The following is a 57671-nucleotide window of genomic DNA, read 5'->3' as shown; positions in this document are numbered from 1 at the left end:
GAAGAATTGCCGGTATCGGGCAAGCGTGCCGAAATCGCCGAGGCTTTGCAAAAGCATCAGGTCATTATTGTTTGCGGTGAGACCGGCTCAGGCAAGACGACCCAGTTACCAAAGATTTGTCTGGAGCTGGGGCGTGGTCAGAAGGGTCTGATCGGGCACACGCAGCCGCGCCGTATTGCCGCTTCATCGACTGCTAAACGGATTGCACAAGAGCTGAATTCGCCGCTCGGTGAACATGTCGGTTTCAAGGTGCGTTTTACCGATACCTTGACCAAAGGCGCGTCGGTCAAACTCATGACGGACGGTATTCTGCTGGCAGAGACGCAGACCGATCCGCTGCTCAGGCAATATGACACCATCATCATCGATGAGGCGCATGAGCGCAGTTTGAACATCGATTTCCTGCTCGGTTACCTCAAGCAGCTATTACCCAAGCGTCGTGACCTGAAAATTGTCATCACCTCGGCGACGATTGATGCACAACGTTTTGCCAATCATTTTGCAGACGATTCTGCCAATTCTGGCGGTTCAGAGCCCAAGCCAGCACCGGTGATTGAAGTATCCGGTCGCCTGTATCCGGTTGAGGTGCGCTATCGCCCTGTGCAAGAAGATGAAAAGGATAAAGACCGCGACCTGATGACGGCGATCACGGATGCGGTCGATGAGTTGTGTCGTGTCGGGTCTGGCGATGTGCTGGTATTTCTGCCGGGTGAGCGCGAGATTCGTGACGCTGCCGAAGCATTGCGCAAGCATCATCCCGATCATGTCGAGATTTTGCCGCTATTCGCCCGCCTGTCGGCGCAAGAGCAAGAGCGCGTATTCAAGGTCAGCAATGCGCGTCGCATCGTGCTGGCGACAAACGTCGCAGAGACATCGCTGACAGTACCGGGTATTCGTTACGTGGTCGATACCGGCCTGGCACGCGTCAAGCGCTACAGCTATCGCAACAAAGTAGAACAATTGCAGATCGAACCCGTTGCGCAGTCAGCCGCGAATCAGCGTGCTGGTCGTTGTGGCCGCGTCGCTGCGGGTGTGTGCATACGCTTGTATGAAGAAACCGATTACATTCAGCGACCAAAATTTACCGAACCAGAAATTCTGCGCTCGTCCTTAGCTGCCGTTATTCTGAGGATGAAGTCCCTGCATTTGACGGATGTAGAAAGCTTCCCGTTTATCGAGCCACCACCCGGTCGGGCGATTGCTGATGGCTATCAGTTGCTGCAAGAGTTGGGTGCGATGGATGAGGGTAATCAACTCACGCCGACCGGTAAGCAGCTCGCTAAACTGCCCCTCGATCCGCGTGTCGGGCGCATGATTCTGGCGGCACGTGACAATCAGGCACTGATTGAAGTGCTGATCATCGCAGCCGCTTTGTCGGTGCAAGATCCGCGTGATCGCCCGATGGAAGCGCAAGCCGCTGCCGATCTCGCGCACAAAAAATTCGCCGATGAAAAATCCGAGTTCACTTCGTATCTCAAAATCTGGAAATGGTTTGAAGATGCGATAGAGCACAAAAAAACTAATCGCCAGTTGCAAGACAACTGTCGTGCGAACTTCCTCTCGCAAATGCGTCTGCGTGAGTGGCGCGATGTGCATAGCCAGTTGCTGACAATCGTCAAGGAGCAGGGCTGGCGCATGAATGAAGCACCAGCCACCTATGAACAATTGCACACGGCATTGCTCACGGGCTTACTCGGCAATATCGGCTATAAATCCGATGAAGAAGCCCATTATCTTGGCGCACGCGCGATCAAGTTTTATATCTGGCCTGGCTCCACTTTAGCCAAAAAAGCAGGACGCTGGGTGATGGCCGCAGAGCTGGTGGATACCACACGTTTGTATGGCCGCTGCATCGCCCAGTTGCAACCAGAATGGCTGGAAAAAATCGGTGCTCATTTACTCAAAAAATCCTATGGTGAGCCACGCTGGGAAAAACGCACAGGACAAGTCTCTGCGTTCGAGCGAGCAACTTTGTATGGCCTTGTGGTGTATAGCCAGCGCCGTATTCAATATGGTTTGACACACCCAGCCGAAGCGCGTGAAATTTTTATCCGTGATGCACTGGTCGGCGGTGAGCTGGATACCCGCTTGGCGTTTTTTGCCCATAACCAAAAGCTGGTGCGTGAGATTGAAAATCTGGAGCACAAGTCGCGTCGCCTCGATGTGCTGGTCGATGATGAATTGATTGCCGCGTTTTACGATAAGCATATCCCCGCTGACGTCTATAACGCGGTCTTGCTGGAACAATGGCATAAGGACGCCGTCAAGGAAAATCCTAAGCTGCTGTACCTGAACAAAGACGAATTGATGCGCCACGAAGCGGCCGGTATCACCACAGATCTGTTCCCGAAAACCATGCAAGTCAGCGGCGTCGCATTGCAACTCAGTTATCACTTCGAACCCGGCAGCCCGCGTGATGGTGTCACGCTCAGCGTTCCGCTTTTTTCACTGAATCAGGTGTCGGCAGAGCGCAGCGAATGGCTAGTGCCAGGCATGTTGAAAGAAAAAGTGCATTTGCTGATCAAGTCCTTGCCACAAAAAATCCGACGCCACTGCGTACCGTTGCCGGAGTATGCCGCAGGTTTTTGTGAGCGCAATGAGTTCAGTACAGGGAATTTGCTGGACGTCGTGATTGCCGATATCCGCGAACAAACGGGATTGCTCTGTAAGACCACGGACTTCAAGTTTGAGACGCTGCCCGTCCATCTGACGATGAATTTTAAAGTCGTTGACGAGCACGGTCGACAGCTTGATATGGGACGCAATCTGTCAAGCTTGCGTGCCGAATTCGGCGGACAGGCCAGAGAGAGTTTTCAACGGATCGCTTCAGCCGAAAAATTGGCGTTGCTTGACTCCGGGGCGCAACTTGCGAGTCAAATAGCAAAGCAAACTGCCGGACAAACCAGTAAGCAGACAGGTAAGCACACAAATGAACAGGCAAATCAGCAGACCAATGCCAAGTCTCATTCTTCAGATACGTCTCGTAATCCGGCATCAAATCGCGCTGCTGTCACGCAATCCGCATCACAGCAGGCGAAGCTGCAAGAGAATCTGACTGCCTGGACCTTTGATGAATTGCCAGAACTGCTAGAAGTGCAGCAAGGCAAACAAACGCTGATCGGTTATCCGGCATTGGTCGACAAACTCACGCATTGTCATATCGAGGTCTTCGATGATCCTGATGAAGCTGCCCGTGTACATCGCATCGGGATGCGGCGCCTGTTTGCTTTACAGTTGAAAGAGCAAGTCAAGTTCCTGGAAAAAAATATCCCCGGCTTGCAGCAAATGGGCATGCAATTTATGGCCCTCGGCTCGCAGGAAGAGCTACGTGATCAGATCATTCAGACTGCGCTGGAGCGCGCTTGTTTGCAACATCCGCTGCCAACCAATTCCGGTGAATTTAATAAGCGTCGCGAAGAAGGCAAGGGCAGATTAAATCTGCTGGCGAACGAAATCGCCCGTCTCGCCGCGCAGATTCTGGGCGAGTATTATGGCCTGCCGAAAAAACTTCAAGGCATTAAAGCCCATGCCGCAGCAGAGCGCGATATACAAACCCAGTTGCAACAACTGATCGGCAAACGCTTTATCGCGGAGAATGACTTTACTCAGTTATCGCATTTCCCCCGTTATCTGAAAGCGATTACCGTGCGTCTGGAAAAATTACGTGCCGATCCGGCGCGTGATGCGAAATTACTGGCGGAATGGAATAGCGTCGCACAGCCATGGCAACGCACACCGCGTAAAACTGGAAACGATGCTGATCCTAAGTTGACGGAATTCCGCTGGCTGCTGGAAGAGTTGCGTGTGTCCTTATTCGCGCAAGAATTACGCACGCCAATGCCGGTATCCGTAAAACGTTTGCAGAAGGTGTGGGAAAGCATGCAGCGCTGACCGCTGTTGGCATAGAGTGGTGCATTTACGCGTCCTCACATTTGAATAGTCATATATTCAAGCATTGTAGTCAGACTGATAGCGTAAAAATAGACATAACAGATAGGGGAGACGATGGATAATTCAGCGAATAAACTGACTGCTATCGACATCAATAAAAGTGCCGAAAGCCGGATAGAGGATGCGAAGCGCCAATTGATGGCAGAACTCAATGCATCCATCGACTGGTACCAAAAAGAAAGCGAATCCCGCGGCTGGCGCGCCCGCTGGCTGCGTGTAGCGATGATCGTCTGCGGTGGGCTGGCGACGATTACGCCGTCATTCTCGCAGATGGCAATATCGGACCGATGGACGATTTCTCCCTTTTGGACGTCGGTATTCATCTCCTTGACCGCAAGTTTGTACGCCTATGAAAAACTTTATGGTCATGCCGAAGCCTGGATGCGGTTTGTGCTCGCACAGCAAGAACTGGAGCGCTTACGCGAAGAGTTTAGCTTGCACTGGCTGCAGCTATCCCTGAACCAGTCGCTGAGCCAATCACTAAACCAATCCGCCACGCCTGACGCCACGATCTGCATAGCCGAACTCCTGCGCGTCTCGACACACCGTCACGACATCGTCAAAAAAGAAACAGAAAAATGGACCAAGGCGTTTAAAGACGGATTGAAATCGACAACGCCCAAAACCAGTTCCAGTCCGGTAACTGACTAAGAGTTGTGCCAGCACCAGTTCCGCTTGATGTCCTCAAAGTTCAAGCATCCTCGCTGGGGAGTGTGATGGTCGACTTGATGAATGTTAAGAGTGATAGACATATACTCCCCCTATTTATAAGTAAAATATGCCTTTATTCGCTTTCTTCTATTGCGGATAAAAAATATACTAGGTGGGAGTATCATATAAATGCATTCCTTATGCGGATAACCGAATTGTCTTTGCATTGACTCTTCAGGCTGCCGGATATGGCGCAGCGCAGTTTTTTTTACCCTATTTCAGCCCGACGATCGCAAGGTGTTTATCCAGGTCAATCTTGCTCATTCGCACCAAGCGCACTATTTGTGGCGTGTTTGGTAAAAGAATCACGGTCAAGTCAAAAAATAACATTAGAATAAGATTTCTCCCTTATTTTGCTGAATTGTCACCTCTATGCTGACGTCTCTTTTTAAAATGCACGCCGTATGAGCACCACTCTCTCGCCTTTGGTCAACTTGAGCGCGCAGGTGTATCACGTCTTGAGCGATTATTTTTTGCCGCTGGGTATTGCTATCGCATTAGTGCTATTCGTCGTGCTGATCGTGTTTGGCCGTGGCAAAAACTACGAGCCCGCTTTGGCGATTTCTTTACCAGAACCAGAGACGCCGCCTCAGGACACCCGTACCCGCATCCTGATTGTCGATGACTCCGCAGTCGCCCGCGCCAAACTAGGCAAACTATTTGATAACGCTGGCTACAAAGTCGAACTTGCGGTCGATGGTGTCGAGGCGATGCATAAAATGGCGCAAGATTTTTTCGCGGTGCTGATCACGGATTTAGAAATGCCTAACATGAACGGTCTGGAGCTCATCGCCGCCGTGTTGGGTGGTATCGACACTGAGGACATGCCCATCATTGCGATCACAGGCCACGACGAGTTGCAGGCGAGGGTGCATGAGTACCCAGGGCCTGTATGGCATCTTTAAAAAACCCTGGAACGACAGGGAATTATTAAAGCGTGTTGAGGCGCTGGCGACTTTGCGTAAGCAACAGCATCTCGCCGCTAACTAATCGCACGTGGTTATTACTTCCTGAAAAGTCAATTACTCGGGGCGCTCGCATACTTCTTTTTGGTAAGAATCTAAGTCTTGCTGGAAACCCTTTTCTTCTCGGTATACATTAACTTTTTCTTTATCTAGTAATAAATATACGCTGCAGGAGTTTTTGTTACGTATGATTTGCGTGCCATATTTTTGCGGTTCACCGTCTAATAATTTCAATCTGTCGTACATCATCGCAAAATATTTTCCTGACTGCTCCCCTGAATTAAAACTGCGCTCCAAGTTCACTAAAGCTAGTTCCATTAATGGACGGTTATTGATGGCATGCTGAGCAATGAAAAAAGCAGCTTTGCTTGCGTCTGCTCCGACTTTATTTGCTGAAGGCCAGCCAATCATTTGAATAATCTCATTCAGTCGTTCAGCATTGTAATGATCTGTAGAGAGCATTTTTTCTATCGTACTTGGATTGTCAGTGATGAGATTTTTGCGAACAGCTTGATCTTGTTGGAACATTGAGATCAGCTCTGTCGCTATTTCAGCTTTTTGTTCTGTTGCGTATGCGTGCTCTATTTCAGTTAAATTCAGACAAAGAATAAAAAGTAGAAGTAGTGCACTGGCTGAATATTTTCGCGTTAAAAAGTGAATCATTTTTATCTTGTTAAAATTATGTGTGGTTCATTTTATACCGACAGTTTATTCGCGAACATAAGATGATGTGTATTTTTTGTCATCACCCCGTCATACACAACTTATATCTTCGCAGTTCCATTCAACTGAGAGATTCCCATGTTGCCTTCACGTTCCTTGTCGTCTTATTTGCCTTTGTCCTTAGCCTGTTCTGCCGCGGTCTTGCTCGCTGCATGTGGCGGCTCTAGTCCTGCGCCTTTGCTCACACTTAACGGTGACAAACCGATTGTGGTGGCGCATCGCGGTGCTTCGGGTTATCTGCCCGAAGAGACTTACGAAGCCTATGTCAAAGCGATTGAGCTCGGCGCTGATGCGATTGAGCCGGATCTGGTATCGACCAAAGACGGCGTGCTGATCGCCCGCCATGATCCTAATCTGGCGTACAGCACTGACGTCGACAAACATCCGGAATTCGCCGCACGTAAAAAAACCATGAGTGTCGATGGTGAAGTGCAGACAGGCTGGTTCGCCAGTGATTTTACGTTTGCAGAGATCAAGACCTTGGGCGGCATCTCTACTGATGCAGAGCGTCCGCAGCAATTCAATGGCCTGTACAAAATTGTCAGCTTTCAGGAGATTATTGATCTGGTCAAAGCCAAGAGCAAAGACACAGGTCGCACGATTGCCGTCTATCCAGAAACCAAGAACCCCAGCTATCACCGCGCTCTGGGTTTGCCACTGGAAGACAAACTCATCGACCTGATCAACAAGGCTGGCTGGAACGATAAAACTGCACCGATCTATGTACAGTCTTTTGAGCCTGGCAGCCTGAAAGAGATGCGTAAAAAAGGCTTGAACACCAAGCTGATTCAACTGATCGATGCCGATGATGTCGATCTCAAGACCGGCGCGCTGACCTATGCGGCACCATATGATCGTCCGTATGACTGGGCTTTGTCCGGCGATAAAAGAATGTTCAGCGATATGGTGACGCCAGCCGGTCTGGCCGAGATTAAAACCTATGCAGATGGCATCGGTCCGTGGAAGCGATACATCGTCAGCGTCAAGGGCACGGTAGGCGCCGATGGCAAAATTGTTGACGTCAATGGCGACGGCAAAATCAATGACGCCGACACCACAACTCTCGCACCAAGCACACTGGTCAGCGACGCGCACAAAGCAGGTCTGCTGCTGCATCCTTACACCTTCCGCAACGAAAAGCGTCGTCTCGCCGCGAACTACAACGGCGATCCTAAGGCCGAATACATGCAGTTTTTCCGCCTCGGCGTGGATGGGATGTTTTCAGATTTCGCCGACACGGCACTGGCTGCTCGCGCAGATTATCTGAAAGAGACCGGCCGTTAATCCTGGCTATCTGATGCATAACAGGACCGTCGTGCAAGTGCATAGCGGTCCTGTTTTGCCTCTGCTCCTCAGTTGGCGACGCTCTGATTAAGGCGTAGTATTCCATTTCCTATGCCGCGATAGACAGGGCTCAATAGACAGGGCTCAACGGTGCCAAACGGTGTCAGTCAGATTTTGCAGCATAGCAAAATACGAATAACGACTCAGGAGATAAAGATGCATTATGTAGATGGATTTGTCGCCGCGGTACCTACGGCCAATCGCGACGCATATAAAAAATATTCCGAAGGATTTGCCGCAATTTTTAAAGAAGCAGGCGTCCTCCATTACGTTGAAACCTGGGGCGTCGACGTACCGGACGGCAAGCTGACCTCGTTCCCGATGGCAGTCCAATGCAAGCCCGATGAAACGGTCGTGTTCTCATGGATGACATGGCCATCCAAAGAAGTCCGTGACGCCGCTGGGACCAACTCATGAAAGACCCGCGCTTCGATCCTGCGGTCACTCCCATGCCCTTTGATGGCAAGCGCATGATCTTTGGCGGATTTGAAGTTCTGGTTAATCTATAAGTCGCAGTAAGCTTCAAGACGCTGCATATACATATACATATGCGTCGCTTCAGGCACAGTGATTGACTCCATGTGTTTCAGCGGCAGCATGACTAGCTGGTAATCCAACCGGCAATCCAATTAGTCAGCCAAGACCTTATAAAAATTGAGGACCATCCATGAAAAAAATCACACCCTGCCTTTGGTTCAACTTTAATGCTGAGGAAGCCGTCAGCCATTACCTCAGTATTTTTAGTAACGCAAAAATTCACGAAGTATCTCGCTATGGCGACGCCATGCCTGCGCTTGCCGGCAAAGTGCTGACCATGCGTTTTGAGCTGGAGGGACAGGAATTTATTGCCCTCAATGCCGGGCCGCAATTTCCGTTCACTGAGGCGATTTCACTCAGCGTGGATTGTCAGGATCAGGAAGAAGTCGACACGATGTGGAGCAAGCTCAGCGAAGGCGGCAGCCCGGGTGCCTGCGACTGGCTCAAGGACAGATTCGGCCTCTCATGGCAGATCGTTCCGCGCCCGCTGATCGCCATGCTGAATGACCCCGACGCCGCCAAATCATCCCGTGTGATGCAGGCGATGATGGCAATGAGCAAGATCGATATTGCCGCGTTAGAGCAAGCGTATCGCGGCGAATAAACATAGAGGCTCAGACATAGCGAAGTAGTGTAGTGAGGTAGTAGCGCAGTAAATAAAGTCGTAAAGTACAAACTCAATACGCAATCCCCATGCGGATCTCAGACCAATTCTGGCTCGCAGGCCGCATGGGGATTGCGGGTAGTCTTGTAGAGTGTAGGGAAAATTCTACAAATAAGAGAAGTCTCTCTCTTTTTCAAGGTTGAGAAACTCTAAATATCTTAAATTTTTTAGCTGTCAACGCGCTGCCAGAATGGACGAACAATCCGGCCATTGCGTTTTGCCATTGCCAGCAATGCCAGCGTTACGAGCACCACCACAGCCAGCGCAATCGCTGATCCCTCGATACCAAATGCACCGCCGGTCAGCCAGTCAGGTCCATTCATTTTGCCGATATACAAGCCATTGCGTGCCGGATGTCCCGATACCGAGACCGAGAAAATACCATCCTGAAAAAAATTCCATGCCGCATGCATCGCAACGCATAACCACAGTCTGCCCGTCACCATGAACGCCGCCGCCAGCAACAATCCGGCTGCTGTGATGCTGGCAAAGCCAAGGGCAGTAATATTGTCATTCACCAGATGCATCGCACCGAACACCACCGCTGATGTCAGCAATGCCAGCCAGCTCCCCAGCGACTGCTGCACTATGCGGAAAAACACCCCGCGCAACAGTATCTCCTCGACCATGCCGATGGTCAGGTGCATCAGCAACGGGATCATGATCACATTCAAGGGTGATTTGGCCGTGATTTGAAACCCACCCAGCAAGGCAATCACGCCCACTGTCGCACAGACCATCGCCCCGCCAAGCACAAAGCCTGCGCTGAATTCACTCAAGATTCCCTTCAACGACAATTCAGTCGCCGGGCGTTTCTCAACTTTGCGCACATACCAGAGATAACATCCATACCCGACGAAGGCACCGCATAACTGACCGATTTTGGTGTACAACTTTTCATCAAAAATTTTTGACGAAGCCGCCTGAATTAACAAGAATGGCACCAGAAAGCACAACACAGCCAGCACAATACGTGTAAGCGGAAAATCGAGAATACGCCGCCCTAGTGAGATCACTGGTGTGCTTGCCGAAGGTACTGTCAAGATGTCTGCAATCGTGCTTGCAACTGGCGCAGATATCGAGGTGTCATTGGTAGTCATGATGTGATTTGTCTGGTATCAGCAAGACTTGGATCAAGTCTGAATGAGGCCCGAGAGAATAAGAGTTGTCGATGAAGAGGACAGTATCGTCACCCCGCATCGCAAACAAGCGCATTGCGACAAACTGCAGAATTCAGGGAACAGTTTGCAGAGGTTATCAGGCAGTCTGGTTGCCTGCCTTGATGATAGAGCGTGCACGGATAGGATCTATTTTTATTGATGCGCTCTATTTATTCGGATCGATAAATTAGCGGAGAGTAGGGTGCACCATGCGCACCAGTGATGCAGAAGGATAGTCGTTACGGTCAACGCAAACGCGAAGCGGTGCGCATGGCGCGTCCTAAGGGCTAGCTGCATGTTCACAGTGTCCATCGAAGCCAAACGAAGCGACCTTTAGTAAATTAGCTTCGATGAGCTTACTTCTTCTCCACCGGATTGATCGATACCGCAGGCTTGTTCACAGGTGTCGCTGTATGTGGCGACCAGACGACGCTGAGGATATTCCGTTGGCTGTTTACGTTTTTTTAAAATGAAAAATTAATTTACCGTATCGAAACTCAGGAAAAATTGATTTTATTATTTTTAACGCCAATTTATCGTTCCCTGTGGTAAATAAATGACATTATGATTAGCTTTATTGATAATAAAAAATAATTGTGATTTAATTAATATCTGGTTTTCACTTACTTGTATTTTAATTGGAGTCAAATTGGAGTCAATATGAGTCAATTTTCTTGTACTGCTTGTGGGAACTCAAAAAAGTTCTTCCCAGCTTATTCAATAAAATATTTCTTTGGTAGGGTCGAGTGTCCTTGTTGTGGCGCGTCTCTAAAATCTACTTACACGCCCAAAACCGTACTTGTAATAGTACCAGCTCTAATAATGATGTACGCGAATTCAACGATTGATTACTTGCCCGACTTGATTCTTTTAGTCGAGACAGTAGGAGTTATATTTATTGGATTGCGCATCAGTGATAACTTGACAACCTACGTAGACGCCAAAGAAGTGAAACATATAAAGGACGAAAAAAATGAAGGTAGTTAGCCTTTAATTGTTACATTATTTTGTGCTATTGCAAGCATTGCTCAAGCACAGGTTTCGAATAACACGACTCCCTCCGCGATTCTAAGATCCAACGGTGTTCAGTTAAAAAGTGTTGAGACCGACAAGATTGGTAACGTAAAAAAAAGATACTCATCCAAAGTTGGCGACATGTACTTTATTTATGACAAAAATGGTCGATTACAAGAGGTATTCGTTGCAGGGCAAAAAACAAAAATTGCCTATGATTCCTCGCAGCCAAATAAAGCTATAGGATTTGTAAATGAGGACGGACAAGTACAGTTAGTCTCTGAAGCTGTAGTCATCGATCCAATTGCAAAAGCCAGAACCATTCAGTCGCTGAAAAATTTTAGTAAAAATGTTAATACAGTAAGTCGCTCGTCGCTGTTAGCTGGTGGGGGGGAGGTTTCGCCTATGGACGACGGAGGAGAACTGACTGATGATTGGAACAATAATATGTATCGTCAGCCTGCGTATTGGCAGGAGGTGCTTTTGGAAGTAAATGGTTACATGATGAATGATTTTTATTCGTCAATAAATCCTGTCGCAAGAAATTGCTCAGTCGAACGTACTCGCTGCCGCGATATTTGCGGTGATATCGCATCAAAAGACGCAGGATATTGTGCTCTAGTGGGCGGCGCTGTTGCACTTGTATCAGGGCCTGTGGGTGTTTTTGTTGCCGCTGCCTGTGGTGCTGCCGTCGGCAAGAACGGATACGATTGTAAGCAATCATGCGAAAGTAGCTTCCAATGTTTTTGAAGTGAATTTGATGTCATATTTATGCAAATTATCCAAACGCTCTTTTTCTAGAGCGTTTGTTTTATGTGTGTTAATCTTCTTTGCCGTATTTATTGAATCCGAAAAAATAGCTGATAATAGAATCAAGATCACAAGTGTCGGAAAATCTACGACGCTTTTGTCATCAGTGAATATTATTTCGAAAGTTGCCAAACCATCTACGACACTTGTTTTCTCGAGCTATGGTGCGACGAGAGAATTCATTGCTGAAGCAAAAAAAAATCCTCAAATTGGAGGATACTGGGTTGCTGAGTACGCCATTGAACTTTGCGCTCAATTTAAGTTCATGCTGACTAATTATCCGCTGCCAAAGCTTTCAGAAATTCAAACATCTAGCAATCCATCAAATTCATTAAGGCGAACCGTTGCATATCACGTCGTGTTAAATCAATGTGAAGGCGTCTCAAATAGTCAAACTGAAATTGAAGCATTGCGAAAAGAGGGACGACAACTTGGAGACCCGAGAATACAAGCTTGGGACTTGAGAAATAAAGCAATGAGATCTGGAAATCATACTGAAGCATTCGAAATACTTACCAAGCATCTTGATCCATTGATGCTAGCTGTCGAAAGTACTTCATTGCTTTACGGCAAATCTGAAGATGCTGTAAACGAATTTGTATTTTTTGACGGAAGGTGGTTATTTGGCAAGGAAGCTAAGAACTTGAGATTAGCTTCTTATCTTTTATCTTGTGACTTTGGCTTTCCATGTGGGACAACACGATTTGAGGTAGCTTTGGCATGTGCTGTGCAGGATAGATGTTTCGATAGTTTTGAGGATCTCATATTTTCAAAAAAAAATCTGGATGATGAAATTAATCCTACGCAGATCAATATTTTTAAATTGCAGTTGAAATCTAAACTGTTGTCTGGAGATGTAGAGGCATTTATTCCTCGGCAGAAAAAAGGTAACGGTTAAAAAAAATCTTACTGATTCGGAGGTCTATTAGTGCACCAACATGGTGTTGTCCTTCGAAATTGAATTCGCACCTTCAATAAAAACACGAACAACACCAAATAAAACCTACTTCCTCTTCGCAACAATCCCCTCAATCTGATCCATGATGCTATTCATGCGCGCCACAATGGCTTTGTACGGTGTTGGCGTGGCGAGGTCGACGCCTGCTGCTTTGACTAGCTCATACGGATATTGCGATCCGCCTGCCTTGAGGATGTTGAGGTAGTTGTCGCGTGCGCCGAGTTTGCCCTTGAGGATGTCGTCGGCGAACATGGTGCCGGCGGCGATTGAGGTGGCGTATTGGAAGACATAGAAGCGGTTATAAAAATGCGGGATGGCGGCCCATTCGATTGCGTACTGGTCGTCGATCTTCAGGATGTTTTGTGCGTTGCCGTGGTAGGTCTTGAGGATGTCGCCGTAGATTTTGGTCAGGGCTTCGCCGGTCAGGGATTCGCCTTTGTCGACCTTGGCGTGTACGGTGCGTTCGAAGTCGGCGAACATGGCTTGGCGGAAGAAGGTGCCACGGATGCCTTCGAGTTCTGAGCCTAGATAGGCGAGGCGTTCTTCATCGGTTTTGGCGATCTTGAGCATGTGATCTTGCAGCAGCACCTGATTGGTGGTGGAGGCGATTTCTGCGGTGAAGATCGGGTAGTCGGAGGTGATGAAGGGCTGCGATTTATTCGCGAGATACGAGTGCATGCCGTGACCCCATTCGTGTGCGAGGGTGGAGACGGATTCGTAATCATCGTTGTGATTGAGCAGGATGTACGGGTGCACGTCGTAGGAGGTGCCTTGCATGTAGGCGCCGGAACGTTTTTTCGGACGCGGGTAGACGTCCATCCAGCGTTCAGTCACGGCTTTGCCCAGCGCTTTGACATAGTCGTCCCCGAGTGGTTTGACTGCGGCGAGCATCAGGTTAACACCTTGCGCAATCGGGAAATTCAGCGCGGCCTTGTCCTGAGCAGTGATCATCGGCGGGTAGATGTCGTAGTAGTGCAGGTCGGGGATGCCCATGAGTTTGCTGCGCAATTTGAAGTAGCGATGCAAGGTCGGCAGGTTGGCGCGGGTTTGTTCGATCAGGGTGTCGTAGACGGCGCGTGGCAGTTTGTTGCCGTCGAGTGCCTGGGTCAGCGAGTCGGGGTAGTTGCGGACTTTGGCATAGACCGAATCTTTTTTCAGCATCTCGTAGAAGGTGACGCCGTAGGTCTGTTCATACGATTTCCATGTGGACCAATATTGATCGAACACTTGCTTGCGCATACTGCGGTCGCCGCTGGTGCGGTACTTGGTGTAGGCGGACTGGTCGAGCGTGACTTCTTTACCTTCGACGCTAATCTTTGGCCACTGCGTATCGGAATTAGACAGGGTGGAATGCACGGCTTGCGCAGCATTGGCTGTCAGACCAAAGGCGGCGACGATGTCTTCTCCTTTGTTGTCGAGCGTGTGGCTGGCGGTGCGCAGGATGTCGTCCATCGGATGCGCATAGATTTTGAGCGAGGCGTCTTGCTTCAGGAATCCTTGGATCTTCGGTGCGCCGATGCGCAGGATCTCCGGACGCAGAAACGAGCTGGCTTCTTCGACCTTGCTCATCAGGATTTCGGCACGCTGGTTGATGTCGAGACCCGCGCTGTCGCCAGTGTTCTGATCATGCAGGAAGGACGCATAGTTGGCGAGTCGCGCCAGACGTTTTTGCAAATCCTGATTCAGGTCCATACAGGCTTTAAAGCGTTTGACCGAGCTGCCGATCTGACCTTTGCAGGTATTGAATTCTTTTAATTGCGCATCGAGCCTGGCGGCATCTTTGTCCCAATCGGCGCTGGTGGCGTAGAGGTCTTTTAGATTCCAGCGGTCGGCGTCGGTCTCTGCGTGGGCAAAGGCGGGCAGGGTGAAGGCAATCGCGAGGGAGAGGATGCTGCGCTGGAGAGATTTTTTCATGGCTGGTTGTCGGTTTGTCTGGTTGTTGTAAGTCGGGATGTCTCTGTCTGAGTAAGGAATGCGCCTGGCAGCGTTGTTCGCGAGTTGGTGATGCGTAATGGCAATACGCACTGGCAATACGGGACATAAGCGGCGTCGCACAAGCTTTGCCGCATTATTTTGTCTGAAAACCTGCCGAAAAAGATGTTTTTTTTGAAAATATTTTTTCAAGGGAATTAGACGGGCGCTTATCTTGGCGTGGGTGGGTTTGGATGAATTTTATTTGGGATGATGTTGGTGCGATTTTGGTGCGACTTTTGTCGGATGTGGTGCGGACGCCTCTCTTCCATGAGCTGGGGAGGGGATGTTGTCCGGGGAGTCAGGGATTTTACATTTGCTCCAGCATGTGAGCCTGCTATTTGCGGGTGCCATTTTCTACAGCTTCTTCCGACGATGTATCCGCTATCAGGACATGAGTCGATTGGTTATAATCTGCGCATGCGACTTTCTTTCCGACTTCGAACCTTCACTATCTGGCTTGCGTGCTGCGCATTGCTGTTGAATGTGCTCGTGCCGTCGATGGCGATGCCGGTGCGCAGCCAGAGCGGCGCGTTGATCGAAATTTGTAGTGCGGTCGGGAATAAGTGGGTTGACCGTGTTACTGGTCAAGTCGTGAAAGTCACGTCAGCCCCGGCAGGCAAGAGTACCGGCGCTGCATCTGGACTCACACCGGACTCCGGTTCGCAGCATGCATCGTCGCATTGCGCTCTGTGTCTGTTGCATAGCGATGATCAGTTGTTTTTACCATCTGTCACTGCTGCTTCGGTAGTGCCGCGTTTGACGCAGACTTTTCCTGCGCTATTTTATCAATCCCCTCAACCACTGTTTTCCTGGGCGAGCGCCAATCCGCGTGCGCCGCCTGTCTTGTCCTGAATCTCTGACGCTGCATGCCTAGCTGAGTTCGCTTTGCATGATGTTTTGCTGTATTCATTCAGGAAATTTATGTCTGACTATTTAAAAATCTCCGCCGCATGGCAGTGCGCTGCGGCGGATCGCTGTTTGTCTGCCACATTGCTCTTCAGATTGTGCGAGGTGGCGCTATGACCTCACGTCGTGCCTTACTCCAATTCGGTACAGTCACTGCCGTGATGGCGACTATCGGTGGCGGCATCGTCGCTGGTTGCTCGCGTTCTGCGCCTGTGTTTACCGGACTCGATATTACGGGGGCGGACTTCGGCAAGGTGCTTCATTTGCGTAGTCCTGATGGCGTTGTTCGCACGTTGGATAGCTTTAAAGGACGCTATGTGATGTTGTTCTTTGGCTTCACTCAATGTCCCGATGTTTGCCCGACAGCCTTGGCGCGGGCGGTTGATGTGCGCAAATTGCTTGGTGCTGATGGCGACAACATTCAGGTCGTGTTTGTGACGATTGATCCTGAGCGCGACACGCCTGAATTGCTGCGGCAATACACGGCGGCGTTTGACCCCGGGTTTTTGGGATTGAGCGGTTCTTTGTCTGAAACGGAAGAGGCGGCGAAGGAGTTCAGAATTTTTTATAAAAAAATTCCTAGCGGCAGTTCTTACACCATGGATCACACCGCGATCACCTATGTATTTGACACCGAAGGGCGCATCCGTCTCGCACTCAAACATGAACAAACTGCCAGTCAGTGTGCGCAGGATATGCGCAGCCTGATGGCGTCTCACACTATTTAATGAAGGATCACATTATGAAAATGAGCATGAACACAATCATCAATATAACCACCAATACAGCCACCAATACAGTCACCAACACATTTACTTTTTCCCAAAGCCGTCTCTTTAGTTTGGTTGGCGCAAGCGTACTCAGCGTTGCTGCGATATCAGCGCAGGCGCAAGTCACCGTCAAAGATGCTTGGGTACGCTCTACCGTCAGCCAGCAAAAGGTGACTGGCGCTTTTATGCAAATGACTTCGGCGCAAGATGTGCGTTTGATCGAGGTGCGCTCATCTGCCGCTGCGACGGTGGAATTGCATAAGATGGAGATGGTCGACAACGTGATGAAAATGCGGGCTGTTCCTGCACTGGATTTGCCAGCCGGGAAAGCTGTTGAGCTGAATCCGGGTGGATATCACGTGATGCTGATTGATCTGAAATCGCAGGTCAAAGAGGGGGATCTGATTCCTCTGACTCTGGTAGTCGAGGGTAAGGATAAAAAGCGCACGACGATCGAGATCAAGGCCACTGCAAAACCGCTGAATCAGGCGGCGAGCAGCGCGACGCATCATTAGCCTTTTTATCGACAGGAGTAGATCATGCAAGCGATTACCACCACCTCTCAACATGCTGAGACATCGGCACGTGCGACTGCCTCGTTGACATTGAGTACCTTACGTTGTTTTAACGTGGCGGCGATTTGTGCTCTGGGTATCTGGCATGCTTATGCGTTTTATCTGAGCCAGTCCTTGCGCCATAGTCCGCCGTCACCGGTGATTGAATTTCAGTTAATGAACCAAGCGAATCACGCTGCGACAGGGAACAAACCAAACCTACCCATGAAACCGGCTACAACCTCACTAAAAAGAGAATTCATATGAAGCAAATGACACAGATAACAAATGTTGAACATACTAAAAACACTAAGCACATTAAGTACGTCCCGCTGATGCTGGTAGCGTTGGCGGCTTTGGCAGGCACGGCGTCGCCACTGGCGAACGCTCATGTCACGATGGAGCAAATGACCGCATCTACAGGTGCTTATCAAAAGCTGACATTTAAGATTGGTCATGGCTGTGAGGGCAGTGGCACGCATACCGTGAAAGTTACATTGCCCGATGGTGTGATGGGCGCCAAACCCATGCCCAAAGCGGGCTGGAAGCTGACGACCCAAGTTGAGGACCTGGCGACACCATATCAGTCTCACGGTAAAACGATCAGCAAAGATGTGCGTGAGGTGAGCTGGTCTGAGGGACTATTGCCGGACGCGCATTATGATGAGTTTTCAGTACAGGTGAAATTGCCGGATACGCCGGGTAAGTTGTATTTTAAGGTCACGCAGTTGTGTGAGCAGGGACGCTGGGATTGGGTAGAAATCCCGAAGGAAGGTCAAAGCAAAAAAGACTTAAAAGCACCGGCGCCGATGCTGGATGTTCAGGGGAAGCAAGAGGTAGGACATCAGCATTGAGCGCTACCTAAACAGGACTGACGCAAAACCAAACTCTCTCACCACGGCAACACCGAGGCACCGAGTCACAGAGAAAAGGCAGGAGTAAGCGGTGTCATGAGATATCGATTAATGGGTTTTTAGAAGTTCCACAAACGAATCCGCAGGCTGGATGAGCCTGTTGGCACGAAAAACCTTTGGAAGCCGCATCCAGCCTGCGTGTTGCTTTGTAACTGCTAAGCAGCTTGTTGTTTTGCGTAAGTCCTGATGAAGAAAAAAATTATCAAATAAAAAATGCCGCTGAATTAGCGGCATTTTTTATATGTTGAGATACCAGCGATCAGCGATTGGTGCGGGACATAAATACCAGACGTTCAAACAGATGCACGTCCTGCTCATTCTTCAGCAAGGCGCCATGCAGCGGTGGCACGGCAAGTTTGTTGTCTTTGCTACGCAGAGCTTCGAGTGGAATATCTTCGGCGAGCAAGAGCTTGAGCCAGTCGATGAGTTCGGATGTCGATGGTTTTTTCTTGAGACCATTGACTTCGCGGACTTCGTAAAAGGTTTGCAGGGCAGCGGCGAGCAGGTCGCTTTTGAGTTTAGGGAAATGCACGTCAACGATTTTTTGCATCGTCTCTTTTTCCGGGAACTTGATGTAATGGAAAAAGCAGCGGCGCAGGAAGGCGTCTGGCAATTCTTTTTCATTGTTCGAGGTGATGATCACTAGCGGACGATGTACGGCACGCACCATTTCGCGGGTTTCATAGACGTAGAATTCCATGCGATCAAGTTCGCGCAGCAAATCGTTAGGAAATTCAATATCGGCTTTGTCGATTTCATCAATCAGCAGCACGACCGGCTCATTGGCTGTGAAGGCTTGCCACAACACGCCTTTGACGATGTAGTTGTGAATGTCCTTGACGCGCTCGTCACCGAGCTGCGAGTCGCGCAGGCGTGATACGGCGTCGTATTCGTACAAGCCTTGCTGGGCTTTGGTTGTGGATTTGATGTGCCATTGCAGCAATGGCATATTCAGCGCGGCGGCGACTTCTTCGGCCAGCATAGTTTTGCCGGTGCCGGGTTCGCCTTTGATCAGCAGCGGGCGTTGCAGTTTAAGGGCGGCGTTGACTGCCAGTTTCAAATCATCGGTCGCGACATAGTTTTGTGCGCCGTCAAAGCGGGTTGCTTGTGTCATGGTGTGATTGGGGGTCAGATGTGAATGTATATTGAGCAGATGAAATAGCGGATTGCACTGGGATTGAGTATAAGCCAGAACGGGAGGTCTTGTGAACGGCTGTGCTATTTTGACGGTGTTGCTCTGTGTTTGACGCGGGGTTGTTGTGCTAAAGCATAAAAAAAGACGGACTTTCGGTCATGCAGGACAGCTATTTTAGGTAAATTTGATTGTAATCAGCTAAAATACTGTGTTGGATCAAACCGCCCTTTCGATAATTCTATCCTCGCTATTATGAAAAAATTGTTCGCACTTCTCGCCCTGGTGAGCGTTACCCAGGTTGCCGCTGCGGCAGATGTGGTTGGCAATGCCAAGGCTGCTGAAAACAAAGTTGCCATGTGTATTGGTTGCCACGCCATCGCTGGTTACAAAGCAACTTATCCTGAGGTATTTCAAGTGCCGATGATTGGTGGTCAATCTGCCAAGTACATCGAAAGCGCGTTGAAAGCCTACCAAAAGGGCGATCGCAAACACCCGACGATGCGTGGCATTGCTGGTAGCTTGTCTGATCAGGATATCGCTGATCTGGCTGCTTACTATGCTCAGCAGAAATAAGCCTACAAAAATAAGAACAGGAGCAATCATGAAAAAGAACACATTACTGGCCTTATTGTTGACGACTTTGTCGGCAGTGTCCTTGACCGCTGTCGCTGGCGGAAACATCGAAGCAGGTAAAGCCGCCGCAGAAAAAGCCGCTTGTTTCTCTTGCCACGGTAAAGACTACAATTCCCCTATTGATCCTAGCTACCCAAAACTGGCTGGTCAACACAAGGACTACATCGCTCACGCGCTGAAAGCTTATCAACACGGTGCTGATGCGCCAAACGGTCGTGGTAACGCGATCATGGGCGCACAGGCAAAAGCCTTGTCAAACGCCGATATCGAAAATATCGCAGCGTACCTGAATAGTTTGCCAGGCAGCATCGTCATGCGTAAGTAATTGCAATTATCTCGTCTGTTCGTTTAGTGTGATTGAACAGATTGCAGATTGAGTTGTCAGTATTAAAAAAGCCACGAGAAGTCGTGGCTTTTTTATTGCTTACGACGCTCAATAAAATAAAAAATGCCGCTTAATTAACGGCATTTTTTTGAGGATTTTTACAGGGCTTTGGCGCGCTGGTCGGGCGAGTTTTAGCGGTGTATGTGGGAACTGCTTTTTTGTGAACCGTATCAGCGTGCCCGCAGGTTGAGAGCGTCAATATAGGCTGCGCCATCTGGCGGCAGGCCAGTACGTTGCGAGGTCCAGATCATTTCACCGAGACATTCCATGATCTGGTGATGGGCTTCGTGTTCTGAGTTGGTTTTTTGTGTCAAGCGCTGAAACGCGAAACGTATGCCGGCAGGTTGGTCCACCGAGATCTGTTCGCTAATCGTCAGATGCATGGACAGATGCAGGAAAGGATTAGTTTGCCCTTGATCAACGCTGTAATCGGCGGCTAGTGCGGCATCAAGGTCGCCCAGAATCGAATGGTATTCGGGATGTTGATTCAACCAGTCGGCAGCGATGCTTTCTAATGGTGTCAGGATTTCTCTGGCAGTCGATTTGCGGTAGGTTTCGCAGAAGAAGCGGCGTACATCGTGTTGGCTAGGTGTGAACATGGTAAAACTCAAAATCCGGGATGCGCGTATTGTACTCGGCTCTGCAAATAGCCGCCCATTCGTGTCCCGATAGTCCACCTTGAGTTACTCTCACCGGTAGGCGAGTTTGTGAACGCATTGACAGTTTCAGGTATGATCCGCAGCTTAACCCCACCTGGAGATTTCATCATGCTGACTCAATAACATCTGGATACTTTGTTCACCACTGCACGTACGCATAATGCTTGGCAGGATAAGCCTGTCAGCGATGCGCAATTACAGCAGATGTATGATTTGATGAAGTGGGGTTCTACCTCGGCGAACTGCTCTCCGGCCCGCGTGATTTTTGTGAAAGGTGCCGCAGAAAAAGCTAAATTGCTCGACTGCATGGCACCGGGTAATGTGGAAAAAACCAAGACAGCTCCAGTGACGGCGATCATTGGTATGGACATGGAATTTTACGAGCAGTTACCAAAAATTTTTCCGCATGCAGATGCACGTTCCTGGTTTGTCGGTAACCAGCCTTTGATCGATGCGACGGCTTTCCGTAATTCGTCGTTGCAAGGCGCATATCTGATGCTGGCTGCGCGTGCGATTGGGCTTGATTGCGGCCCTATGTCTGGCTTTGATCCGGAAAAACTGAATGGGACATTCTTTACCGGTACATCAGTGAAGGTGAATTTCATTTGCAATATCGGTTATGGGGATGCAGACAAAGTATTTCCGCGCTCGCCACGCTTGAGTTTTGATGAGGCATGTAAGATCGTCTGACGGATCGCTGTGCCCGCATTAGCCGGGCACATTCTGCTGTTGTAAATGGGATATGGTGTTGTGTGGTGTTACGCCAAATTAAATTAAATACAATTTAGTTTTAAGCGCCCTTTGGTAAGGGCGTTTTTTGTTTGTATTCGCAGAGATCGGCGATCATGCAGTTCCAGCATTTGGGGGTGCGCGCAAGGCAGGTATAGCGACCATGCAGAATCAGCCAGTGATGGGCATCAAGTTTAAATTCATCAGGCACAAACTTGAGCAGCTTCTCTTCGACGATATCGACGTTTTTACCGGGTGCAATTCCTGTGCGGTTAGAGACGCGGAAGATGTGTGTATCTACCGCAATCGTTGGCTCGCCAAAGGCGGTGTTCAGGACGACATTCGCGGTTTTTCTGCCGACACCGGGCAGTGCTTCTAATGCCTCGCGGTCCTTCGGTACTTCACTGCCGTGCTGATCAATCAGGATCTTGCAGGTAGCAATCACATTTTTTGCTTTGGTGCGAAATAATCCTATCGTTTGAATATACGGAATCAGCCCGTCTACATCGAGTGCCAGGATTTTTTCCGGTGTATTGGCAACCGGATAGAGTTTGCGTGTTGCTTTGTTGACGGAGACGTCGGTGGCTTGTGCGGACAACAATACGGCAATCAATAATTCGAACGGACTTGTGTATTCCAGCTCGGTAGTCGGATGCGGATTTTGCGCTTGCAAGCGACTAAAAATTTCATGGCGTTTTAGTTTGTTCATGGCTTGTTCTTATCCGTGTCGGCATCAAGTTTTTTTAGACGGGCGCGCTCGATGGCAGCGGCGATGATCGCTTTTTTGCGATCGCGCTCTGCAATTTCTGCGGCGCTTAATGCGGCGGTTAACTCAGGCTCGTCGTCTAAGGCAGCCAGTTTTGCTACCGCTTTGGCGGCGAGCCTGTCATCATTTTCTTGAGCTTCTCTTTTTAATCGCAATTCACGTGTGTGAAATTGCTGACGAGCCTGATCCGCCTGATCTGGAGTCCACGCATTCCAGCCCGTTTTACCCGGTGTGACATCGACCATGCTAATGCAGTCGACCGGGCAGGGGGCGACGCAGAGGTCGCAGCCAGTGCAGAGTGACGGCAATACGGTGTGCATTTGCTTTGCCGCGCCAAGTATTGCGTCAACGGGACATGCTTGAATACACAGCGTGCACCCTATGCAGTACGCTTCATCGATTACCGCGACGGGTCGGACGCGTTCCAGGCCGTGACTGATATCGAGAGGAATACTGGGTTTGCCCAAGAGCAGCGCGAGGCGATTGACGCCCTCTTGCCCACCAGGGGGGCATTGGTTGTAATTCGCGTTACCCTCAGCAATTGCCTCGGCATAGGGACGGCAGGCAGGATAGCCGCATTTGGTGCACTGCGTTTGCGGTAGCAAATTTTCTAATTGGTCTGCGAGGGTGGGTAACACGTGCTTTTTCTATGGAATAGCGAAGATGCCTATTATCCTTGAAACAGCAACTTGTCGGGCAGTATTGCTGTTGCTGTGAGGACAGTCGAGCGGCACTTACTCTGTTGGGTCTTAAGTTGAGCCGGAGGATGAGCGGCTGTCGGATTTATTTACAGTCAGTCAGACTACTCTCTTTAAAGCAATATTTTTATGTCTTGGCTGGCGCTGCTCGATCGTTGCTGTACAGAAAAAGATACGTGTTTTTTAATCAAACACAATTTAAAAAATATGAATAAATGCTGTCTTGGTAATCGCCAATAAATGATGCTCATCGTGTGCTAAGGCATGCCAGTGTTGAGTTTTAAGCGATTGTCAGTATTTTGGCGATGTCATTGATGGCGTGTTTGAAACTAGGCTATCGGATTAGATGGAGAACGGTCGTTTTCAGTGAGGAGTGGTAATAATGATTTCGGAGGGAATATGGAATGGAATTTGCAATACGTGAATGCATGTAGTGCTGTTCACTCAATTTTTCGCCAATTCCTTAAAGGAAATCACATGAATCTCAAGTCTTTGTTTGCTGCCTTAGTCATCAGTCTAGGTGTTGCTTCTAGCGCATCTGCCGTACCAACGGCATATGGTGCCAGCGGTACGCCAAATCCAACACTCTATAGTTTCGTTGCTACTACGACTGGCGATGTCTTAGCTTATTTTGCTGATTCGACCGCAGGTTACACGAATACCTTGAGCTTACTGGTGAATGGTGTTGATACAGGTATTAGCGGTTTGAATAATCACACGTCGGTATATGGGCAAATGCTGAACTTCGGCACGGTGAATGCAGGCGATAGTCTGGTGTTCCGTCTGAATGTCTTGAATAACGGCGATACCTGGTTCTCACAAAAATCACTGAACTCTGATGGCGTCAATCATATTTACTCGAGTTCTTACGCTGGAGATATCGCGATACCGGCAGGTGTTTATGTGGCTTTTGAGGATTTGAGAAACGGTGGCGATTACAACTACCATGACGAAAACTTCGTGTTCACCAATGTCAGTAATGCGCAGGCAATTCCTTTGCCTGCAACACCATTGTTATTCGGCCTGGGTCTGGGCGTGCTGGCATTGGTTGGCAAACGTCGCAAAAAAGGTTGATCCACTCAGAGGGCGTGCTGGCAAATAACAGTATTTGATCCACTAAATAAAAAAACCGCTTAGGCTTAAGCGGTTTTTTTGTGAGTGCTTGCGGTGAATCAGAGCATCGCAAGCTAATTTCCGAGCATCATTGGCTGAAGTGGAAGATTAACGGTGTTCCTGAATGAACGCGCCGATTTTCGGTGCAATAATTTCGCGCCAGCGGCGACCGGAGAAAATCCCATAGTGACCACAACCAGGTGCGACGAAATCCTGTTTCATCTTGGCCGGTATGCCGCTGCACAGATCATGTGCGGCCTGCGTTTGTCCAGCACCTGAGATGTCATCGAGTTCGCCTTCGACAGTGAATAGGGCAACGGTTTTAATGTCTTGTGGGCGCACTAATTTGCCTTCGACTTCCCATGTGCCTTTAGGCAGATTAAATTCCTGAAAGACGGTTTTAATCGTTTCCAGATAGTAGTCTGCTGGCATATCGAGAACTGCATTGTATTCATCGTAGAATTTACGATGCTGCTCCGCTGATTCGTCATCACCTTGTACCAGATGCTGGTAAAAATCCCAGTGACTTTGCGCATGGCGATCAGGGTTCATGGCGACGAAGCCGGTGTGTTGCAAGAAGCCTGGATATACTTTGCGGCCATAGCCTGGGTAATTGGCTGGCACGCTGTAGATGACGGTATTTTCAAACCATGAAAATTTCTTTTCGGTGGCAAGATTATTGACTTGTGTCGGTGATTTACGTGGATCAATCGGACCACCCATCATGGTCATCGTTTTTGGCAATTTCGGGTCTTTGGCGGTTGCCATCAAAGAGATCGCGGCAAGTACCGGTACCGTTGGCTGGCATACAGAAATGACGTGTACATCTGGGCCGAGCAAGCGAATAAAATCTTGAACATAGTAGATGTAATCATGCAAATGAAAGGTGCCCTCGCTAAGCGGCACCATCCGCGCGTCTGTCCAGTCGGTAATATACACATCATGTTGCGGCAACAGTCCGCGTACGGTGTCGCGCAGCAATGTTGAATGATGGCCAGACAGCGGCGCAACCAGCAAGACAGTTGGTTGCTTGAGTTTGCTCAGCTCTTTTTCAGGCAAATTCTTTTTGAAATGCAGCAGTTTGCAAAATGGCTTGATCACAGCAGTACTTTGCACAACTTCTACCGTTTGTTTGTCGACGGTGGTTGTGGTGATGCCGAATTCTGGTTTTTCGTAATCTTTACCGAGGCGGAACAGCAACTCATAACCCGCAGCGATACGCTGTGCATAAGGAGAGTGCGCCAGAGGAGAAACAGGATTGGTAAATAGCTTCGATGATGCTTCTGCCCATTGAGTCATCGGGTTCAGAAAAGCGCGGTTCAGTTCATGAAGTTGATAGAGCATAATCGTGTCTTTCGGATAGGTGTATCAATTCAAGATTAGAAAAAGTAGTCTAGCTTGTTGCAATGCATCATAAACCAGATTTAAAACTTTGTCGCAGCTGTAGCCAAATCGCTGTTGCCACGATGTAAATTACTGTTAAATCTTTAATCTTAAAACAAGGAAATATTTTTCCCTGCTAGCTAGTCTTGTTGTGCGACAGCATCTCAGAATTTCTCCAAATGAGTGATGAGAAATATTCAGACATGTTCAGACGTCTTCAATTTTGTTCAGGTGGATATTTAGGTAGATAGTCAGATATCAATTCAATCCACCGTGCAGAGCTTGGTTTAGACACTTTCCGGACATAAAAAAACCGCAGCACAGGCTGCGGTTTTTGATGAAGATGTCAGACTTAGTCGAAGACCGGTGTTTCTACACCCAAGATCTTGTGCAGTTTTGGTGACGTCGTCGTGTATTGCATGTGGATTTTCTTTTCAGGGAAAATATACGGTGCCGCACCGAACGCCGCCAGCGCTGCCTCATGGAATCCTGACAGAATCAGTTTCTTTTTACCTGGATAAGTATTGATGTCACCGACTGCGAAAATACCAGGCACGTTGGTTTCAAACTTCTCAGTATTGACGACTTTCAATTGCTTACGCTCGATGTCGAGGCCCCATTCAGCGATAGGGCCGAGTTTTGGCGACAAACCGAAGAACACCAGCAAATTGTCCAAAGGCATGCGACGCGTCACACCATCAGCGCCGGTGACTTTGATCTCGGACAGCAGATCGTCTTTGGTTTCAATACCGGTGACCTGACCAATCGTCAATTGCATCTCAAAGTTCTCGCACAGCTCTTTCATCTTCGCAACTGAAGCTGGTGCCGCACGGAAATCGTCGCGCCGATGCAGCAGCACGACGGACTCAGCCTTGCCGACCAGATTTAATGCCCAGTCAAGCGCAGAGTCACCACCGCCGCAGATAACCAGATTTTTGCCGTGGAACTGACTAGGATCTTTGACGCGATAGAAGACTTGTTTATTGTCAAAGGCTTCAATGCCTTCTACTTTCAATGTGCGTGGCTGGAAGGAGCCAACGCCAGCAGCGATAAAAATCGTTTTGGTAATGAAGCGGGTACCTGTCGACGTTTCCAGATCAAAGCGGCCATCTTCACGACGTGCAACCAGCGTCACTTCCTGACCCAGATGGAAGGTCGGTTCAAACGGCTCGATCTGTTTCAGTAGATTGTCGGTCAACTCTTGTCCCGTGCAGACGGGCACAGCTGGGATGTCGTAGATCGGTTTATCCGGATACAGCTCAACGCACTGACCACCAACGACGGCGAGTGAATCGATGACGTGTGCTTTGATTTCCAGCAGACCTAGTTCAAAGACCTGAAACAGCCCGACCGGACCAGCGCCAATGATTACGGCATCTGCCTCGATCACTGCATTGACTGGATTTGTTTTATTGTTTTCCATACGACTTGGTATTTCCTGATTTTCTTGCGAGCGAGAATAAGTGAGTCGATAAGCGCATTGCAGCGCACTTACCGCGATAACCGATTAACGTTCCAGATACTGCAATTTATCTTTAACATCTTTCCAGTCATCGGCATCTGCCAATGGGCTGATTGTTTTGGTAATAGATGGCCAGCTACGGATCAGATCAGCATTGATCTTGATGAACTGTTGTTGATCCGCTGGTACATCTTCCTCGGCATAGATTGCATTGACCGGACATTCAGCGACGCAAACAGCGCAGTCGATGCATTCGTCTGGATCAATTACCAGGAAATTGGGACCTGCGCGGAAGCAGTCCACCGGGCATACATCCACGCAATCGGTATAGCGGCAACGGATGCAGGATTCGGTCACAACGTGGGTCATAACAGTCCTTCTTTAAGTATTCGGGGGTATTAAGGCACAACCATCAAGTGCTATGGCTGCAAAGCCTTGTATTTTAAGGCAATTTCAACTAACTCACAAATTAGGCTTAGATAAATTACGAATAAGCAAATACGTTGCCCGCATTGCTTGTCCTGCCAGAGTCAACTGATAAGATGCTAGCAAATCGTCGAACCGAGTGTTTGATATGCATCTAGTTGTGTCTATCTGGATTTAAAAGCCGGACTGTCGGATGAAATTTGTTGATTGCTGCGAAATTGTTGTAATTGGCAAAATTTTATCTCTTATTTCCGGCTACCATGCGTATCCCGTAAATCTCGTTTCTGTTAGCTACTCTCTGCGGTTCATCATGACAATAAAAAATATCTTAATGAGACAAACACACGTTATCCGCCCGGCAGGATTTGTTTATTTATTTGCTTTGTTTTTTCTGTTGCTCCCCGCGCTGAGCTTTGCGGGTGATTTGCAGGGTTCTTCTTTGTCGGCATTGTGGAGCGTCCCTTTTGCTGGTGTGCTGATCTCGATTGCCTTCGCTCCTATGCTGATTCCGGCGATCTGGCATGCGCATTTCGGCAAAATTGTTGCTGGTTGGTCGCTGGCCTTTCTGCTGCCTTGTGCCTATGTGTTTGGTGCGGATGTGGCCTCGGGCAGTGTTGTACATACGCTGTTTGCTGAATACCTGCCGTTCATGATTTTATTGAGTAGTTTGTTTGTGATTGCTGGCGGTATTTGTCTGAACGGTAATCTGCATGGCACCCCGGAATTGAATGCAGGCCTGCTGATCCTCGGCACCTTGCTGGCGAGCGTCATGGGCACGACTGGTGCTGCGATGTTGCTGGTGCGTCCGCTGATCAGGGCCAACGATAATCGCCGGCATGTGAAGCATGTCATGGTGTTTTTTATTTTTCTGGTGGCGAATGCCGGTGGTGCTCTGACGCCGCTGGGGGATCCGCCTTTGTTCCTCGGTTTTTTGCAAGGAGTGGATTTTTTGTGGACGCTGAAACATCTGGCACAGCCTACCTTGTTTTTGTGCCTGAGTTTGCTGGTGATCTTCTACCTGGTTGATCGCCACTACTATCATAATCGCGAGGAAGAACGCCCGTTACAGCTCGATCCGACGCCGGATTCGCCTTTGTCGATTGATGGCAAATTCAATTTTTTATTACTGTTTGGCGTGGTCGCTTTCGTCCTGATCAGCGGCTTGTGGAAATCCGGAGTCAATATCTTGGTTCTCGGTGTTTCCATTGCGCTGGAAAACATAGTGCGGGATGCAGGATTATTGTTGTTGCTCGTCGCGTCGCTGAAACTGACCCCCGCCAGTGCACGTCTGGGAAATGAATTTTCCTGGGCGCCGATGGCAGAGGTTGCAAAAATATTTGCCGCTATTTTTATCACCATCGTGCCAGTAATTACCATGCTTAAAGCAGGCGAAGCAGGCGCTTTTTCAGCGGTGATTCATGCCGTGTCCGATGCGCAGGGAAAGCCAGTCAATGCGATGTATTTTTGGGCCAGCGGCTTGCTGTCATCGTTCCTGGATAATGCGCCAACCTATTTGGTGTTCTTTAATACGGCAGGAGGGGATCCGGTGGCGTTGATGGGGCCGCTCGCCGGTACGCTCGCAGCGATCTCTTGCGGCTCGGTGTTTATGGGTGCAAATAGTTATATTGGCAATGCCCCTAACATGATGGTGAAGGCGATTGCCGAGCAACGCGGGATTGTGATGCCTAGTTTTTTTGCGTATATGGCCTGGTCTTGTGGCATCTTGCTGCCTTTGTTCGCTTTGATGACTTTCCTCTTTTTTTAGGACGACAATGAAACCCGCTATCTTAGTAACGCGCGCTGTTTTTCCAGAGATTTTGCAATTGCTATCGCAACATTTTCAGGTGGAGTCGAATCAGGAGGATGTGATTTTTTCACCGCCGGAACTGGTGACGAAATTACAGGGCAAACAGGGCGTGTTCACAACTGCGAGCGCTCGTTTTAATGCCGAGCTGTTGCAGCAATTACCTGATCTGAAAATGATCGCCCAAATGGCGGTTGGTTACGACAATATTGATGTTGCAGCTTGCTCGGCTCATCGGGTGATGGCGAGCAATACGCCGGATGTCTTGAATGAGACGACCGCCGACTTCGGCTGGGCATTATTGATGGCGACTGCGCGCCGTATCACCGAGGCTGAACATTGGCTGCGCGCAGGGCAGTGGAAGAAATGGTCGTATAACGGCTTTCTCGGTGCTGATCTGCATGGCTCGACCTTGGGCGTGATCGGGATGGGACGTATCGGTCAGGCGATTGCGCGGCGCTCGATGGGCTTTGATATGAAGGTCGTCTATCACAATCGCTCGCGCTTAGATCCTGAGCAGGAGGCACGTGCGAATAAGGCTAGGTATGTCAGTAAAGACGAGTTGCTGCGTACGGCAGATCACGTTGTGCTGGTCTTGCCTTATTCAGCAGCATCGCACCATACGATAGGTGCCGATGAGCTTGCGATGATGAAGCCGACGGCGACTCTGGTCAATCTGGCGCGTGGCGGAATTGTGGATGATGTGGCCTTGATCGCGGCATTGCGGGCGAAGACGATTGCAGCAGCAGGTCTGGATGTGTTCGAGAATGAACCGAAATTTCATCCGGATTTTTTAAGTCTGGAGAATGTCGTGCTGACACCGCATATTGCCAGCGCATCTGAGGCGACCAGGCGGGCGATGGCAGGATGTGCTGCGGCGAATCTGATCGCTGCCTTGGGCGGCGAGCGTCCGCCTAATCTGCTGAATCCGGAACTCTGGCCGAAGTCATAATTCCAAACAGGTACAGGGTAGGAGTATAGTCATTTTCATGCCATATTGCGCAATATTAACGGCGTGTATAAAAAATACTCCTCTATATTCCTGTTTTTTGCTTAGTCTTTCAAACCATTAATCAGGTCGACATAATCTTGCATCGCCGCTTCTTTTGTGGTTCCTGTCAGCGCAGCCCATGCATCGAATTTGGCGCGGCCAACGAAGTCGGTAATGCCTGGACGGTCACCCGTTGCATCACCGGCACTGCCTTGTTTAAATAGGGCATAGATTTTTAGCAGCGTCATATTGTCAGGGCGCTCTGGCAGGTTTTTTGAATCAGTTAAGGCTTGAGTGAATTGGTCTTGCAGGCTCATACGCTACTCCTGTGGGATGAATCGGAAACAGCAAAATAGCATACTCGGCCTACCCGCCAAAGCAGATCCCTAGAGGGAATCTTCGGACGTCAACCGTGGGTGTTTTGGGAAGTCTGAAGTGACAATTTGCTTGGCTGATGTTTTGATCTGGCCGCTGAGTGCTTAAGCGTGAATCTGAACGTGGGTGTGTGATTATGCGTTCGAGTATTTGCTCTCTGCGAAAGCCGCCCTAAGGCCGCTTTCGCTCAATTACTGACAGTTCAAGTCGATTCAAGTCAGCTCAAACTAATGAATAGTCGGTTCAGCACCGCAGCAGGCTTTGTATTTTTTGCCGCTGCCGCATGGGCAGGGATCGTTACGACCGACTTTCGGGCCATCGCGTTTGATGGTGGCAACGCCGGATTTGCGTAATGGCGCCCAGAATCGTCGGATTTCTGGGATCGCTGCTTCAAGTTCGATCGCAAGCTGATGACATTTTTGTGGCGTGTCGACCAGCGTCACTTCCTCTTCTTCGATTTCTTCCGCGCCTAACAGGTAAATCGGGCGCAATAGCGGTGCAATCGCTGACTCGTAGATTGGTTCCCACTGTTCGTCACGCAGCTGCATGCCTTCCCAGAAGCCCCATGCCCATGTTTCGCCATCGATGAGTTCTTTGCCATCTTGCTCCATCACGCAGAACAGAGGCTCAAATTCTTGCGGCGCGACTTCAAATGTGATCTGGATTTCATTCATAAAACGGGCGATCAGCGTGGTGATGCGCTCCATTTCTTTGGGCGTCTTGAATTTTGGTTCAGCCTGATCTGGCAAGCCCCAGACCAGCGGCAGCCATTCGGTCATCGGAATCATCTCTGGCCCGATCGCAATCGCCGTCAGGTAGCCGTGCAGCGCGTCCATGGTCATACCGTCATCGCCGACGCGGTCAGACATCAAAAATTTGTCCAGTTCGTTAAATTCTTTATCGCTGAGAGGTTCGTCGAGATGCATGGCTAGAGTCGTGAATGTGGAAATACCGGAAGTGTAGCGCTTTGTCCCATGTTCGTGGGGAGTTTGAACGTACAATGCGCTCTATGACTACACCTGAAATTAACCTCGCTACGACAGAGGGTATATCCGCAGGCGCTTTAGACAGTGCCGCTCCGGATTCGTCGCCCCACGCATTTGCAGGCTTGACGCCGGAATGTGTGCTGGACGCGATGCATGAAGCGGGTTTTCACTGCGATGGCCGTTTATTGGCGCTGAACAGCTATGAGAACCGTGTCTATCAGCTTGGCATGGACGACGGCCCGCCGGTGATCGCCAAATTTTACCGGCCGCATCGCTGGACAGATGAGGCGATTCTTGAGGAGCATGCCTTCGTAAGTGAGTTGCATGCGCTGGAGATCCCGGTGGTTCCCGCCCAGGTATCTGCGGAAGGTCGCAGCCTGCTGGCGCATCAGAGCTTTCGCTTTGCGGTTTTCCCAAGGCAGGGCGGCCGTGCACCGGAGCTTGATCAGGCCGATACCCGTGAATGGCTGGGGCGCTTTATCGGTCGCATTCATGCGGCAGGTGCACAACAGTGTTACCAGCACCGGGCCAATCTCGATATCCATAGCTTCGGGCATGAGCCGCGTGCTTATTTGCTGGCGCAGCAGTGTATTCCGGCGGATCTGGTGGCAGCTTATACAAGTGTCAGTGGTCTGGTGTTGGATGGCGTGGCACGTTGCTACGAGCGTGCAGGCGAGGTGGCGATGATTCGCTTGCATGGCGATTGCCATCTGGGGAATGTGTTGTGGACCGACGCCGGTCCGCATTTTGTCGATTTTGACGATAGTCGTATGGGGCCGGCGATTCAGGACTTATGGTTGCTGTTGTCGGGTACACGCGCCGAGATGACTGCACAGTTCAGCGATATTTTGTTTGGTTACGAAGATTTCGCCGAGTTCCAGCCGCGTCAGTTGCATCTGATCGAGGCTCTGCGCAGCTTGCGTATGTTGCATTATTCCGCCTGGCTGGCACAGCGCTGGGATGACCCTGCTTTCAAGCAAGCCTTCCCGTGGTTTAACACCCAGCGTTACTGGCAAGACCGGATATTGGAGCTGCGAGAGCAGGTCGCCTTGATGGATGAACCGCCATTGGTGGTTTGAGGCGGATATCGAGTGATCGTGCAGATTTTCTGCCAGCGTATGTTAATCACGAGAGTGTGATCCGTTAAAATGCTGACATTCCCTTACTTTTGAAATGCGCATCATGACTCAGGACGAACTCAAACTAGCCGTTGCCAAGGCCGCCATTCATTACGTCGTCGAAGGCAGCATTGTCGGCGTCGGTACCGGTTCTACCGCCAATTTTTTCATCGATGAACTGGCCAGTATCAAACACAAGATTAAAGGTGCTGTTGCTTCCTCAGAAGCTACCGCAGCACGCTTGCGCGCTCATGGAATCAGCGTATTCGATCTGAATGACGTCAGTTCTATGCCCGTATATATTGATGGCGCAGACGAAATCACGCCGCAAGGTGCCATGATTAAAGGTGGTGGCGCAGCGCTCACCCGTGAAAAAATCGTGGCGTCGGTCGCTGATAAGTTTATCTGTATTGCCGACGGTTCGAAACTGGTTGATCTGCTGGGTAAATTCCCCTTGCCGGTTGAGGTCATCCCGATGGCGCAATCCGTCGTCATGCGCAAACTGAATGCCATTGGTGGCGAAGCGCGTTTGCGTTTAAAAGATGGCCAGCCTTTATTGACAGATAACGGCAATGTGATCATCGATGTGCATGGACTGCAAATTGCCGATCCAGTCGCGATGGAAGCTGAGATGAACAATATTGTCGGTGTGGTGACGGTGGGGCTGTTCGCGAAGCAGGGGGCGAATGTATGTTTGCTGGGGACTTCTGAGGGCGTCAAGTCGCTTACTTTTTAGCCGCTCAAAAATGGTATTGAATGGTATTGAGATGTACTTAGAATAATTTGCCAAAAAAAAAGCCCCGCCGAAGCGGGGCTTTTTATCAAAAGCTTAATCAGTGAGATTAAGGATTTTGGATGTTGGAAGCTTGCTTGCCTTTAGGGCCTTGCGTGACTTCGAACTGTACTTTTTGACCTTCTTTGAGGGTCTTGAAGCCGTTCATTTGGATTGCGGAAAAGTGGGCGAACAAATCCTCACCGCCGTCATCCGGAGTGATAAAGCCGAAGCCTTTGGAATCATTGAACCACTTGACGGTACCTGTTGCCATAATGCATCTTTCAAATATAAACTAATCACACGAGCCGTAAAAGCAAGAAACCTAGCGTAATGCCGCCTCCTCCTAAACTTGCTCACTTCTATTGACTAATTACTACGTTGTCTTGTCAATAAATATCATTCTTGGCGGAAAAAAAAGTAAAGTCAAGAGATTTTGTTGCTATATGTAACACTGTTGTTTTTTTATTTAATGACAATAATCTGAGGCAATCTCCGGTTTGCATAAGCTTGCTGTAAAAAGCTACAAAAATTGACAGGACTTTAATAAATTTGCTCACTCAAAGAGTGCGGTGCAGCAAAATACTCGGACTTCGCCCGAAAAAGGTACGCTTTTTTTTCGGGTCAATGAATTACGATATAACTCGGGCTTGAGTAATTGATTTTAGGCACCATCTGCGAAAAACACTGAAAACGCGTAACATCTGAGAAGAATCAGACTTAATCATGTCTCATTGATCAATTAAGCCTCTTTTTATTCGTTTATTATTTGACTCTCGACCAGATCAACGTACTAGAATAGACGTATGGGAAACAAGCAAGGAAACGGTACTTTATTGGAGAAGCAGGAGCAAAAGCTCAAGCCGCCCTCCATGTACCAGGTAACACTGCTCAATGATGACTACACGCCAATGGAATTTGTCGTGGCCATCATTCAGGAGTACTTTAATAAAGACCGCGAAACCGCGATGCAGATCATGCTCAAGGTACATCGAGATGGTAAAGGGATATGCGGAGTGTATTCGAAGGATATCGCTTTAACCAAAGTGGAACTCGTGTTAACGCACGCTCGTAAGGCAGGGCACCCCCTGCAATGTGTGATGGAGGAAGTATGATTGCGCAAGAACTGGAAGTCAGCCTGCACATGGCATTTGTAGAAGCCAGGCAGGCTCGTTATGAGTTCATCACGGTGGAGCACTTGCTGCTTGCCTTGCTGGATAATCCTTCCGCTGCCGAAGTAATGCGAGCTTGCGCCGTGAACATTGAAGATCTGCGCAAATCTCTCAGCAACTTTATCAGCGATAACACGCCGACCGTGCCTGGCACGAGCGAGGTGGACACGCAGCCTACCTTAGGTTTCCAGCGCGTGATTCAACGTGCGATTATGCATGTTCAGTCTGCGTCCAATGGAAAAAAAGAAGTGACTGGTGCAAATGTCCTTGTCGCTATTTTTGGTGAGAAGGATTCGCATGCGGTGTACTACCTGCATCAGCAGGGCGTGACACGTCTGGACGTCGTCAATTTCATTTCCCACGGAGTGCGCAAGGATCAGCAGGCTGAGCCGCAAAAAGCGCCAGAGGGCAGTGAAGAGGCACAGGCAGAAGGTCAGCCAAAAGAAAATCCCCTCGATCAGTTCACTCAGAATTTAAACAAGGCAGCAGCTGAAGGTCGTATCGATCCACTGATTGGTCGCGACAGCGAAGTTGAGCGCGTGATTCAGATCCTGTGTCGGCGCCGTAAAAATAATCCTTTGCTGGTCGGTGAGGCTGGCGTGGGTAAAACCGCGATTGCTGAAGGCTTGGCATGGCGAATTACGCAAAGCGATGTTCCTGACGTGTTGCAAAATGCTGTTGTTTATTCGCTTGATATGGGTGCGTTGCTGGCCGGTACCAAATACCGTGGCGATTTTGAGTTGCGCCTCAAAGGAGTGCTCAAACAGTTGAAAGATACGCCCAACGGCATTCTCTTCATCGACGAGATTCACACTATTATCGGTGCGGGCTCTGCTTCTGGCGGTACCTTAGACGCGTCCAATTTACTAAAACCGGCCTTGTCGAACGGCCAGTTAAAATGTATCGGTGCGACTACATACACTGAATATCGCGGTGTCTTTGAAAAAGACCACGCACTGTCCCGTCGCTTCCAAAAAATCGATGTCAATGAACCGACGGTGGAGCAAACCGTGCAGATTTTGCGCGGCCTCAAATCGAAGTTCGAAGAACATCACAACGTTAAATATTCAGCATCCGCACTGACAACGGCAGCAGAATTGTCAGCACGCTTTATCAATGATCGTCATTTGCCTGATAAAGCAATTGATGTGATTGATGAAGCGGGTGCAGCACAGCGCATATTGCCAAAATCGAAGCAAAAGAAAACGATCGGCAAGGCTGATATCGAAGACATTATTGCCAAGATCGCCCGTATCCCGCCACAAACGGTGAATCAGGATGATCGCAGCAAATTGCAGACGATTGACCGTGACCTGAAAAATGTTGTATTTGGCCAGGAGCCTGCGATCGATGCCTTGTCGTCAGCGATCAAAATGGCACGTGCGGGTCTGGGTAAAACAGATAAACCGATTGGCTCCTTCCTGTTCTCTGGTCCGACTGGTGTCGGTAAAACAGAGGTCGCCAAGCAACTGGCATTCACGCTTGGTATTGAACTGATCCGTTTCGACATGTCGGAATACATGGAGCGCCACGCAGTCAGTCGTTTGATCGGCGCGCCGCCGGGTTATGTCGGTTTTGATCAGGGTGGCCTGCTGACTGAGGCGATCAATAAAAAACCGCATTCTGTTCTGTTGCTCGATGAGATTGAGAAAGCGCATCCGGATGTATTCAACATCCTTTTGCAGGTCATGGATCACGGTACTCTGACCGATAACAATGGTCGTAAAGCAGACTTCCGCAATGTGATCATCATTATGACTACCAATGCGGGTGCGGAGAGCTTGCAGAAGCGTTCTATCGGCTTCAACGACAGCAAAGAAGCTGGCGATGAGATGGCCGATATCAAACGTATGTTCACGCCAGAGTTCCGTAATCGTCTGGATGCGATAATCAGCTTCCGTGCACTCGATGAAGAGATTATCCTGCGTGTCGTCGATAAGTTCCTGATGCAGTTGGAAGAGCAATTGCATGAGAAAAAAGTCGAAGCAACTTTCACCGAAAATTTACGTAAATTCCTTGGTAAAAAAGGATTTGACCCATTGATGGGTGCAAGACCAATGGCACGTCTGATACAGGATCTGATACGCAAGGCATTGGCGGACGAGTTATTGTTTGGTAAGCTCGTCAGTGGTGGTCGTGTTATCGTTGATCTGGATGATAAAGATCAGATCAAACTTGAATTTTCCGAAGGCGATGCAACTCCGCCTGCCGCATCTCAGGAAGTGGTAGAAGTCGAATAAGTTAGTTTTTGTTCTATGTTCCGGCAGTGAGATTTACCTGGTTTTGGTGTAGCAACAATTAAAATTATTTGTGCTAAGGAGAAAAATATGGGCGGTCTCACGCTACCAACGTACGTACTGGAATACACAGCGAAGACAATAGATTCGGTACTGTCACAAGCTGCGTTAGAGGGCAGTCAGGTTGAAGTCGATGTCTACGAGCGACATGATGTGTCGAAGAAGCACGTTGCCTTAGGACAGAGACTCAAAGATGTGGATGATACTTTCAGGGTGAGTGTCAACACCGAGTCAGGCTTGCATAACGATGAATGGAATTACACCATATTGCGTGAATCTGCTGGTCGTAGTCGTAAGATGAAAAAATAAATATTTAAAAAAAGCCCGGCATATGCTGGGCTTTTTTGTATCTGTGTACCCACAGACTCGGATGTCAACGAGGAAAATATTGTTTCTCAACCAGTTTTAATGCTTCCCCGTGCTGCCAAACCCACCGTCGCCACGCTCGCTGTCGCCGAATTCTTCGACAATATTAAAGCCGACTTGTAATACCGGAACGATGATAAGTTGTGCGAGTCTTTCCATTGGTTGCAAGGTGAATTCATTTTGTCCGCGATTCCAGGTTGATACCATGAGTTGTCCCTGATAATCGGAATCGATCAGACCAACCAGATTGCCCAGTACGATGCCGTTTTTGTGGCCCATTCCGCTGCGTGGCAATATCATTGCTGCGTAGCCGGGATCACCGATATGAATCGCCAGACCAGTGGGAATTAATACGGTCTCGCCTGGTTTAATCGTGATGGGTGCGTCGATGCAAGCGCGCAGGTCGAGGCCAGCGCTGCCAGGTGTGCCATAAGCTGGCAATTGGTCTTTCATGCGGGCGTCGAGAACTTTGAGGTCGATATTTTTCATTCTGTTATTTCTGCGTAAAGTGTTTGTTTGATTTGATCATTCAGATGTTGCGATTTACTTCGATATTCTTTGAGCGATTTCTTGAATTACCTGAAACGCGAGAGTGTGCTTATCCGCACGTGGTAAGGCTTTGTGGCCGTGTACGTCGAATAAAACTAATTCATTTTCGTCTTTGCCGAACGTGTGATGACCAATATTGCCGACTAGCAGCGGTACGTTTTTCTTTGCCCGCTTTACTGCGCCATATTCCAGCAGATTTTCTGATTCTGCTGCAAAGCCGACACAATATGGCGGCTCAGCAAGGGCAGCGACGCTGGCGAGAATATCGGGATTTTGTGCGAATTGTAGTTGCGGCGTATCGCTGTCACTGTTTTTTTTAATTTTTTGAGAGCTGGCATTGGCTACTCGCCAGTCGGCGACGGCGGCAACGGCAATGAACACGTGCTGGTGATGCGCCGCAAGCTCGGCCATCACAGCGTCATGCATTTGCTGCGCAGTCTGTGTCTGCACTCTGCGCACGCCATACGGCGCATCTAAGGCGGTTGGGCCAGAAATTAACGTGACGTCAGCGCCAGCCTCCCGCGCAGCCTGTGCAATCGCGTAACCCATTTTCCCCGAGGACAGGTTAGTGATTCCTCTCACTGGATCAATCGGTTCAAATGTAGGCCCCGCAGTGATCAGAACAGATTTTCCTGCCAATGTTTTTGCTTGAAACGATGCAATAATTTCAGTCAGCAGTTGATCTGCCTCCAGCATGCGTCCCATGCCGACTTCGCCACAGGCTTGCTCACCGGCGGCTGGCCCCAAAACCTTGATGCCGTCTGCTTTGACTTGCATGACATTGCGCTGGGTTGCAGGATTGAGCCACATTTCTACGTTCATTGCTGGCGCAATCAGGAGGGGAACATGATGTGGTCTGGCGACACACAAGGTGGACAGCAAATCGTCGCATGCACCGTGCGCCAGCTTCGCAATAAAATTTGTACTACAGGGCGCAATCACAATCGCATCAGCACCGCGTGTCAGGTCGATATGCGGCATATTGTTAGGGATGCGTGCATCCCATTGGTCGGTATAGACGGTATTGCCAGACAGGGCCTGCATCGTTACCGGCGTAATAAATTGTGTGGCGCTCTGTGTCATGACGATGTGCACGGATGCGCCAGCCTTGGTGAGGCCACGCGTCAGCTCTGCGACTTTGTAGCAGGCAATACCGCCGGTTAAGCCTAGGACAATTTTTTTGCCAGCGAGTCGCATGATGGTTCCTTATTTTTTGACGCGGCGTAATTCATCGAGAATAAACAAGGCAGCACCGATACAGATAGCACTGTCCGCAATATTAAAAGCAGGGAAGTGATAAATTTCTTTGTAGTGAAAGTCAAGAAAATCAATCACATGACCATACATCAAGCGGTCGATCACATTGCCTAGTGCACCACCCATAATCAATGACAGTGCCCAGCAAAATAAACGTTGTCCCGCATTTTGTCTGATCAGATAAGTAATCACCAGAGCTGCAACGACTCCGATCGCCGTGAACAGGTAGCGCTGCCAGCCAGATTCAGCAGCCAGAAAGCTGAATGCGGCCCCTTTGTTATAAGCAAGCACCAGATTAAAAAAAGAAGTCAGCGGCAGCGCTTCGCCCAAAGTAAATAACTTGGTGATCGTAATTTTGCTGAGTTGATCAAGCAAGATAATGATGCTTGCCAGGCCGAGCCACGGCACTAGTGCGCTGCCAGAAGATTTGGAGACGGTAGAAAACGAGTTACGTTTTTTAGTTGCCATAGAGTGAGATGAAATGTATTTCGGCAAGGAAAATGCGCAGGCATATTGTTACGCAAGTCCCTTATCCCAGCCCTCTGTCGCTGTTGCGAGAGAGGGAGCTAAAAACCTTGGAGCGATGATCTTGAAACAGTAATCTCCCAGTATCACGCAAATTGACGTGCTTCGCCTGTACCGAACAAATTACTGACACAGCGACCGCACAAGCCTGTGTGCTCCGCATGCGTGCCAACGTCCGCACGATAGTGCCAGCAGCGCTCACATTTTTGATTTGCTGATGGAGTCACGATCACGGCTTCTTCGTCCTCTGACGCTACCCGCTCTACCGTTGCAGCCGAGGTAATCAACACGAAGCGCAGGTCATCTGCAAAGCTTTGCAGCAAATCGAATTTTGCACCGCTTGCTTTAATCGTCACCTCCGCTTGTAATGAGGCGCCGATGCCACCGGCAACACGAACTTCTTCCAATTGCTTGGTGACGTCTGTGCGTATCGTACGCAAGGCTGTATATTTTTCCATCAGTGCAGCTGCATTGTCGATTACGGGTAAAGCATAATACAGTTGCGTGAAGATAGTTTCATCACTGTCTGCATAGGCTTCTTTACTAGCAAAGCTTGCCCATGCCTCTTCGGCCGTGAAAGATAAAATAGGTGCCATCAGACGCAGCAAACTTTGCGTGATATGCCAGATCGCGGTCTGTGCAGAGCGGCGTGCTGCGGATGTTGTGCCGCTTGTGTACAGACGGTCTTTCAGGATGTCGAGATAGAAACCTCCCAGATCTTCCGAGCAGAATGACTGCAATTTTGCGACCACCGGATGGAATTCAAACTGCTCATAATGCGCGAGAATATCGGCTTGCAAAGCAGCCATATTTGCGATCGCATAACGGTCGATTTCCAGCATCTCGCTCAATGCCACCGCATCCGTTGCAGGATTGAAGTCAGACGTGTTTGCCAGTAGGAAGCGCAGGGTGTTGCGGATACGGCGATAAGATTCCGTTACACGTTTCAAGATTTCGTCAGAGATGGACAGCTCGCCGGAATAATCGGTCGCAGCAACCCATAAACGCAAGATATCTGCACCCAAAGTGTCCGAGATTTTTTGTGGCGCTACAACGTTACCTTTGGACTTAGACATTTTCTTGCCTTCGCCATCGACGACAAAACCGTGTGTCAGCAAGGCTTTATATGGCGCACGGCCGTCCAGCATCGATGCCGTCAGCAAAGATGAATGGAACCAGCCACGATGCTGATCCGAACCTTCCAGATACAAGTCGGCAGGGAATTGCGAATGCTCTTTGTGCGAACCGCGCAAAACTGTGTAGTGCGTAGTGCCGGAATCAAACCAGACATCCAGCGTATCGCGGTTTTTGACGTACATATCGGCTTCGTCACCAAGCAAATCGGCAACTTCGATTTTTTGCCATGCTTCGATGCCTTCCGTTTCTACACGCTTGGCGATTTGCTCCAGCAATTCTGGTGTACGCGGATGTAGTTGCCCCGTTTCTTTGTGCAAGAAAAACGCCATCGGCACGCCCCATTGACGCTGACGTGACAATGTCCAGTCCGGACGATTGGCAATCATGCCATGTAGACGCGCTTTGCCCCACGCCGGAAAAAATGCGGTTTCGTCGATTGCTTTCAATGCAGTTTGGCGCAGGCTGTTGCCACCATCTTTCGGCGTATTGTCCATGCTCGCAAACCACTGCGATGTGGCGCGGTAGATGATCGGCGTTTTATGACGCCAGCAGTGCATGTAGCTGTGATCAAACATCTTTAGCGAGAACAAGGCGCCAGCTTCTTTGAGTTTGTCACAGATCGGTTTGGACGCCTCCCAGATCGTCATGCCTGCGAAGAAAGGCAGTGAGGAGGCAAATTTTCCGTCACCCATCACTGGCGCGATGATTGCATCATCCTTCATGCCGTGTGCTTTACAGGATTGGAAATCTTCAATACCGTAAGCTGGTGCGGAATGAACCACGCCTGTGCCGCTATCGAGCGTAACGTAGTCGCCCATATAGACAGGAGAAAAACGGTCGTAGCCCGCATCCAATTGGGCCATCGGATGTTTGAATTTGATTTCTGAAAGGTCTGCGCCGAGACAGGTTCCGATGACTTTACCCTCAAGACCGTAATTGGTCAGCGATGCTTCCACCAGGTCGTTGGCCAGAATCAGCAAGGTCGGTTCGCCCTCACGCACGGTTTCGACTAATGCGTAAGTGATTTCCGGATGCATGTTCAATGCTTGATTGGATGGAATGGTCCACGGCGTCGTGGTCCAGATCACGCAATAGCCTTTGTCGATAGGCAGCCTGGCGAGTTTAAACGCTGCAGCGATCTTATCGTGCTCCGCAAACGGGAAGCCGACATCGATGGACGGATCGCGTTTGTTTTCGTATTCCACTTCTGCTTCGGCTAGTGCAGAGCCGCAATCAAAACACCAGTTGACCGGCTTCAGACCGCGATACACGTAACCTTTTTCAAGCAATTTGCCGAGTGCACGGATTTCGTCGGCTTCATTGCCGAAGTTCATGGTTTTGTAAGGATTGTCCCATTCACCCAGAACGCCGAGGCGGATAAAGTCTGCTTTTTGGCGTTCGATTTGTTCATTCGCATACGCACGTGCTTTCGCCTGTACTTCGGCCACGGGCAGATTTTTACCGTACAGTTTTTCGATCTGGATTTCGATTGGCATACCGTGACAATCCCAGCCTGGCACGTACTGTGCGTCAAAGCCCGCCATGTTGCGTGCTTTGACGATCATGTCTTTCAGGATCTTGTTGACGGCGTGACCGATGTGGATGTCACCGTTGGCATACGGAGGGCCATCATGCAGGATAAATTTTGGACGACTAGCCGAAGCCTTGCGGATACGCTGATAGATTTTTTTGTCTTGCCATTGCTTCACCCATTGCGGCTCGCGTTTGGCGAGATCGCCGCGCATCGGGAATGAGGTTTCCGTCATATTGACCGGGTATTTGCTGGCGACTTTTGCTGACTTTTCGTTGGACATGATTTTCTTTAAGTTGGATATTCTTTGGTATTTTTTGACGATATTGTAAAGACTACACAATGCAAATCAATTCAAGTGCAGGTGAATCGAATGGCGGGGCGTGATCTTCAAATTCGGTCGGTAGCAGAGATGGCACCTGTGGCGCGATTGCGAAAATAGGCTCTGGCTTGTTCGGCATCACGTTCGATAGCTTCGGTCAGAGTCGGCAGATCGATATATTTTTCTTCGTCACGCAGCTTTTGCAGGAACTCGACCTGAACTAATTTGCCATAGGCATTGCCGCTGTAATCAAATACATGAGTTTCCAGCAGTACGCGGCCGCTGTCATCGACGGTAGGACGCACACCGAGGCTGGCGACGGCAGGCAAAGCTTGCTCAGACAGACCATGTACCTGCACGATAAAGATACCTTGCAAAGCAGGGCGGTGATGTGCAATCCGTACATTCAAGGTAGGGAAGCCAATTGTCCGGCCTAACTTTTGCCCATGCACGACATGGCCTGAGATACGGTAAGGACGGCCGAGCAGATGTGTTGATTCCTCAAATTTCCCCGCCGCCAGCGCAGAACGTACTGCGGAGGAGGAAATGCGCTCGCCCTTGTGTTGTACCGCGGGCAGAGTGACGACCTCAAAACCGTGTAGCTTGCCGGCCTCAATGAGCATATCGATATCGCCTGCGCGTTTGGCGCCATAACGAAAATCTTCGCCTACCATGAGCCATTTGACATGCAGGCCTTGCACCAGAATTTTCTCAATAAAATCTTGCGGTGACAAAGATGCGAAGTGGGCATTGAAATGTTCCACAATCACGCGATCAATGCCGGCGTCGTCCAGCGACGCCATGTTGTCGCGCAGATTGGCGATGCGCGTTGGCGCTTTGCTGAGGTCGCCCGACAGTTGAGCAAAAAAAGCGCGCGGATGCGGCTCAAACGTCATGACCGCCGCATCGACCTTTAGGCGCGTAGCGGCCGCGCGCAAATGGGACAACAAAACCTGATGCCCAAGATGTACGCCATCAAAGTTGCCTATCGCCAGTGCGCAGGGCGCACGTGAGGCAGCATTGGGGAGTCCGCGAAATACCTTCATATTGTGTGAGGAAAACTGCTGCAAAAACCTTCGATTATAAATGCTTTCTCAAATGGTTTTGCCTTATGGCTGAGGAAACAAGGGCTTTCAGCACCGAATAGTCAGTAAGATGCGCAAAAAATCGCGCAAAACCAGAGGCGAGGCGATCACTAAGCCATTGGTGGTTGGCATACAGGGGACTTCCATATCTTTACTGCGCGGCAGGGTAGAGTCATTTTGCTGACACTGAAATGACGTCGGCATCACAGAATACGGGAGCAATTAAGCGTGTTTTGCAAAAAACACCAGCAGATTTGCTGCATTTTTTTGCACTTATTTATTGCTTATTTGCTACTTTTTCGTTACTTATTCTGCGATTAGTTTGTACCAAATTAAGCAAGCTGGCACGTATTACTCTTTAATCGCCTCGACACTGAAATACAAAGTCACTTCATCACTGACGAATGGGACATAACGACCCACGTTGAAATCGCTGCGGAGGATTTTCGTGGAGCCATTTGCGCCACATGCTGATTTCAGATACAGGACTATAAAGCGGCAATTGAATTGCGTCAGCTCGAATTTGGCGGGACGTGTCACGCCTTTAATAGTGAGCTCTCCATCGATGCCAGTCAGCCTAGCATTGTCGTCAAAACGTAAGTTAGTAGATTTGAAGGCAATCTTCGGAAACTGGGCTGTATCGAAAAAACTCGTTGAGCGCAGATTATTGTCGAATAAGGCGACCCCGGTACTGACAGAACTGGCATCAATATCGATTTGTACAGAGCCGGTTTTATTCATCAAATCGAGTTCAATTACACCGCTGTTTTTGTCAAATCGCCCGCGCTGCAAGGACAAACCCCAGTGACTGTATTCAAAGACTGAAAAAGTATGTTCGGGATCGATGACGTAGCGATCTGTGCCGTAGGAGCTAGCCGAAACGAGTGAGCTGATTGCGATCGCACATCTAACTATGTGGTTCACCATCAGGCTTATTGGGCGACGTCGCATCTTGAATTCGGTAGGGTGGCGCAGCATGCGGTTGACTGCAAACGGCATGTTGCGTTGAAAGGTGATTACATTTATTGGCTCTACTCTAGCTTATTTTGCTGTTTTCGTTTTCAAACGCCACAATGAGGTGATTTCAGCAGAGCGTGCCGCGTGCAAAGGGTCGGTGATGTCAGTGGCTTTGCCGTGCCGTGGTTTAATGTCCATTTTACCGGCGACTTCGAGGCCGCCGGCGTCTATCCACGACCACAACTCTTCAGCCGTGCGTAATCCCAGATGCTCCGCCAGATCGGACATGATCAGCCAGGCTTCTCCTCCAGGTTCCAGATGTTCTGCGACACCAGATAAAAAGCCGCGCAACATGCTGCTGTCCTGATCGTAAACAGCGTGTTCTATCGGCGAATTAGGGCGTGCGGGAACCCATGGTGGATTGCAGACGACCAGTGCTGCGCGGCCGGGTGGGAATAAATTGGTTTTGATCACTTCAACCTGATCGGACATGCCCAATCGTTGCAGATTGTCGCGTGCGCAACTGAGTGCACGATCGTCCTGGTCGGTAGCGACGATGCGTTGCACGCCACGTTGTGCAAGGACGGCTGAGATGACGCCAGTGCCGGTGCCGATATCAAATGCTAGTTGTTTTCCGGGTAGCGGTGCTTTGGCTAGCAGGTCCAGATACTCGCCGCGTACAGGTGAGAAAACGCCGTAATATGGATGGATACGCTGACCTAATGCGGGTATGTCGACACCATTTTTTCGCCACTCGTGTGCACCGACGAGCCCAAGTAATTCTCTGAGAGACGCAACGAATGCGGTGCTGTCATGATCTGCCGGGCCATAAGCTTCACTACATGCCAGACTGACATCGGGCGCACGTCGCAATGGGATGCTGTAGTCAGCATTGAACGGAATCAGTAGCATCGCCAGTACGCGAGCGCGCTGCGATTGTGACTGACGATGTAAATGAAATGCCTCGGTCAGCGTCGCAGGTGTTTTCTCGGTTTTGCGTGATTTAGCCGGTTTTTTATCGATCCTGCGTGCCAGTGCTTGCAGCAGTTGTCGTGCATTTTGGTAGTCACCGCGCCAGAGTAATCCCGTACCTTCGCAAGCAAGCCTGTAGGCCGATTCGGCAGTCATGCGGTCATCGGCGATCTGCACGCGTTTTGGTGCAGGAGCACCGCTTTCAGAATGCCAGCGAGCCTGATAGGGCTGATCGTTTTCAATCCAGCTAATTACGGGGAAGTCACTCATGGCCAGCTCACTTGCAATAAAGCGCAGAGTGTAACCGAGATTGCCTGCGGCCTCTATTGATTGTGACGAGCCGGTGCGGTGTGAAGCTGTGTTGTGCGTAGCTTACGGCGGCTGACTGTGCTGACGGGGTATTCTGGCTAAGATAAATGAAAACATAGGGGAGTATATTTAAATTACCTTGTAATCACAACGGATTAAGGCATAAAAATGCATGTACTCCCATCTAGTATATGGATAACGCCTGAGGAGATTGAATGTGATTATGAAGATAGTTATAAATGTGGTTACGGCCGGAAGATGGCGAAAATCTCACCGTCGCCCGGGTTACAACGTTGTTGCTGGAAAGGCGATGCCAGATCAGTGTTTATCCGGCATCGTGAAGTATTAGTTTTTGTTCAGGAAGGCGCCGGATACTTGTTGCAGGATGCTGCCAAGATCGCCAAAACCTGATTCAGACACTTCACCGTGTGGGGTGAGTTTGTCTACCAGACCCGGCAATATCTCTGCCAGATGTCCTGCTGCACCATCTTGTGATAGCCCAGCGGATGCTGCCAAATGTGCTAACTGCCCATTACCGAGTGCGCTCTGAATTTGCTCCGCCGAGATTGGCAAATTATGTCCTGTGCCGACCCATGAATTGACGATGTCACTCATGCCCGAATTTTGAAAAGCGCTGATCAGACCAGTCAGGCCTCCTGTTCCTCCTGAGCCTCCCGATTGATTATTGGTCAGCATGCCCAGCGCCGCTTGTATCAACATGGCTTTAGGATCATTGCCCTGATCCGCGTTGCCGCCCAACATACCTAATGCTGCGTCTAGAAGTCCCATACAATCCCTTTCTGAGGTGGTGGATGAATTACCTTACAACAGTAATAGCCGCCATCTTAATACTAAAAGATTAATGTAATTGTGAACTTTGTATGAATAGTGCCGGCCGGCATTTTTTGTTTTCACTGCCAACTAAAAATCCGGACAACGGCGTGAAACTATTCTTTTCATGGACGAGCTAACTGTACTATCGGTGAGAACGATCATCTCGTTTGTTATTTTGCTTAACGAGAGGCAATTTTGCAACGTTACCTGTGGCCTTGCCAGCCTGCGCTCTGCTACATTTGCAGCATGAAAAAAATAAAAACAATTGGTTCAAAAATAGGTTCAAGTTTATTCGCTCTGATATTTGCAGTCAGCTTTACGGCGGGTGGAATAGCAGTAGGCGTGATGCCTCTAGCGAAGCAAATTATGGGCTGCTGGAAGGCGCAGAATCTGGTGGCGGTACAGGCGCATATCGAAAAACTCTCGCTTGATGAACATGATGGTGAGACCAGGATATATCAGGTAAAAGCAGAATTTAGTTATAGCTACAACGCTCAGTACCATCGCAGCCAGCGCATTAATATCGGCGGAGATACTAGCGATAATATTGGCAGCTACCAACGAGATATTTATGGCGAATTACAGCACGCCAAAGACCAAGAGCAGTCCGTCACGCTTTGGGTCGATCCCGGTGATCCTGACTTTGCCGTCTATGACCGCACAATACGCTGGATGCGGCTATTGTTTCTGTTGCCATTCGCCTTGCTATTTCCGGCGGTGGGGATTGGCGCTTGCTGGGCACTCTGGCAGATCTGGCGGCCATCAGCTGAGCCTGTGACTCCTACGATCCCTGCTGTTACCGCGGAATTTGCGCAGCATTATCAAGTACCACTTTCTAACCTAATTATCCTGCCGGAACAAAGCGGCGCGCTGCCGTTGGGCTTCTTTGCTGTGTTCTGGAATCTGTTAGCGTGGCCGATTTCTGGCGTGGCACTCATATCCTCTAATTTTGTCAAAAATCCACTGATCCTTGTAGTAGTGATTTTTCCTTTGGTTGGTTTGGGGATGATCTTTTTTACAGTGAAATTATGGTTGGTAAGAAAGCGTATTGGAAGGCCAGTGTTAGTCATGGCCAGAGCACCGCAAATCGGGTTGAGTGAATGGGCGTGCAGCGTACGTTTTATCCCACCGCTTGGAGAGCGTACAGGTCTGTTAGGTACGCGTCAGCCTGCCTATCCGGTAAGGATTGAATGTCAATGCGATTATGAAGACAGTAGTGGCGAAGATACCAGTACCACCACGCTGTGGTCGTACCTTGTGAGCGATATTCAACTCGCTCATGCGACTGTGCAGACCAGTTTTGTCATTGATTTTCCTTCGAATTTGCCGGCATCGGGTGATGCAGACGGTAAGAATAAAAAAATTATCTGGAAATTGAGCGTCAAGGTAATGGGCGATGATGTAATTTTTCTGTTGCCCGTCGGTTCTGCGTTGGTTGCGTCTGAAAAGATTGACTGGCAGGTGCTGTTGCATGAGCCCAAGCGCTTATATCCCCTTGATATGGCAGAGTTGGCAAAATCAGCGCCTGTGACAATGGCAATCGAAAGCAAAAAATCGTGGCTAGGCCTCGTCGTTTTATTCTCTTTCCTTGCGGTTACGGGATGGGGCACAATCGTCTTTTTTGTGTTGCCGATGTTTGATTCTGTCAATCACGAAGCGCTCTCAACTTTCTCAGAAAGAGCTCCTGTGCCAGTCGAGACGTATGCACAGCTGCAGGCGCAGCTAGCTGAGGGTGGCGATCCAAATCAGCGTGATGAAGGTGGGCTGACCCGCTTGATGCGCGCAGCGAAGGAGGCGGATGTAGGCAAGGTGCAATTATTGCTGGCAAGTGGCGCACGGGTTGACGATGTGACGCCTGTTGTCGTTGATGCCGCAGGTTATCGGTTGGGAAATCGTAGCGCGTTATTCGACGCCATTAATAACGACGCAGTTGAGGTGGTAACTATCTTGCTCGATGCGGGTGCTGATGTGAGGCTGGCCAGCAATCAGGTCTGGACGCCGATGCATTACGCTGCCTTTGTCGGCGCTGTGCGCAGTATGCGTGTTTTGCAAGAACATGGTGCCGAGATTGATGCGCCGTTTAGCGAAGCGCGTGGCTCTACCCCGCTGATGGTTGCCGCACAATATGATCAGTTGCCGTCAATCCGGTTTTTGCTGGAATCTGGTGCTGATCAAGCGAAACTAGATTTGTACGGAGAAAATGCATGTGGCTACGCGCGTTTTTTCAAAAAAACGGCAGCGGCAAAAGCGCTGGCTTGTGATTAAGCTGATTTGAAATTAATTAAATCGCTAATTGCAGACTGAGGCTAAGTTCATTTTCAGGGAAAACAAATCCCAACCTGTCGACCTACATGCCACCCCATGCGGCGTTCAGAGTCGCAATGGCTGCCAGACCCGCAGTCTCCGTGCGTAAGATGCGCGGCCCCATGCTTAGTGTCAATACACCTTGCCTGATCGCGAGCATTTCTTCCTCTTCAGAAAAGCCACCCTCAGGACCGATCATCAGACTGACTGATTGCGCAGGGTGATGACGAGCCCAGTCTGCAAGCGATTGATTTGCTCTTGGCGAAAGTAAGATACGTTTATGAATGTCTTGTTGTGCCAGCCATTTAGGTAAATCCATGACTGGCGACAAATGAGCGAGACGATTGCGTCCGCATTGCTCGGCTGCGGCGATGATGATGCCTTGCCAGTGCGCGAGTTTTTTTTCAGCACGTTCGGCAGATAAACGGACTACGCATCGTTGTGACGAAAGAGGTTGTATCGTCGTGACACCAAGCTCAATCGCTTTTTCAATGATCCAGTCCATCTTGGATGCCTCTGGCAAGGCCTGCGCCAGCGTCAGGGCATACGGTAATTCGCATTCTTCCGGTAAAAATACTTTGACATCAGCGCTAACGTTTTTCTTCGCAACCGACGTCAGCGTCGCAATATAGCTCCCGCCTTCACCGTTGAAGATACAAATATGATCGTTCGCTATCAGTCGTAAAACAAAAACGTGATGAGCGACGTCAGGCGGCAAATCAATAGAAGCGCCAACAGCGAGCGGAAGATGGCAATAAAAACGTGGCATATCGTATGTGTAGAGGAGAATTGATGCGTAGTTCACATTGTCGCAGAACTAGGGTGATGCGAGGATTATAAATATGACTTGCTAAATATGGCTTGCGATATAGGGTAAGCGGAATGTGAGCCGGACGCACTTATCATGAGTGCGCCGTTCCTCATCAATACCTCAGTACGTTAAACAAGCTGCATTTAATAAACCTAGACCCAGACTAACTGAGCCGAGAAATACACCTGAGGCGATTTTATTGTCTGGTATGTCGGCAACCAGCCCGGGGAGCAGCAGACGGACCACGCCAAACGCGAGCAATTGTACTGCCAATGCAATGGCGCCCCAGCACAGCATGTCGATGAGGTTGATGCTATTGGCAATGGCGGAAGCCAGGGCGACACAATAGCCGAGTACCGCACCGGACAAGCTTGCGGCGGCTGCGTGATTGCCAGCGCGGATTAGCTGGATTTCCCGGTAGGGTGTGATGGCTACGTAGCAGGCGATGAAGCTTGCCAGTAATAATAGCGACAAACCAAAATGACTGAGGAAGGCGGGGATGCCGGTGTTCATAATGTGCTCACTCATAGTGATCCTTTTTGCTTTTTTTGGTGCTGTTGGTGTTTGTCGGTTTGTTTTTTGTTGGTATCGATATTACTCAAAGTAATGCGGTATGAAGCGGCTGGTATTTTTTGTAATCAGACTCTCGTCTTCGCGTATGCCTATGCCTGCAGCATCATCGCCGATGACCCAGGAGCCGATAGAAGTAAATGCGGGCGTAATACCGTCATCAAATTTCGGTTGTGGTGCATAGGCTTGATAGATAAATCCTTCTGCGCCGTATTGTCCGGGTGTATGCAGTGCAGTACCGTTTGCATAGATGGAGATATTTTCTCCTTCACGTGAATACAGGGGTTTTTTGACGAAATCGCCTTGTATTCGCCATGCATCAAAAAACGCAGGCAAGAGGTTCGGATGATGCGGAAATAATTCCCACATCACTGGCAGAATGGCTTTATTGGATAAAATCATTTTCCATGCGGGTTCGATGATGCGCATCGGCTTGGCTAACAAGTGAGTGGCAAACGTTTCGCGGGATAACCATTCCCATGGGTAGAGTTTAAACACATTGTCGATACGGACATCCATTGCGTCGACAAAGGCGGCTTGCGAAGGATCCCAGCCGATATCTTCGATCGCACATTGTTTGGTGGCGCAGCCTGCCTGGATTGCCGTGTCGCGCAGATACGATAAATTACCTTCGTCTTCCTCATTACCACCGGCGCATACAAAATGCAGCATGCCTTTGGCCGGAAATGTTTTCCACTGGGCGATGAGTTTTTCGTGCAACGAATTAAATTGATCTGCAAGGGGTAATACGTCTTGCAGCCAATACCATTGCGCTACGCTGGATTCGACTAATCCTGTCGGTGTATCGGCGTTATATTCCAGCATTTTCGGGTGACCGGTTCCATCCCAGCTTAGATCAAAGCGTCCGTACAAAGAAAATTCTTTATCGTGCCAACTTTGCTCAACAAGAGGCCAAAAACTCTGAGGGATCGCAAACTGTGCCAGCCGCTCATGACGAATGACATGATCTACCGCCTGCAACGCCATTTGATGAAGGTCAATCGTTGCCTGTTCCAGCGTATCAATCTGATCGCTGCTAAAACGGTAAGCGTAACGTTCATCCCAATACAGGCCATCGATTGAATGGTAGTTAAACCCCAGCGCTTCAAACTGAGCTTGCCAGTTGGCGCGTGGACGGCGTGATTCCCGTATCATTAGCCGCCTCCGGAAAAACCGTGTGCTGTCCCGCCAAAGCCACCACGGCTCATGACCGAGCGTCCGATAGCATGATCGTTGCTGGTATTAGTGCCATTAGCGCTATTAGTGCTGTTGAAATTGCTGGTGCCAACGCCAGCGGTGGTATTGTTATTATTGCTGGAGAAGATGTTCGGGTTGTAGCCCCGTTGCGCCTGCTCACGGTTGCCTTCAGCGTAGGATGGGCCAAAATAGTGACCGGTGTAGGTGCTGCCATGGCCGCTGCCTAGCAGCGTGTTTCCCTGTTGTGCGACTTCCGGACTGCAGGGGTCTATGCTGCCCCAATCCTTGGTGCAGTCTTCGAGATTTTTATATTCATCTCTGAGTGACGTCGTTTCTTGTACGTTGTTGCCGCACGCTGTGACCGCGGCGGCGGTGGCAAAAACGAGGGGAACGGTACGGCTCCTGCGAATTTTTTTGAGCGTCGTCATTGGATCTCCTTGGTGACTATATTTTGCACGAAGGTGGGCAATGCGAACAGTGCATGATGGATGTCGATGTTGTAATACTGCAGATCCGTTAGCTTTCTTTGCGCCATGCGATCACCAATTTCTTGCTTTGTCATTGCAATGGGATCCAGATTATCGCTTGTAATCGCCATACCCCATAACGCTCCATACAATGGTATGGATACCGTATAGGGTCGTACGGTAGTAAAAATTTTCGCTAGTGCTGCATAGGTATCTGCAACCCGTTGCGGATGGTAGAAAGGGCTCCCGAGATGCATCACCAGCGCACCATTTTTTGCAAGACGACGCTTGCATGCGACGAAAAAATCGGCAGTCATACAACTGGCTGCCAGTTCCGTGCCGTTCGGGCTGATTGGATCAGTTAAATCCAGAAAAATCACATCGTATTGACGGTCAGTGTTTTTGATAAAAGCAAAGCCGTCTTCATGGATATGCTTGACCCGATAATCGTCAAGCGCACCCCGGTGTATCGGCTTGAGATGCGCGCGCGCCAGTTCGATGACGCTGGCATCAATTTCACACAAGTCTATGTGCTGGATACCCGGATGTTTTAAGAGTTCCTCAGTCGATCCGCCGTCGCCGCCGCCGATGATCAGTGCGGACTGTAGAGCGGGGTGAGCAACGGCAACAGGATGTACTAGGCATTCATGATAAAAGAATTCATCTTTTTCCGAAGTCATGTACGCGCCGTCAATACGCATGATCTTGCCAAAATCCGGGCTATGCAGGATATCAATTTGCTGAAATGCGCTTTGTACGCTGGCAATCGTCGCGCCGAGACGGGTGCCGTACATCGTATCAGGCGTTAAATATTCTATTACTATGTCGCCCGTTGTGTCGCCTGCTGTGCCGCTTAAAGTTTCAGTCAGTTCCGGTGCGCCTCTCATCAGTTCTTGCCTGTTTGAATTTTTAGGCCGGAATTGATTGATCAGCCTATCCATTAACCTGCGCGCTTTCATACTGTTGTCCGCATTGAAGTTGCAGACGTAGACATCCAGCGTGACGGCGTTACGCTCTGGCCATGTGTGGATAGCCAGATGGGATTCAGCTAACAGCAAGGTGCCAGTAATGCCGGCCGGATCACCGGCATGTGTAGAGAAAGCATGGAATTTCTCTCCCACGATGCTGAGCCCGGCTTGTTCAGTTGCTTTGATAGCGTTTGAGCGCAGATACTGTATATCCAGCATCAAGGGAGACGGGCATTGGCAATCAAAGCAATCTGCGGTCAGGTGTAAACCTTCCATATTCTGTGTTATCTGCCAAGACTTGCTTGAGCGAATTATTGAAATTATCGCAATTGTATCGCTTGGGATTGACGGAGTGTCGTTCAGAAAGGCTCTTTATGGATCATTTTCTATTTGTCACCAGGAAAATCACCATTTTCCATGAAAATAAGCGCAAATTGCCTTCCTGTGCTGTAAAAAACGCTGAAGTTTTACGCATCACTTAGTCGCGACCGGGTGTTCTGTTGTCGCGCTCTGGTAAAATAACGGACTTTGCAGAACATGATGTCCGTTACATATTGTTGCTGCCTTGCTTCACCGACCAGCTTTTCTCAGACTACATTTGCCTAATCAGCTCAAATAGACGCTATGACTTCTTCCCTCCAGCCAGCAACAATCACCAAAATGGCCAATGCGATCCGCGCTTTGTCCATGGATGCCGTTCAAAAAGCTAACTCCGGTCACCCGGGCGCTCCTATGGGGATGGCCGATATTGCCGTGGCTTTGTGGAAAACACATTACCGCCACAATCCGGGCAATCCTCAATGGATTAACCGCGACCGCTTCGTTTTGTCGAACGGCCATGGCTCGATGTTGCATTATTCCTTGCTGCATCTGACTGGTTACGACTTGTCGATGGATGAGATCCGTAACTTCCGTCAAATGCATTCCAAGACCGCCGGTCATCCTGAAGTGCATGTTACGCCTGGCGTTGAAACTACGACAGGTCCGCTGGGTCAGGGCATCACGAATGCAGTCGGTATGGCCCTGGCAGAAAAATTGCTCGCCGCCGAGTTTAATCAGCCTGGTTTGAACGTGGTCGATCATCACACCTATGCGTTCATGGGCGACGGCTGCTTGATGGAAGGTATTTCGCACGAAGCCTGCTCACTGGCGGGTACGTTGCAACTGAATAAGTTGATTGCGTTCTGGGATGATAATGGCATCTCGATTGACGGTCATGTTGAAGGTTGGTTCACTGACGATACGCCAAAACGTTTTGAGGCCTATGGGTGGAATGTGATTCGTGCTGTTGACGGGCATGACGCTGCCGCGGTATCCAAGGCGATTGAGTTAGCCAAGACATCAAGCAAGCCAACATTGATCTGCTGCAAAACCGTAATCGGTAAAGGTTCGCCGAATATGGAGGGCACCCACAATGTTCACGGCGCAGCGCTCGGTGATAAAGAAGTTGCTGCAGTTCGTGCCAATATCGGTTGGGACTATGCACCTTTTGAAATTCCTGCTGACGTCTATGCGGCATGGGATGCGAAGGAAGATGGTGCGAAAGCTGAAGCGGAGTGGAACACTCAATTCGTAGCGTATGCCGCGCAGTATCCGGCCAAGGCTGCCGAGCTGACACGTCGTATGAACGGCGATCTTCCGGCGAATTTTGATGAAGTAGTTGCCAGCGCGATTGCTGCTTGTGTAGAGAAAAAAGAAAACATCGCTACGCGTAAAGCGAGCCAGAACGCGATTCAGGCATTCGCTCCTTCACTGCCAGAATTTCTCGGCGGTTCCGCGGATTTGACCGGTTCCAATCTGACGAACTGGAAAGAATGCGTCGCTGTACGTGGCAATCAGGCCGGTAATCATATTAATTATGGTGTGCGTGAATTTGGTATGAGTGCGATGATGAATGGTATCGCTCTACATGGTGGCTACATTCCTTTCGGCGCAACCTTCCTGACTTTCTCTGACTACAGCCGCAATGCCATTCGCATGGCTGCGCTGATGAAAATCCGTACTCTGTTCGTGTTTACACATGACTCAATCGGTCTGGGTGAAGACGGTCCGACCCATCAATCCGTCGAGCACGTTTCCAGCATGCGTCTGATCCCGAACCTGGATAACTGGCGTCCTTGTGATACGGTTGAATCCGCCGCCGCATGGGCATTTGCAGTCAAGCGTCATGATGGTCCGTCGACCCTGATTTTCTCGCGTCAGAATTTGCCTTATCAAGAGCGTACTGCACAACAGATCGCGGATATTTCGCGAGGTGGTTATGTATTGCAAGATGTCACCGACGCCAAAGCCGTATTGATTGCAACAGGTTCTGAGATTGAACTCGCAGTGAAATCTGCAGCAGCCTTAGCTGAGCAGGGTATCGCGGTGCGTGTCGTGTCTATGCCTTCAACCGATGTATTTGATCGCCAGGATGCCGTATACAAAGCAGCAGTGCTGGGTAAAGGCCTGCCACGTATCGCGATCGAGGCCGGTGTAACCGACTTCTGGTACAAATACGTGGGACTGGAAGGCGCTGTTGTCGGAGTCGATACCTTCGGCGAGTCCGCTCCTGCTGGCGTCCTGTTTAAACACTTTGGTTTTACGGTAGACAACGTTATTGCCAAAGTAAAAGCGACTCTGGCATGAGCGTAATCAAAGAAATTAGTTTGCGTCGTGCTACTGTCGCAGATGCGCAGGCGATTGCTGCCGTGCGCATCGAAAGCTGGCGCACTACGTACCGCGGCATCATGCCCGATGCGTATCTCGATGAAATGAAGCTTGATGACAGTGCGGCGATCTGGACTCGCATATTGACGGCAGACAACCCGGCGGTCTGCGTCTTTGTTGCGATCGCGGACGATGAGATTATCGGTTTTGCGTCTGGCATGCTGCTGAAGGAAGAGAAACAGGGTATGCACTCGGAGCTGACTGCGATTTACTTACGTCCGGCATTTCAGAACTCTGGTATCGGTCAGCGTATATTGCAAAAAGTCGCTCGTACTTTGCAGGCGATGGGTGCGAGTAATATGCTGGTCTGGGTCTTGACTGGCAATAAAGCAGCACGCCAGTTTTATGAAAATTTTGGCGGACAGTTTTTGGTCGAACAGGATTTCATCTGGGATGAGCTCGAATTGCAAGAAGTCGCTTACGGCTGGCCGGATCTGAACGAGCTGACTGAATTGCATCTGACATCAGCAGAGAGCGCGCCAACCTTGCATTAGTCTTTTATTAAGCATCTGAACCAGGATGTAAGTGTGAAGAAGTAATTCAGTTTAAGAGTAGCTTCTACAGGTTAAGAGTTATAAAGATTTTTTACTGTTTTTATTGGAGATAAAACCATGACGATTCGCGTCGCAATCAACGGCTATGGCCGTATCGGTCGTAACATTCTGCGTGCCCACTACGAAGGCGGCAAATTCAAAAACGACATCCAGATCGTTGCCATCAACGACCTTGGTAATGCAGAGTCCAACGCTCACCTGACACGTTACGATACCGCCCATGGTAAGTTCCCTGGCACTGTATCTGTTGAGGGCGACACTATGATCGTCAACGGCGACAAGATCAAAGTCTTCGCAGAACGTAATCCGGCGAATATTCCTTGGGGTGAATTGAATGTAGACGTCGTTTTGGAATGCACAGGCTTCTTTACTACAAAAGAAAAAGCCTCTGCTCACTTGGCTGGCGGCGCGAAAAAAGTCATCATCTCCGCACCAGGCGGCAAGGATGTTGATGCAACAATTGTCTACGGTGTGAATCACAATGTTCTGAAGTCCACAGACACAGTTATCTCTAACGCTTCATGCACAACGAATTGCCTGGCACCACTAGCAAAGCCATTGAACGACGCGATCGGTATCGAAAGCGGTTTGATGACGACTATCCACGCCTACACAAATGACCAGGTGTTGACAGACGTCATGCACGAAGACTTGCGTCGTGCTCGTTCGGCTACCATGAGCATGATCCCGACTAAAACTGGCGCAGCAGCGGCAGTTGGCCTAGTTTTGCCAGAACTGAACGGCAAGCTTGATGGCTATGCAATGCGTGTTCCAACCATCAATGTGTCGGTTGTTGACCTGACTTTTATTGCGTCTCGCGATACGACTGTTGAAGAAATTAACAAAGTATTGAAGACCGCTTCAGAAGGCGCATTGAAAGGCATTCTGGATTACAACACAGCACCGCTGGTCTCCGTTGACTTCAACCACAACCCTGCATCATCGACTTACGATGAAACGCTGACTAAGGTCAATGGCGGCCGTCTGGTAAAAGTATCCAGCTGGTACGATAACGAATGGGGTTTCTCCAATCGTATGCTCGACACGACGATGGCATTGATGAGCGCAAAATAATTGAGGAACCCCGGAGTGAGTTGCTGTAACGCTGTACGTTGTGTAACCCATTTCATCGCGGAGTCTTGAGAGCGCTTCTTGAAATAACTTTTTGAAGTGGTTTTTTTAAATAAGTTTTCAAAATAAGCCAGTTTTATCCGCCGGTAAAAAATACCCCGAACTTTCGGGGTATTTTTTTGTCTACAACTTGGACTTCCCCTAATTTCGTAGACAACTCTTAACTTCCAAATTGTTGTTGCTCGAAAGCTAGGGGACTCATCTGATTCAAATGACTATGTCGCCGTTTGCGATTGTAGAACACTTCGATGTAATCA

54 protein-coding genes and 1 pseudogene (1 of these 55 running past the window's edge) are annotated in these 57671 nt (G+C 49.5%); 28 read left to right on the top strand and 27 right to left on the bottom strand.

Annotated elements, in window-relative coordinates:
- From hrpA to ACO0LE_RS07540, 3 genes are all read left to right on the top strand, one after another.
- Positions 1-3891 carry the 3' portion of an ATP-dependent RNA helicase HrpA gene (hrpA, locus tag ACO0LE_RS07550; RefSeq protein WP_422959905.1) on the top strand. Its footprint begins 93 nt before the window's first position, so 3891 of the gene's 3984 nt are visible here — the last part of the coding sequence; the start codon falls outside the window, past its left edge; it ends in the stop codon at positions 3889-3891.
- Between the two features lie 114 nt (positions 3892-4005).
- On the top strand, positions 4006-4602 hold the full coding sequence (locus ACO0LE_RS07545) for a DUF4231 domain-containing protein (protein WP_422959799.1): 597 nt from the start codon (positions 4006-4008) through the stop codon (positions 4600-4602).
- A 464-nt stretch (positions 4603-5066) separates the two neighbouring features.
- A complete protein-coding gene (locus ACO0LE_RS07540) occupies positions 5067-5567 on the top strand; it encodes a response regulator (RefSeq protein ID WP_422959798.1) in 501 nt (166 codons plus the stop codon).
- Positions 5568-5684: 117 nt separating this feature from the next.
- On the opposite strand, the gene ACO0LE_RS07535 is transcribed toward ACO0LE_RS07540, so the two are convergent.
- Positions 5685-6290: a DUF6624 domain-containing protein gene (locus ACO0LE_RS07535; RefSeq protein ID WP_422959797.1), complete on the bottom strand. Its 606-nt coding sequence runs from the start codon at positions 6288-6290 to the stop codon at positions 5685-5687.
- Positions 6291-6428: 138 nt separating this feature from the next.
- Between ACO0LE_RS07535 and ACO0LE_RS07530 the strand changes: the two genes are divergently transcribed.
- From ACO0LE_RS07530 to ACO0LE_RS07520, 3 genes and pseudogenes are all read left to right on the top strand, one after another.
- Positions 6429-7634 carry a glycerophosphodiester phosphodiesterase gene (locus ACO0LE_RS07530; RefSeq protein WP_422959796.1) on the top strand — a complete coding sequence of 402 codons (1206 nt, stop codon included), beginning with the start codon at positions 6429-6431 and terminating at the stop codon, positions 7632-7634.
- Between the two features lie 216 nt (positions 7635-7850).
- Positions 7851-8203, top strand: a pseudogene (locus ACO0LE_RS07525) (DUF1428 domain-containing protein).
- A 158-nt stretch (positions 8204-8361) separates the two neighbouring features.
- The gene (locus ACO0LE_RS07520; protein ID WP_422959795.1) at positions 8362-8835 is read left to right on the top strand and encodes a VOC family protein; all 474 of its coding nucleotides are present in this window, start codon (positions 8362-8364) and stop codon (positions 8833-8835) included.
- A gap of 227 nt (positions 8836-9062) precedes the next feature.
- Here ACO0LE_RS07520 and ACO0LE_RS07515 read toward each other — a convergent pair whose 3' ends face one another.
- Positions 9063-9995 carry a lysostaphin resistance A-like protein gene (locus ACO0LE_RS07515; RefSeq protein ID WP_422959794.1) on the bottom strand — a complete coding sequence of 311 codons (933 nt, stop codon included), beginning with the start codon at positions 9993-9995 and terminating at the stop codon, positions 9063-9065.
- 1215 nt (positions 9996-11210) lie between these two features.
- On the opposite strand from ACO0LE_RS07515, the gene ACO0LE_RS07510 reads away from it, so the two are divergent.
- Positions 11211-11819 carry a hypothetical protein gene (locus ACO0LE_RS07510; RefSeq protein ID WP_422959793.1) on the top strand — a complete coding sequence of 203 codons (609 nt, stop codon included), beginning with the start codon at positions 11211-11213 and terminating at the stop codon, positions 11817-11819.
- Positions 11820-11829: 10 nt separating this feature from the next.
- Positions 11830-12777 (top strand): hypothetical protein, encoded by a 948-nt coding sequence (locus ACO0LE_RS07505; protein ID WP_422959792.1) that lies wholly within the window; start codon positions 11830-11832, stop codon positions 12775-12777.
- Positions 12778-12882: 105 nt separating this feature from the next.
- Here ACO0LE_RS07505 and pepF read toward each other — a convergent pair whose 3' ends face one another.
- Complete coding sequence (pepF, locus tag ACO0LE_RS07500) at positions 12883-14751, bottom strand: oligoendopeptidase F (protein WP_422959791.1); 1869 nt, start codon at positions 14749-14751, stop codon at positions 12883-12885.
- A gap of 477 nt (positions 14752-15228) precedes the next feature.
- On the opposite strand from pepF, the gene ACO0LE_RS07495 reads away from it, so the two are divergent.
- From ACO0LE_RS07495 to ACO0LE_RS07475, 5 genes are all read left to right on the top strand, one after another.
- The gene (locus ACO0LE_RS07495) at positions 15229-15663 is read left to right on the top strand and encodes a DUF2946 domain-containing protein (protein ID WP_422959790.1); all 435 of its coding nucleotides are present in this window, start codon (positions 15229-15231) and stop codon (positions 15661-15663) included.
- A gap of 167 nt (positions 15664-15830) precedes the next feature.
- Positions 15831-16445, top strand: a complete 615-nt coding sequence (locus tag ACO0LE_RS07490; RefSeq protein ID WP_422959789.1) for an SCO family protein — start codon at positions 15831-15833, stop codon at positions 16443-16445.
- Between the two features lie 14 nt (positions 16446-16459).
- The gene (locus ACO0LE_RS07485) at positions 16460-17002 is read left to right on the top strand and encodes a copper chaperone PCu(A)C (RefSeq protein WP_422959788.1); all 543 of its coding nucleotides are present in this window, start codon (positions 16460-16462) and stop codon (positions 17000-17002) included.
- Between the two features lie 24 nt (positions 17003-17026).
- Positions 17027-17308 carry a hypothetical protein gene (locus tag ACO0LE_RS07480; RefSeq protein WP_422959787.1) on the top strand — a complete coding sequence of 94 codons (282 nt, stop codon included), beginning with the start codon at positions 17027-17029 and terminating at the stop codon, positions 17306-17308.
- Positions 17305-17895, top strand: coding sequence for a YcnI family protein (locus ACO0LE_RS07475; protein ID WP_422959786.1), 591 nt, complete (start codon positions 17305-17307; stop codon positions 17893-17895). The genes ACO0LE_RS07480 and ACO0LE_RS07475 overlap by 4 nt, the downstream gene beginning before the upstream one ends.
- A 319-nt stretch (positions 17896-18214) precedes the next feature.
- On the opposite strand, the gene ACO0LE_RS07470 is transcribed toward ACO0LE_RS07475, so the two are convergent.
- Positions 18215-19069 (bottom strand): AAA family ATPase, encoded by an 855-nt coding sequence (locus tag ACO0LE_RS07470; RefSeq protein ID WP_422956140.1) that lies wholly within the window; start codon positions 19067-19069, stop codon positions 18215-18217.
- A 273-nt stretch (positions 19070-19342) separates the two neighbouring features.
- On the opposite strand from ACO0LE_RS07470, the gene ACO0LE_RS07465 reads away from it, so the two are divergent.
- On the top strand, positions 19343-19663 hold the full coding sequence (locus ACO0LE_RS07465) for a c-type cytochrome (protein WP_422959785.1): 321 nt from the start codon (positions 19343-19345) through the stop codon (positions 19661-19663).
- 28 nt (positions 19664-19691) lie between these two features.
- A complete protein-coding gene (locus tag ACO0LE_RS07460; RefSeq protein ID WP_422959784.1) occupies positions 19692-20048 on the top strand; it encodes a c-type cytochrome in 357 nt (118 codons plus the stop codon).
- Between the two features lie 230 nt (positions 20049-20278).
- Here the strand turns inward: ACO0LE_RS07460 and ACO0LE_RS07455 are convergent, their stop codons facing one another.
- Positions 20279-20707: a DUF1841 family protein gene (locus tag ACO0LE_RS07455; RefSeq protein WP_422959783.1), complete on the bottom strand. Its 429-nt coding sequence runs from the start codon at positions 20705-20707 to the stop codon at positions 20279-20281.
- A gap of 186 nt (positions 20708-20893) precedes the next feature.
- Between ACO0LE_RS07455 and ACO0LE_RS07450 the strand changes: the two genes are divergently transcribed.
- Complete coding sequence (locus ACO0LE_RS07450; RefSeq protein WP_422959904.1) at positions 20894-21457, top strand: malonic semialdehyde reductase; 564 nt, start codon at positions 20894-20896, stop codon at positions 21455-21457.
- Positions 21458-21557: 100 nt separating this feature from the next.
- Here the strand turns inward: ACO0LE_RS07450 and nth are convergent, their stop codons facing one another.
- A complete protein-coding gene (nth, locus tag ACO0LE_RS07445) occupies positions 21558-22205 on the bottom strand; it encodes an endonuclease III (protein ID WP_422959782.1) in 648 nt (215 codons plus the stop codon).
- Positions 22202-22900, bottom strand: coding sequence for an electron transport complex subunit RsxB (gene rsxB / locus ACO0LE_RS07440; RefSeq protein ID WP_422959781.1), 699 nt, complete (start codon positions 22898-22900; stop codon positions 22202-22204). Before rsxB ends, nth begins: the two co-directional genes overlap by 4 nt.
- A gap of 537 nt (positions 22901-23437) precedes the next feature.
- On the opposite strand from rsxB, the gene ACO0LE_RS07435 reads away from it, so the two are divergent.
- Positions 23438-24034: a DUF4114 domain-containing protein gene (locus tag ACO0LE_RS07435; RefSeq protein WP_422959780.1), complete on the top strand. Its 597-nt coding sequence runs from the start codon at positions 23438-23440 to the stop codon at positions 24032-24034.
- A gap of 147 nt (positions 24035-24181) precedes the next feature.
- Here the strand turns inward: ACO0LE_RS07435 and ACO0LE_RS07430 are convergent, their stop codons facing one another.
- The 3 genes from ACO0LE_RS07430 to fdxA all read right to left on the bottom strand — a co-directional run bounded on the left by ACO0LE_RS07430 (position 24182) and on the right by fdxA (position 27287).
- A complete protein-coding gene (locus tag ACO0LE_RS07430; RefSeq protein ID WP_422959779.1) occupies positions 24182-25417 on the bottom strand; it encodes a polyhydroxyalkanoate depolymerase in 1236 nt (411 codons plus the stop codon).
- 391 nt (positions 25418-25808) lie between these two features.
- Positions 25809-26879, bottom strand: coding sequence for an NAD(P)/FAD-dependent oxidoreductase (locus ACO0LE_RS07425; RefSeq protein ID WP_422959778.1), 1071 nt, complete (start codon positions 26877-26879; stop codon positions 25809-25811).
- Between the two features lie 84 nt (positions 26880-26963).
- Positions 26964-27287, bottom strand: a complete 324-nt coding sequence (gene fdxA, locus ACO0LE_RS07420) for a ferredoxin FdxA (RefSeq protein WP_422959777.1) — start codon at positions 27285-27287, stop codon at positions 26964-26966.
- Between the two features lie 388 nt (positions 27288-27675).
- On the opposite strand from fdxA, the gene ACO0LE_RS07415 reads away from it, so the two are divergent.
- On the top strand, positions 27676-29109 hold the full coding sequence (locus ACO0LE_RS07415; protein WP_422959776.1) for a sodium:proton antiporter: 1434 nt from the start codon (positions 27676-27678) through the stop codon (positions 29107-29109).
- A 7-nt stretch (positions 29110-29116) separates the two neighbouring features.
- Entirely contained in the window at positions 29117-30100 is a 984-nt protein-coding gene (locus ACO0LE_RS07410) for a 2-hydroxyacid dehydrogenase (protein ID WP_422959775.1), read from the top strand.
- A 101-nt stretch (positions 30101-30201) separates the two neighbouring features.
- Here the strand turns inward: ACO0LE_RS07410 and ACO0LE_RS07405 are convergent, their stop codons facing one another.
- Together ACO0LE_RS07405 and ACO0LE_RS07400 are read right to left on the bottom strand one after the other, a co-directional pair.
- On the bottom strand, positions 30202-30456 hold the full coding sequence (locus ACO0LE_RS07405) for an acyl-CoA-binding protein (RefSeq protein ID WP_422956130.1): 255 nt from the start codon (positions 30454-30456) through the stop codon (positions 30202-30204).
- A gap of 285 nt (positions 30457-30741) precedes the next feature.
- Entirely contained in the window at positions 30742-31440 is a 699-nt protein-coding gene (locus tag ACO0LE_RS07400; RefSeq protein ID WP_422956129.1) for a UPF0149 family protein, read from the bottom strand.
- 98 nt (positions 31441-31538) lie between these two features.
- On the opposite strand from ACO0LE_RS07400, the gene ACO0LE_RS07395 reads away from it, so the two are divergent.
- Positions 31539-32579: a serine/threonine protein kinase gene (locus tag ACO0LE_RS07395; RefSeq protein ID WP_422959903.1), complete on the top strand. Its 1041-nt coding sequence runs from the start codon at positions 31539-31541 to the stop codon at positions 32577-32579.
- Between the two features lie 103 nt (positions 32580-32682).
- Entirely contained in the window at positions 32683-33354 is a 672-nt protein-coding gene (gene rpiA, locus ACO0LE_RS07390; RefSeq protein ID WP_422959774.1) for a ribose-5-phosphate isomerase RpiA, read from the top strand.
- A gap of 106 nt (positions 33355-33460) precedes the next feature.
- Here rpiA and cspE read toward each other — a convergent pair whose 3' ends face one another.
- A complete protein-coding gene (gene cspE / locus ACO0LE_RS07385) occupies positions 33461-33664 on the bottom strand; it encodes a transcription antiterminator/RNA stability regulator CspE (protein WP_126129050.1) in 204 nt (67 codons plus the stop codon).
- A 532-nt stretch (positions 33665-34196) separates the two neighbouring features.
- Between cspE and clpS the strand changes: the two genes are divergently transcribed.
- The 3 genes from clpS (at position 34197) to ACO0LE_RS07370 (ending at position 37168) form a co-directional block, all read left to right on the top strand.
- Complete coding sequence (gene clpS, locus ACO0LE_RS07380) at positions 34197-34505, top strand: ATP-dependent Clp protease adapter ClpS (protein ID WP_262835813.1); 309 nt, start codon at positions 34197-34199, stop codon at positions 34503-34505.
- Positions 34502-36802, top strand: coding sequence for an ATP-dependent Clp protease ATP-binding subunit ClpA (clpA, locus tag ACO0LE_RS07375; protein WP_422959773.1), 2301 nt, complete (start codon positions 34502-34504; stop codon positions 36800-36802). Before clpS ends, clpA begins: the two co-directional genes overlap by 4 nt.
- A gap of 87 nt (positions 36803-36889) precedes the next feature.
- Positions 36890-37168, top strand: coding sequence for a hypothetical protein (locus ACO0LE_RS07370; protein ID WP_422959772.1), 279 nt, complete (start codon positions 36890-36892; stop codon positions 37166-37168).
- A 96-nt stretch (positions 37169-37264) separates the two neighbouring features.
- Here the strand turns inward: ACO0LE_RS07370 and dut are convergent, their stop codons facing one another.
- From dut to ACO0LE_RS07330, 8 genes are all read right to left on the bottom strand, one after another.
- Entirely contained in the window at positions 37265-37714 is a 450-nt protein-coding gene (gene dut / locus ACO0LE_RS07365) for a dUTP diphosphatase (RefSeq protein ID WP_422959771.1), read from the bottom strand.
- A 54-nt stretch (positions 37715-37768) separates the two neighbouring features.
- Positions 37769-38971, bottom strand: a complete 1203-nt coding sequence (gene coaBC, locus ACO0LE_RS07360) for a bifunctional phosphopantothenoylcysteine decarboxylase/phosphopantothenate--cysteine ligase CoaBC (RefSeq protein ID WP_422959770.1) — start codon at positions 38969-38971, stop codon at positions 37769-37771.
- Between the two features lie 9 nt (positions 38972-38980).
- Positions 38981-39499 carry a signal peptidase II gene (gene lspA / locus ACO0LE_RS07355; protein WP_422959769.1) on the bottom strand — a complete coding sequence of 173 codons (519 nt, stop codon included), beginning with the start codon at positions 39497-39499 and terminating at the stop codon, positions 38981-38983.
- 143 nt (positions 39500-39642) lie between these two features.
- A complete protein-coding gene (ileS, locus tag ACO0LE_RS07350; protein ID WP_422959768.1) occupies positions 39643-42507 on the bottom strand; it encodes an isoleucine--tRNA ligase in 2865 nt (954 codons plus the stop codon).
- 107 nt (positions 42508-42614) lie between these two features.
- Positions 42615-43592, bottom strand: coding sequence for a bifunctional riboflavin kinase/FAD synthetase (locus ACO0LE_RS07345; protein ID WP_422959767.1), 978 nt, complete (start codon positions 43590-43592; stop codon positions 42615-42617).
- A 390-nt stretch (positions 43593-43982) separates the two neighbouring features.
- Positions 43983-44630, bottom strand: a complete 648-nt coding sequence (locus ACO0LE_RS07340) for a YceI family protein (RefSeq protein WP_422959766.1) — start codon at positions 44628-44630, stop codon at positions 43983-43985.
- 42 nt (positions 44631-44672) lie between these two features.
- On the bottom strand, positions 44673-45830 hold the full coding sequence (locus ACO0LE_RS07335; RefSeq protein ID WP_422959765.1) for a methyltransferase: 1158 nt from the start codon (positions 45828-45830) through the stop codon (positions 44673-44675).
- Positions 45831-46214: 384 nt separating this feature from the next.
- On the bottom strand, positions 46215-46658 hold the full coding sequence (locus ACO0LE_RS07330) for a YidB family protein (RefSeq protein WP_422959764.1): 444 nt from the start codon (positions 46656-46658) through the stop codon (positions 46215-46217).
- A 291-nt stretch (positions 46659-46949) separates the two neighbouring features.
- On the opposite strand from ACO0LE_RS07330, the gene ACO0LE_RS07325 reads away from it, so the two are divergent.
- Positions 46950-48968, top strand: coding sequence for an ankyrin repeat domain-containing protein (locus tag ACO0LE_RS07325; RefSeq protein ID WP_422959763.1), 2019 nt, complete (start codon positions 46950-46952; stop codon positions 48966-48968).
- A gap of 82 nt (positions 48969-49050) precedes the next feature.
- On the opposite strand, the gene ACO0LE_RS07320 is transcribed toward ACO0LE_RS07325, so the two are convergent.
- The 5 genes from ACO0LE_RS07320 to speE form a co-directional block, all read right to left on the bottom strand.
- On the bottom strand, positions 49051-49776 hold the full coding sequence (locus ACO0LE_RS07320; protein WP_422959762.1) for a 16S rRNA (uracil(1498)-N(3))-methyltransferase: 726 nt from the start codon (positions 49774-49776) through the stop codon (positions 49051-49053).
- 162 nt (positions 49777-49938) lie between these two features.
- Positions 49939-50346 (bottom strand): DUF350 domain-containing protein, encoded by a 408-nt coding sequence (locus tag ACO0LE_RS07315; protein ID WP_422959761.1) that lies wholly within the window; start codon positions 50344-50346, stop codon positions 49939-49941.
- A 66-nt stretch (positions 50347-50412) separates the two neighbouring features.
- A complete protein-coding gene (locus ACO0LE_RS07310) occupies positions 50413-51543 on the bottom strand; it encodes a glutathionylspermidine synthase family protein (protein ID WP_422959760.1) in 1131 nt (376 codons plus the stop codon).
- The gene (locus ACO0LE_RS07305) at positions 51543-52013 is read right to left on the bottom strand and encodes a DUF1190 domain-containing protein (RefSeq protein ID WP_422959759.1); all 471 of its coding nucleotides are present in this window, start codon (positions 52011-52013) and stop codon (positions 51543-51545) included. Before ACO0LE_RS07305 ends, ACO0LE_RS07310 begins: the two co-directional genes overlap by 1 nt.
- Entirely contained in the window at positions 52010-53296 is a 1287-nt protein-coding gene (gene speE / locus ACO0LE_RS07300) for a polyamine aminopropyltransferase (protein WP_422959758.1), read from the bottom strand. The genes ACO0LE_RS07305 and speE overlap by 4 nt, the downstream gene beginning before the upstream one ends.
- Before the next feature lie 348 nt (positions 53297-53644).
- Here speE and tkt point away from each other — a divergent pair, with 348 nt between their 5' ends.
- The 3 genes from tkt to gap all read left to right on the top strand — a co-directional run bounded on the left by tkt (position 53645) and on the right by gap (position 57357).
- On the top strand, positions 53645-55648 hold the full coding sequence (tkt, locus tag ACO0LE_RS07295) for a transketolase (RefSeq protein ID WP_422959757.1): 2004 nt from the start codon (positions 53645-53647) through the stop codon (positions 55646-55648).
- Positions 55645-56223 carry a GNAT family N-acetyltransferase gene (locus tag ACO0LE_RS07290; RefSeq protein ID WP_422959756.1) on the top strand — a complete coding sequence of 193 codons (579 nt, stop codon included), beginning with the start codon at positions 55645-55647 and terminating at the stop codon, positions 56221-56223. Before tkt ends, ACO0LE_RS07290 begins: the two co-directional genes overlap by 4 nt.
- A gap of 117 nt (positions 56224-56340) precedes the next feature.
- On the top strand, positions 56341-57357 hold the full coding sequence (gene gap / locus ACO0LE_RS07285; RefSeq protein ID WP_422959755.1) for a type I glyceraldehyde-3-phosphate dehydrogenase: 1017 nt from the start codon (positions 56341-56343) through the stop codon (positions 57355-57357).
- Positions 57358-57574: 217 nt separating this feature from the next.
- Here the strand turns inward: gap and ACO0LE_RS07280 are convergent.
- The coding region (locus tag ACO0LE_RS07280; protein WP_422958693.1) for an IS3 family transposase at positions 57575-57671 on the bottom strand (97 nt) is incomplete at its 5' end.

The organism is Undibacterium sp. Xuan67W (genome assembly GCF_049340165.1).
GTDB lineage: Bacteria > Pseudomonadota > Gammaproteobacteria > Burkholderiales > Burkholderiaceae_D > Undibacterium.
This window is presented reverse-complemented; position numbering and strand designations above follow the sequence as displayed.

Coding starts and splice junctions, on each gene's coding strand:
- ACO0LE_RS07545 (WP_422959799.1), top strand. CDS start 4,006: ATGGATAATTCAGCGAATAAACTGACTGCTATCGACATCAATAAAAGT.
- ACO0LE_RS07540 (WP_422959798.1), top strand. CDS start 5,067: ATGAGCACCACTCTCTCGCCTTTGGTCAACTTGAGCGCGCAGGTGTAT.
- ACO0LE_RS07535 (WP_422959797.1), bottom strand. CDS start 6,290: ATGATTCACTTTTTAACGCGAAAATATTCAGCCAGTGCACTACTTCTA.
- ACO0LE_RS07530 (WP_422959796.1), top strand. CDS start 6,429: ATGTTGCCTTCACGTTCCTTGTCGTCTTATTTGCCTTTGTCCTTAGCC.
- ACO0LE_RS07520 (WP_422959795.1), top strand. CDS start 8,362: ATGAAAAAAATCACACCCTGCCTTTGGTTCAACTTTAATGCTGAGGAA.
- ACO0LE_RS07515 (WP_422959794.1), bottom strand. CDS start 9,995: ATGACTACCAATGACACCTCGATATCTGCGCCAGTTGCAAGCACGATT.
- ACO0LE_RS07510 (WP_422959793.1), top strand. CDS start 11,211: ATGTACTTTATTTATGACAAAAATGGTCGATTACAAGAGGTATTCGTT.
- ACO0LE_RS07505 (WP_422959792.1), top strand. CDS start 11,830: ATGTCATATTTATGCAAATTATCCAAACGCTCTTTTTCTAGAGCGTTT.
- pepF (WP_422959791.1), bottom strand. CDS start 14,751: ATGAAAAAATCTCTCCAGCGCAGCATCCTCTCCCTCGCGATTGCCTTC.
- ACO0LE_RS07495 (WP_422959790.1), top strand. CDS start 15,229: ATGCGACTTTCTTTCCGACTTCGAACCTTCACTATCTGGCTTGCGTGC.
- ACO0LE_RS07490 (WP_422959789.1), top strand. CDS start 15,831: ATGACCTCACGTCGTGCCTTACTCCAATTCGGTACAGTCACTGCCGTG.
- ACO0LE_RS07485 (WP_422959788.1), top strand. CDS start 16,460: ATGAAAATGAGCATGAACACAATCATCAATATAACCACCAATACAGCC.
- ACO0LE_RS07480 (WP_422959787.1), top strand. CDS start 17,027: ATGCAAGCGATTACCACCACCTCTCAACATGCTGAGACATCGGCACGT.
- ACO0LE_RS07475 (WP_422959786.1), top strand. CDS start 17,305: ATGAAGCAAATGACACAGATAACAAATGTTGAACATACTAAAAACACT.
- ACO0LE_RS07470 (WP_422956140.1), bottom strand. CDS start 19,069: ATGACACAAGCAACCCGCTTTGACGGCGCACAAAACTATGTCGCGACC.
- ACO0LE_RS07465 (WP_422959785.1), top strand. CDS start 19,343: ATGAAAAAATTGTTCGCACTTCTCGCCCTGGTGAGCGTTACCCAGGTT.
- ACO0LE_RS07460 (WP_422959784.1), top strand. CDS start 19,692: ATGAAAAAGAACACATTACTGGCCTTATTGTTGACGACTTTGTCGGCA.
- ACO0LE_RS07455 (WP_422959783.1), bottom strand. CDS start 20,707: ATGTTCACACCTAGCCAACACGATGTACGCCGCTTCTTCTGCGAAACC.
- nth (WP_422959782.1), bottom strand. CDS start 22,205: ATGAACAAACTAAAACGCCATGAAATTTTTAGTCGCTTGCAAGCGCAA.
- ACO0LE_RS07435 (WP_422959780.1), top strand. CDS start 23,438: ATGAATCTCAAGTCTTTGTTTGCTGCCTTAGTCATCAGTCTAGGTGTT.
- ACO0LE_RS07430 (WP_422959779.1), bottom strand. CDS start 25,417: ATGCTCTATCAACTTCATGAACTGAACCGCGCTTTTCTGAACCCGATG.
- ACO0LE_RS07425 (WP_422959778.1), bottom strand. CDS start 26,879: ATGGAAAACAATAAAACAAATCCAGTCAATGCAGTGATCGAGGCAGAT.
- fdxA (WP_422959777.1), bottom strand. CDS start 27,287: ATGACCCACGTTGTGACCGAATCCTGCATCCGTTGCCGCTATACCGAT.
- ACO0LE_RS07415 (WP_422959776.1), top strand. CDS start 27,676: ATGAGACAAACACACGTTATCCGCCCGGCAGGATTTGTTTATTTATTT.
- ACO0LE_RS07410 (WP_422959775.1), top strand. CDS start 29,117: ATGAAACCCGCTATCTTAGTAACGCGCGCTGTTTTTCCAGAGATTTTG.
- ACO0LE_RS07405 (WP_422956130.1), bottom strand. CDS start 30,456: ATGAGCCTGCAAGACCAATTCACTCAAGCCTTAACTGATTCAAAAAAC.
- ACO0LE_RS07400 (WP_422956129.1), bottom strand. CDS start 31,440: ATGCATCTCGACGAACCTCTCAGCGATAAAGAATTTAACGAACTGGAC.
- rpiA (WP_422959774.1), top strand. CDS start 32,683: ATGACTCAGGACGAACTCAAACTAGCCGTTGCCAAGGCCGCCATTCAT.
- cspE (WP_126129050.1), bottom strand. CDS start 33,664: ATGGCAACAGGTACCGTCAAGTGGTTCAATGATTCCAAAGGCTTCGGC.
- clpS (WP_262835813.1), top strand. CDS start 34,197: ATGGGAAACAAGCAAGGAAACGGTACTTTATTGGAGAAGCAGGAGCAA.
- clpA (WP_422959773.1), top strand. CDS start 34,502: ATGATTGCGCAAGAACTGGAAGTCAGCCTGCACATGGCATTTGTAGAA.
- ACO0LE_RS07370 (WP_422959772.1), top strand. CDS start 36,890: ATGGGCGGTCTCACGCTACCAACGTACGTACTGGAATACACAGCGAAG.
- dut (WP_422959771.1), bottom strand. CDS start 37,714: ATGAAAAATATCGACCTCAAAGTTCTCGACGCCCGCATGAAAGACCAA.
- coaBC (WP_422959770.1), bottom strand. CDS start 38,971: ATGCGACTCGCTGGCAAAAAAATTGTCCTAGGCTTAACCGGCGGTATT.
- lspA (WP_422959769.1), bottom strand. CDS start 39,499: ATGGCAACTAAAAAACGTAACTCGTTTTCTACCGTCTCCAAATCTTCT.
- ileS (WP_422959768.1), bottom strand. CDS start 42,507: ATGTCCAACGAAAAGTCAGCAAAAGTCGCCAGCAAATACCCGGTCAAT.
- ACO0LE_RS07345 (WP_422959767.1), bottom strand. CDS start 43,592: ATGAAGGTATTTCGCGGACTCCCCAATGCTGCCTCACGTGCGCCCTGC.
- ACO0LE_RS07340 (WP_422959766.1), bottom strand. CDS start 44,630: ATGCCGTTTGCAGTCAACCGCATGCTGCGCCACCCTACCGAATTCAAG.
- ACO0LE_RS07335 (WP_422959765.1), bottom strand. CDS start 45,830: ATGAGTGACTTCCCCGTAATTAGCTGGATTGAAAACGATCAGCCCTAT.
- ACO0LE_RS07330 (WP_422959764.1), bottom strand. CDS start 46,658: ATGGGACTTCTAGACGCAGCATTAGGTATGTTGGGCGGCAACGCGGAT.
- ACO0LE_RS07325 (WP_422959763.1), top strand. CDS start 46,950: ATGAAAAAAATAAAAACAATTGGTTCAAAAATAGGTTCAAGTTTATTC.
- ACO0LE_RS07320 (WP_422959762.1), bottom strand. CDS start 49,776: ATGCCACGTTTTTATTGCCATCTTCCGCTCGCTGTTGGCGCTTCTATT.
- ACO0LE_RS07315 (WP_422959761.1), bottom strand. CDS start 50,346: ATGAGTGAGCACATTATGAACACCGGCATCCCCGCCTTCCTCAGTCAT.
- ACO0LE_RS07310 (WP_422959760.1), bottom strand. CDS start 51,543: ATGATACGGGAATCACGCCGTCCACGCGCCAACTGGCAAGCTCAGTTT.
- ACO0LE_RS07305 (WP_422959759.1), bottom strand. CDS start 52,013: ATGACGACGCTCAAAAAAATTCGCAGGAGCCGTACCGTTCCCCTCGTT.
- speE (WP_422959758.1), bottom strand. CDS start 53,296: ATGGAAGGTTTACACCTGACCGCAGATTGCTTTGATTGCCAATGCCCG.
- tkt (WP_422959757.1), top strand. CDS start 53,645: ATGACTTCTTCCCTCCAGCCAGCAACAATCACCAAAATGGCCAATGCG.
- ACO0LE_RS07290 (WP_422959756.1), top strand. CDS start 55,645: ATGAGCGTAATCAAAGAAATTAGTTTGCGTCGTGCTACTGTCGCAGAT.
- gap (WP_422959755.1), top strand. CDS start 56,341: ATGACGATTCGCGTCGCAATCAACGGCTATGGCCGTATCGGTCGTAAC.